At 69.6% G+C, this 56,739-nt stretch carries 50 protein-coding genes, 5 pseudogenes and 1 riboswitch (1 of these 56 only partly in view); of the genes and pseudogenes, 27 read left to right on the forward strand and 28 right to left on the reverse strand.

Annotation, left to right across the window (positions count from 1 at the left end; all coding sequences use genetic code 11):
- The 3 genes and pseudogenes from ABZ862_RS27450 to ABZ862_RS27460 form a co-directional block, all read left to right on the forward strand.
- The coding region (locus tag ABZ862_RS27450) for a transposase (RefSeq protein ID WP_360963286.1) at positions 1 to 330 on the forward strand (330 nt) is incomplete at its 5' end.
- Between the two features lie 78 nt (positions 331 to 408).
- On the forward strand, positions 409 to 897 hold the full coding sequence (locus tag ABZ862_RS27455) for a transposase (RefSeq protein WP_360963289.1): 489 nt from the start codon (positions 409 to 411) through the stop codon (positions 895 to 897).
- 566 nt (positions 898 to 1,463) lie between these two features.
- Positions 1,464 to 1,772, forward strand: a pseudogene (locus ABZ862_RS27460) (IS1182 family transposase); the annotation flags it as partial.
- Positions 1,773 to 1,916: 144 nt separating this feature from the next.
- Here the strand turns inward: ABZ862_RS27460 and ABZ862_RS27465 are convergent.
- The 5 genes from ABZ862_RS27465 to ABZ862_RS27485 all read right to left on the reverse strand — a co-directional run bounded on the left by ABZ862_RS27465 (position 1,917) and on the right by ABZ862_RS27485 (position 7,502).
- The gene (locus ABZ862_RS27465) at positions 1,917 to 3,491 is read right to left on the reverse strand and encodes an IS4 family transposase (RefSeq protein WP_360963639.1); all 1,575 of its coding nucleotides are present in this window, start codon (positions 3,489 to 3,491) and stop codon (positions 1,917 to 1,919) included.
- A 277-nt stretch (positions 3,492 to 3,768) separates the two neighbouring features.
- On the reverse strand, positions 3,769 to 4,392 hold the full coding sequence (locus tag ABZ862_RS27470) for an RICIN domain-containing protein (RefSeq protein WP_360963292.1): 624 nt from the start codon (positions 4,390 to 4,392) through the stop codon (positions 3,769 to 3,771).
- Positions 4,393 to 4,706: 314 nt separating this feature from the next.
- Complete coding sequence (locus ABZ862_RS27475) at positions 4,707 to 5,354, reverse strand: helix-turn-helix domain-containing protein (protein WP_360963295.1); 648 nt, start codon at positions 5,352 to 5,354, stop codon at positions 4,707 to 4,709.
- A gap of 628 nt (positions 5,355 to 5,982) precedes the next feature.
- Positions 5,983 to 6,933 carry an NADP-dependent oxidoreductase gene (locus ABZ862_RS27480; RefSeq protein WP_360963298.1) on the reverse strand — a complete coding sequence of 317 codons (951 nt, stop codon included), beginning with the start codon at positions 6,931 to 6,933 and terminating at the stop codon, positions 5,983 to 5,985.
- 77 nt (positions 6,934 to 7,010) lie between these two features.
- A complete protein-coding gene (locus tag ABZ862_RS27485; protein ID WP_360963301.1) occupies positions 7,011 to 7,502 on the reverse strand; it encodes a nuclear transport factor 2 family protein in 492 nt (163 codons plus the stop codon).
- 111 nt (positions 7,503 to 7,613) lie between these two features.
- Here ABZ862_RS27485 and ABZ862_RS27490 point away from each other — a divergent pair, with 111 nt between their 5' ends.
- A complete protein-coding gene (locus tag ABZ862_RS27490) occupies positions 7,614 to 8,228 on the forward strand; it encodes a TetR family transcriptional regulator (RefSeq protein ID WP_360963304.1) in 615 nt (204 codons plus the stop codon).
- Positions 8,229 to 8,310: 82 nt separating this feature from the next.
- On the opposite strand, the gene ABZ862_RS27495 is transcribed toward ABZ862_RS27490, so the two are convergent.
- A complete protein-coding gene (locus ABZ862_RS27495) occupies positions 8,311 to 9,360 on the reverse strand; it encodes an IS3 family transposase (RefSeq protein WP_360963307.1) in 1,050 nt (349 codons plus the stop codon).
- Between the two features lie 128 nt (positions 9,361 to 9,488).
- On the opposite strand from ABZ862_RS27495, the gene ABZ862_RS27500 reads away from it, so the two are divergent.
- A complete protein-coding gene (locus tag ABZ862_RS27500) occupies positions 9,489 to 10,157 on the forward strand; it encodes a Type 1 glutamine amidotransferase-like domain-containing protein (protein WP_360963310.1) in 669 nt (222 codons plus the stop codon).
- A 33-nt stretch (positions 10,158 to 10,190) separates the two neighbouring features.
- Here the strand turns inward: ABZ862_RS27500 and ABZ862_RS27505 are convergent, their stop codons facing one another.
- From ABZ862_RS27505 to ABZ862_RS27520, 4 genes are all read right to left on the reverse strand, one after another.
- Positions 10,191 to 11,249 carry a LacI family DNA-binding transcriptional regulator gene (locus ABZ862_RS27505; RefSeq protein ID WP_360963313.1) on the reverse strand — a complete coding sequence of 353 codons (1,059 nt, stop codon included), beginning with the start codon at positions 11,247 to 11,249 and terminating at the stop codon, positions 10,191 to 10,193.
- Positions 11,250 to 11,313: 64 nt separating this feature from the next.
- A complete protein-coding gene (locus tag ABZ862_RS27510; RefSeq protein WP_360963316.1) occupies positions 11,314 to 12,195 on the reverse strand; it encodes a carbohydrate ABC transporter permease in 882 nt (293 codons plus the stop codon).
- Positions 12,192 to 13,154 carry a sugar ABC transporter permease gene (locus tag ABZ862_RS27515; protein WP_360963319.1) on the reverse strand — a complete coding sequence of 321 codons (963 nt, stop codon included), beginning with the start codon at positions 13,152 to 13,154 and terminating at the stop codon, positions 12,192 to 12,194. Before ABZ862_RS27515 ends, ABZ862_RS27510 begins: the two co-directional genes overlap by 4 nt.
- A gap of 13 nt (positions 13,155 to 13,167) precedes the next feature.
- Positions 13,168 to 14,502, reverse strand: a complete 1,335-nt coding sequence (locus ABZ862_RS27520; RefSeq protein ID WP_360963322.1) for a sugar ABC transporter substrate-binding protein — start codon at positions 14,500 to 14,502, stop codon at positions 13,168 to 13,170.
- 196 nt (positions 14,503 to 14,698) lie between these two features.
- On the opposite strand from ABZ862_RS27520, the gene ABZ862_RS27525 reads away from it, so the two are divergent.
- The 3 genes from ABZ862_RS27525 to ABZ862_RS27535 are packed head-to-tail and all read left to right on the forward strand — an operon-like array spanning position 14,699 to position 20,084.
- Positions 14,699 to 16,606, forward strand: coding sequence for a hypothetical protein (locus ABZ862_RS27525; protein WP_360963325.1), 1,908 nt, complete (start codon positions 14,699 to 14,701; stop codon positions 16,604 to 16,606).
- Positions 16,603 to 18,330, forward strand: coding sequence for a trehalase family glycosidase (locus tag ABZ862_RS27530; protein WP_360963327.1), 1,728 nt, complete (start codon positions 16,603 to 16,605; stop codon positions 18,328 to 18,330). The genes ABZ862_RS27525 and ABZ862_RS27530 overlap by 4 nt, the downstream gene beginning before the upstream one ends.
- A complete protein-coding gene (locus ABZ862_RS27535) occupies positions 18,327 to 20,084 on the forward strand; it encodes a beta-galactosidase (protein WP_360963329.1) in 1,758 nt (585 codons plus the stop codon). Before ABZ862_RS27530 ends, ABZ862_RS27535 begins: the two co-directional genes overlap by 4 nt.
- A gap of 33 nt (positions 20,085 to 20,117) precedes the next feature.
- Here ABZ862_RS27535 and ABZ862_RS27540 read toward each other — a convergent pair.
- From ABZ862_RS27540 to ABZ862_RS27550, 3 genes and pseudogenes are all read right to left on the reverse strand, one after another.
- Positions 20,118 to 20,333, reverse strand: a pseudogene (locus tag ABZ862_RS27540) (RidA family protein); the annotation flags it as partial.
- Positions 20,325 to 20,548, reverse strand: a pseudogene (locus ABZ862_RS27545) (carboxylesterase/lipase family protein); the annotation flags it as partial. The pseudogenes ABZ862_RS27545 and ABZ862_RS27540, both read right to left, overlap by 9 nt.
- Positions 20,549 to 20,913: 365 nt before the next feature.
- The gene (locus tag ABZ862_RS27550; RefSeq protein WP_360963332.1) at positions 20,914 to 21,522 is read right to left on the reverse strand and encodes an XRE family transcriptional regulator; all 609 of its coding nucleotides are present in this window, start codon (positions 21,520 to 21,522) and stop codon (positions 20,914 to 20,916) included.
- 173 nt (positions 21,523 to 21,695) lie between these two features.
- Here ABZ862_RS27550 and ABZ862_RS27555 point away from each other — a divergent pair, with 173 nt between their 5' ends.
- Complete coding sequence (locus ABZ862_RS27555; protein WP_360963335.1) at positions 21,696 to 23,297, forward strand: MFS transporter; 1,602 nt, start codon at positions 21,696 to 21,698, stop codon at positions 23,295 to 23,297.
- Between the two features lie 82 nt (positions 23,298 to 23,379).
- Here ABZ862_RS27555 and ABZ862_RS27560 read toward each other — a convergent pair whose 3' ends face one another.
- On the reverse strand, positions 23,380 to 23,847 hold the full coding sequence (locus ABZ862_RS27560) for a MarR family transcriptional regulator (protein ID WP_360963338.1): 468 nt from the start codon (positions 23,845 to 23,847) through the stop codon (positions 23,380 to 23,382).
- Positions 23,848 to 23,903: 56 nt separating this feature from the next.
- On the opposite strand from ABZ862_RS27560, the gene ABZ862_RS27565 reads away from it, so the two are divergent.
- Both ABZ862_RS27565 and ABZ862_RS27570 read left to right on the forward strand, forming a co-directional pair.
- Positions 23,904 to 24,926 (forward strand): NAD-dependent epimerase/dehydratase family protein, encoded by a 1,023-nt coding sequence (locus ABZ862_RS27565; RefSeq protein ID WP_360963340.1) that lies wholly within the window; start codon positions 23,904 to 23,906, stop codon positions 24,924 to 24,926.
- A gap of 452 nt (positions 24,927 to 25,378) precedes the next feature.
- On the forward strand, positions 25,379 to 28,276 hold the full coding sequence (locus ABZ862_RS27570) for a Tn3 family transposase (RefSeq protein ID WP_360963342.1): 2,898 nt from the start codon (positions 25,379 to 25,381) through the stop codon (positions 28,274 to 28,276).
- A 417-nt stretch (positions 28,277 to 28,693) separates the two neighbouring features.
- Here the strand turns inward: ABZ862_RS27570 and ABZ862_RS27575 are convergent, their stop codons facing one another.
- Both ABZ862_RS27575 and ABZ862_RS27580 read right to left on the reverse strand, forming a co-directional pair.
- Positions 28,694 to 29,290 carry a GNAT family N-acetyltransferase gene (locus ABZ862_RS27575; RefSeq protein WP_360963344.1) on the reverse strand — a complete coding sequence of 199 codons (597 nt, stop codon included), beginning with the start codon at positions 29,288 to 29,290 and terminating at the stop codon, positions 28,694 to 28,696.
- Between the two features lie 307 nt (positions 29,291 to 29,597).
- A complete protein-coding gene (locus tag ABZ862_RS27580; protein WP_360963351.1) occupies positions 29,598 to 30,227 on the reverse strand; it encodes a TetR/AcrR family transcriptional regulator in 630 nt (209 codons plus the stop codon).
- Between the two features lie 70 nt (positions 30,228 to 30,297).
- Here ABZ862_RS27580 and ABZ862_RS27585 point away from each other — a divergent pair, with 70 nt between their 5' ends.
- The 3 genes from ABZ862_RS27585 to ABZ862_RS27595 all read left to right on the forward strand — a co-directional run bounded on the left by ABZ862_RS27585 (position 30,298) and on the right by ABZ862_RS27595 (position 34,914).
- The gene (locus ABZ862_RS27585) at positions 30,298 to 31,170 is read left to right on the forward strand and encodes a 2-dehydropantoate 2-reductase N-terminal domain-containing protein (RefSeq protein ID WP_360963354.1); all 873 of its coding nucleotides are present in this window, start codon (positions 30,298 to 30,300) and stop codon (positions 31,168 to 31,170) included.
- A gap of 257 nt (positions 31,171 to 31,427) precedes the next feature.
- Positions 31,428 to 33,293, forward strand: a complete 1,866-nt coding sequence (locus tag ABZ862_RS27590; protein WP_360963357.1) for an alpha/beta fold hydrolase — start codon at positions 31,428 to 31,430, stop codon at positions 33,291 to 33,293.
- Positions 33,294 to 33,333: 40 nt separating this feature from the next.
- A complete protein-coding gene (locus ABZ862_RS27595) occupies positions 33,334 to 34,914 on the forward strand; it encodes a serine hydrolase domain-containing protein (protein ID WP_360963642.1) in 1,581 nt (526 codons plus the stop codon).
- A gap of 157 nt (positions 34,915 to 35,071) precedes the next feature.
- Here ABZ862_RS27595 and ABZ862_RS27600 read toward each other — a convergent pair whose 3' ends face one another.
- From ABZ862_RS27600 to ABZ862_RS27640, 9 genes and pseudogenes are all read right to left on the reverse strand, one after another.
- Positions 35,072 to 35,212, reverse strand: coding sequence for a hypothetical protein (locus tag ABZ862_RS27600; protein ID WP_360963360.1), 141 nt, complete (start codon positions 35,210 to 35,212; stop codon positions 35,072 to 35,074).
- A gap of 4 nt (positions 35,213 to 35,216) precedes the next feature.
- Positions 35,217 to 36,413, reverse strand: a complete 1,197-nt coding sequence (locus ABZ862_RS27605; protein WP_360963363.1) for an LLM class flavin-dependent oxidoreductase — start codon at positions 36,411 to 36,413, stop codon at positions 35,217 to 35,219.
- Positions 36,414 to 36,519: 106 nt separating this feature from the next.
- The gene (gene ssuE, locus ABZ862_RS27610) at positions 36,520 to 37,074 is read right to left on the reverse strand and encodes an NADPH-dependent FMN reductase (RefSeq protein ID WP_360963366.1); all 555 of its coding nucleotides are present in this window, start codon (positions 37,072 to 37,074) and stop codon (positions 36,520 to 36,522) included.
- Between the two features lie 98 nt (positions 37,075 to 37,172).
- Positions 37,173 to 37,358: pseudogene (locus tag ABZ862_RS27615) on the reverse strand (hypothetical protein); the annotation flags it as partial.
- A 33-nt stretch (positions 37,359 to 37,391) separates the two neighbouring features.
- Positions 37,392 to 38,720 carry an LLM class flavin-dependent oxidoreductase gene (locus ABZ862_RS27620; protein ID WP_360963369.1) on the reverse strand — a complete coding sequence of 443 codons (1,329 nt, stop codon included), beginning with the start codon at positions 38,718 to 38,720 and terminating at the stop codon, positions 37,392 to 37,394.
- Entirely contained in the window at positions 38,717 to 39,775 is a 1,059-nt protein-coding gene (locus ABZ862_RS27625; RefSeq protein WP_360963372.1) for an aliphatic sulfonate ABC transporter substrate-binding protein, read from the reverse strand. Before ABZ862_RS27625 ends, ABZ862_RS27620 begins: the two co-directional genes overlap by 4 nt.
- A gap of 42 nt (positions 39,776 to 39,817) precedes the next feature.
- Positions 39,818 to 40,549: an ABC transporter ATP-binding protein gene (locus tag ABZ862_RS27630; RefSeq protein WP_360963375.1), complete on the reverse strand. Its 732-nt coding sequence runs from the start codon at positions 40,547 to 40,549 to the stop codon at positions 39,818 to 39,820.
- Positions 40,546 to 41,439 (reverse strand): ABC transporter permease, encoded by an 894-nt coding sequence (locus ABZ862_RS27635; protein ID WP_360963378.1) that lies wholly within the window; start codon positions 41,437 to 41,439, stop codon positions 40,546 to 40,548. Before ABZ862_RS27635 ends, ABZ862_RS27630 begins: the two co-directional genes overlap by 4 nt.
- A complete protein-coding gene (locus ABZ862_RS27640; protein ID WP_360963380.1) occupies positions 41,436 to 42,332 on the reverse strand; it encodes a TauD/TfdA family dioxygenase in 897 nt (298 codons plus the stop codon). The genes ABZ862_RS27635 and ABZ862_RS27640 overlap by 4 nt, the downstream gene beginning before the upstream one ends.
- A 1,216-nt stretch (positions 42,333 to 43,548) precedes the next feature.
- On the opposite strand from ABZ862_RS27640, the gene ABZ862_RS27645 reads away from it, so the two are divergent.
- From ABZ862_RS27645 to ABZ862_RS27685, 9 genes and pseudogenes are all read left to right on the forward strand, one after another.
- The gene (locus tag ABZ862_RS27645; RefSeq protein ID WP_360963383.1) at positions 43,549 to 44,310 is read left to right on the forward strand and encodes a DUF1684 domain-containing protein; all 762 of its coding nucleotides are present in this window, start codon (positions 43,549 to 43,551) and stop codon (positions 44,308 to 44,310) included.
- 87 nt (positions 44,311 to 44,397) lie between these two features.
- Positions 44,398 to 44,510, forward strand: a riboswitch (SAM riboswitch).
- A gap of 34 nt (positions 44,511 to 44,544) precedes the next feature.
- A complete protein-coding gene (locus ABZ862_RS27650; RefSeq protein WP_346771923.1) occupies positions 44,545 to 44,661 on the forward strand; it encodes a putative leader peptide in 117 nt (38 codons plus the stop codon).
- 221 nt (positions 44,662 to 44,882) lie between these two features.
- A complete protein-coding gene (locus tag ABZ862_RS27655; RefSeq protein ID WP_360963387.1) occupies positions 44,883 to 46,502 on the forward strand; it encodes an ABC transporter substrate-binding protein in 1,620 nt (539 codons plus the stop codon).
- Positions 46,503 to 46,505: 3 nt separating this feature from the next.
- Complete coding sequence (locus ABZ862_RS27660) at positions 46,506 to 47,465, forward strand: ABC transporter permease (RefSeq protein WP_360963390.1); 960 nt, start codon at positions 46,506 to 46,508, stop codon at positions 47,463 to 47,465.
- A complete protein-coding gene (locus ABZ862_RS27665) occupies positions 47,462 to 48,385 on the forward strand; it encodes an ABC transporter permease (RefSeq protein WP_360963393.1) in 924 nt (307 codons plus the stop codon). The genes ABZ862_RS27660 and ABZ862_RS27665 overlap by 4 nt, the downstream gene beginning before the upstream one ends.
- Positions 48,382 to 50,067 carry an ABC transporter ATP-binding protein gene (locus tag ABZ862_RS27670; protein ID WP_360963396.1) on the forward strand — a complete coding sequence of 562 codons (1,686 nt, stop codon included), beginning with the start codon at positions 48,382 to 48,384 and terminating at the stop codon, positions 50,065 to 50,067. The genes ABZ862_RS27665 and ABZ862_RS27670 overlap by 4 nt, the downstream gene beginning before the upstream one ends.
- A gap of 7 nt (positions 50,068 to 50,074) precedes the next feature.
- A complete protein-coding gene (locus ABZ862_RS27675; RefSeq protein WP_360963399.1) occupies positions 50,075 to 51,133 on the forward strand; it encodes an LLM class flavin-dependent oxidoreductase in 1,059 nt (352 codons plus the stop codon).
- Positions 51,130 to 51,306, forward strand: coding sequence for a hypothetical protein (locus ABZ862_RS27680; RefSeq protein ID WP_360963402.1), 177 nt, complete (start codon positions 51,130 to 51,132; stop codon positions 51,304 to 51,306). The genes ABZ862_RS27675 and ABZ862_RS27680 overlap by 4 nt, the downstream gene beginning before the upstream one ends.
- 28 nt (positions 51,307 to 51,334) lie before the next feature.
- A pseudogene (locus ABZ862_RS27685) lies at positions 51,335 to 51,451 on the forward strand (IS5/IS1182 family transposase); the annotation flags it as partial.
- A 25-nt stretch (positions 51,452 to 51,476) separates the two neighbouring features.
- Here the strand turns inward: ABZ862_RS27685 and ABZ862_RS27690 are convergent.
- Positions 51,477 to 51,647, reverse strand: coding sequence for a hypothetical protein (locus tag ABZ862_RS27690; RefSeq protein WP_360963405.1), 171 nt, complete (start codon positions 51,645 to 51,647; stop codon positions 51,477 to 51,479).
- Positions 51,648 to 51,710: 63 nt separating this feature from the next.
- Positions 51,711 to 52,682, reverse strand: coding sequence for an SDR family NAD(P)-dependent oxidoreductase (locus tag ABZ862_RS27695; protein WP_360963408.1), 972 nt, complete (start codon positions 52,680 to 52,682; stop codon positions 51,711 to 51,713).
- A 62-nt stretch (positions 52,683 to 52,744) separates the two neighbouring features.
- On the opposite strand from ABZ862_RS27695, the gene ABZ862_RS27700 reads away from it, so the two are divergent.
- Positions 52,745 to 53,317 carry a TetR/AcrR family transcriptional regulator gene (locus ABZ862_RS27700; RefSeq protein WP_360963411.1) on the forward strand — a complete coding sequence of 191 codons (573 nt, stop codon included), beginning with the start codon at positions 52,745 to 52,747 and terminating at the stop codon, positions 53,315 to 53,317.
- A gap of 412 nt (positions 53,318 to 53,729) precedes the next feature.
- Here the strand turns inward: ABZ862_RS27700 and ABZ862_RS27705 are convergent, their stop codons facing one another.
- Positions 53,730 to 53,894, reverse strand: a complete 165-nt coding sequence (locus ABZ862_RS27705; RefSeq protein WP_360963414.1) for a hypothetical protein — start codon at positions 53,892 to 53,894, stop codon at positions 53,730 to 53,732.
- A gap of 192 nt (positions 53,895 to 54,086) precedes the next feature.
- On the opposite strand from ABZ862_RS27705, the gene ABZ862_RS27710 reads away from it, so the two are divergent.
- The 3 genes from ABZ862_RS27710 to ABZ862_RS27720 all read left to right on the forward strand — a co-directional run.
- Entirely contained in the window at positions 54,087 to 54,812 is a 726-nt protein-coding gene (locus tag ABZ862_RS27710) for a dienelactone hydrolase family protein (RefSeq protein WP_360963417.1), read from the forward strand.
- A gap of 92 nt (positions 54,813 to 54,904) precedes the next feature.
- Complete coding sequence (locus ABZ862_RS27715) at positions 54,905 to 55,471, forward strand: recombinase family protein (protein ID WP_360963420.1); 567 nt, start codon at positions 54,905 to 54,907, stop codon at positions 55,469 to 55,471.
- Positions 55,472 to 55,769: 298 nt separating this feature from the next.
- On the forward strand, positions 55,770 to 56,739 hold the start of the coding sequence (locus ABZ862_RS27720; RefSeq protein WP_360963423.1) for a SpoIIE family protein phosphatase. The gene runs 1,535 nt beyond the window's last position; 970 of the gene's 2,505 nt are visible here — the first part of the coding sequence; the start codon lies at positions 55,770 to 55,772; the stop codon falls past the right edge of the window.

Raw genomic sequence — 56,739 nt, forward strand, 5'->3', positions numbered from 1 at the left:
ACCCCGGTGGTGTGGTGCTGGGACAACCTGAACGTGCACCTGGTCAAGGAGCTGGCCGACTTCGCCGAGGAGCACCAGGACTGGTTACAGATCTTCCAGATGCCCTCCTACGCACCGGAGCTGAACCCGGCCGAGGGGATCTGGTCGCTCCTCGAGCGGCACCTGGCCGACTTCGCCGCCGCCGACCTCACACACCTCACCCGCGTGATCAAGCGGAAACTGAAGAAGATCCAGTACCGGCCCTACCTGGTCGACGGCTGTCTACCACCCACCGGTCTGACCATCGACGACGACGCGATCAGACCGGCGGACTCCGCGAGTTCAACCTGAGTAAGAACGGACAGTAATGATTGTGACGTTGCGTCAGGCTTGTTGGAACGTCCCGCCCTCGTTCCCCAGGAGCTCGATGTGTCCCTCCGACCTCACTCTGGAGCCGAGATCCCGCCGCTGACCGCCCGGGTTGCCCGCGCGGCCAACCCCAAGGGCACCACCGCGATGTGGATCCGCGACCGCCTCGACGGCCTCTGGAGTGACGAGGACTTCACCGCCTGGTACCCGCGTGACGGCCGCCCCGGGCTTTCACCCGCCCAGCTCGCCACCGTCTGCGTGCTGCAGTACGCGATGAACCTCTCCGACCGCCAGGCCGCCGAGGCGGTGCGCTGCCGAATCGACTTCAAGTACGCCCTCGGACTGGACCTGGACGATCCCGGCTTCCACCACAGCGTCCTGTCCGACTTCCGCGACCGCTCGCCGAAGGCGACCGCGCCGACCGGCTGCTGGGCCTCGCACTCACCCGGATCCGACGGGCCGGCCTGCTCGAGGGGCGCGTCACTCAGCGCACCGACTCCACCCACGTCCTGTCCGCCGCACGGGAGTTGGCCCGCCTGGAGCTGGTGACCGAGGCGGTCCGCGCCGTGCTGGAAGAGGCGGCCCGCGACGCGCCAGAGGTGCTGGATGAGCTGGTCACCGCCGAAGGGGCCCGACGCTACGGCCGGCCGGTCCGCCTGTGCTCCCAGCCCAGCCACCCCGCCGCCCGCCTGGAGCAGGTGGGCAACGACGCCCGCGAACTCCTGCAACGCCTTGACGCCCGGTTCCCCGGCGGCGCTCCGGCGCAGGCGAAGGTGCTCCGAACGATCCTGGTGCAGCACTTCCTGGTGGATGCCAAGGGGCGGTTCAGGCCGCGCACGAAGCGCGACGGCCGGCCGCCCTCCCGGATTCAGATCGAGTCACCGTACGAGACCGAGGCGCGCTGGACGCGCCGCGGCGACACCCGCTGGACCGGCTACCTCGTGCACGTGACCGAGACCTGCGACGACAAGCGGATCAACGTCATCACCGACGTGGCCACCGCCGTCTCCAGCGCGGACAGCCAGGCGCTGCCCGGCATCCACGCCCGCCTCAGGCGGCTGCGCCTGCTGCCGGACCGGCACCTGGTCGACGGCGGCTGCACCTCCGTGGCCGGCATGGACGCCGCCGCCCGCCTGCACCGCGTCACCCTGATCGGGCCGCTTCCGCCCAGCACCACCCCGCAGCACCGGGCAGGCGACGGATTCGGCCGGGAGAACTTCATCATCGACTTCGACCAGCGCGAGGCGACCTGCCCCAACGGGCAGGTCAGCGGCAACTGGCAGGACCTGCCGGTGGCCGAGCCGACCAAGGTCACAGTCCGGTTCGACGCCCGCCAGTGCGGCCGCTGCCCCGAGCGGGCCAAGTGCACTCCAGGCCCGTTTCGCAGCCTGTACTTTCCCACCCGCCGCCTGCACGAACTCCAGACCAGGAACCGCGCCGACCAGCAGGATGCGGACTGGCGCCGACTCTACGGGCGACGCTCGGGGCCGAGGCACCATCGAGGAGTTCGCGGACGGCCACCGCGGACGCCGGTGCCGCGGCCTGGCCAAGACGCAATGCCGGGAAGTTTAGGTCCTCCATCTCCGTGTCCGGTCGGTGGCTGTGGTGATACTGATGGCGATCGTCGCGTTCGTGAGCGGGGTGTTCTTCCGGGTCGCGTTGTAGGCGAAGGTCGAGATCGGGCGTTTGACGCGGCGGGGCAAGATCCTGGTCGGGCGGTACCGCGGCGCCAACTCGCGTGGGTGCAGGATGGCTTGGCGAATGCCGGGGGTGGGCTGGCAGCCGTGTCGTGTGGTGGTGCCGGTCGCGGTGATCACGGTGTGGCGGGCGGTGCGGATGGTGACGGCCAGCGAGATCCGGGACGGATCAACCCCGGCATGGGTGGCGGCGTCGATGGCGATCTGCCGTGCGACCTGGTAGACGACGAGCAGGCCGAGCAGTTCCTGGAGGGCGTCGTCGGTGTGCTGCGAGCGCAGCACGCGGTCCGGTCCGCGCAGCGTGACCTTCAGCCCGGAGTACGCGGTCTCTGCTTGCCACCTTCGGTGATAGAGCTCGGCGAGTTCGGCAGCCGGGTAACGGTGGTGGTCCAGCAACGTGGTGAACAGCCGCAGGCTCGTGGTTGTCTTCGTGCCGTCGGCGGCGCGGACGGCGACCGTGGCCTCGATCACGCGGATGGCGATGCCGGCGATCTGTGGTGGTGCCGTGCGCTTGTGGCGGCTCCACCGGCGCAGCCGGTCGCGTTCGTTGGTCCCGGTGGACATCGAGAGGTAGGTGCCGTCTGGAAGGGCATGGAGCACCGGCGGCTGCAGGTCGGCGCTCATCCGCCACAGCAGTTGCGCCCCGGTGACCGCGGCTGACCGGACCAGTGCGAAGCCCTTGCTGCCTCGGTCGGCCAGCACCAGCATCCCTGGCCGCAGTGCCCGGCACAGCACCGTGCACTGGGCCTCCTCGGCCTGGGTCCACGGCCCGAGTACCGCGTCGATCAGTGCCCTGGTTCCGCACTCGACCAGCGCGGACAGCCGGATCATGGGGAAGCCGCAGACTCCATTCCGTCCGGAGGCCCGGCCGCAGTACGACCGGTTGGCCTCGCTGTCCGCGACCAGGATGCCCGTACTGTCCCAGGCCACCGTCCGCAGCCCCTTCCACCACGATCCCACCGCGTCCTCGGCCGCCACCGCCCCCTTCACCTGGTCGAACAGCACAGACAGTGGTTCCGATCCAAGCCGGCGCCGGGCCTGGCGCAATGCCGCCGCGGACGGATCGACGTCCGGCACACTCGGCGCGGCGACCAGCGCGGCCCACACACCCCGATACCCGCACTCGCCGAACAGCGCCATGGCCAGCACGAAGTACACCACCACCCGCGCAGGTAGCTTCCGTACCCGCACCTGTACACGGCCGGTCTTCGCCAGCACCTCGTCCACCAGTGACGGCGTGATGACTTGGGTCAACTCTCCCAAGTGCCCGGCCGCGAAGGCCGTTTCACCGGTATCGACGTGTGCGGGCATGCCAGACTGAAGCAACGGGGCTCCTCGTAGAAACGGTGTCTTGGTCGACTTCCGTCCTACGCGGAGCCCCGTCCTGGCTACATCAATTTCGCCGAACCGCTTGACAGCAGCCCCGTATCGCAAACTTCCCGGCATTGGGCCAAGACGCACGTCCAGCACGTCCTGACCGCACTCGCGATCAACGTCGAGCGGCTGAGCCTTCAAGAACCCGCCGACAGCTCGTACCGGCCCCGCCCTCCCACAGCATTCCAGCAGTACCTCGACGCACGCGACTTGCCCCGGCCACTGTGGTGGCGCCAAGGGAAGTGACGCCCGTCCTCAAGATTCCCGACAGAGTCACTCAATGGACTTGGAGAGGGGGCGGGGCCACGAACGGGGTCCCCCGGCCTGCCGGAGACCCCGCCGTCCTCATTCACGCGGAGTGGGTGGTCCAGTCCTGGTTGCGCCAGCCGTTGCAGGCCCACAGCTGGACCTTGGCGCCGTTGTTCGGGATGGTGTTGGAGTCCCCGTCCAGGCACTGACCGCGGTCGGCGTTGGTCAGAGTGGGCCCGTACCAGAGCCAGGTCTGGTTGGTCCGGCCGTTGCAGGCCCACAGCTGGACCTTGGCGCCGTCGTTCGGGATGGTGTTGGAGTCCCCGTCCAGGCACTGACCGCGGTCGGCGTTCTGGATCGTGTAGTAGCCGACGGGCTGACCGGCCGCCGGAGCCCAGAGCCAGGTCTGGTTGGTCTGGCCGTTGCAGGCCCACAGCTGGACCTTGGCGCCGTCGTTCGGGATGGTGTTGGAGTCCCCGTCCAGGCACTGACCGCGGTCGTTGTTGGTCATGGTCAGCCGGTAGATCGCATTGAGGCTCGCCCGGCCGCCGGCGCCCTCCTTCACGGTCGGGATCTGTGCCGTCGACGTCACGTCGATGACATGCGGTGCGGCCGAGGCCGCGTCGGCGGTGTCGGTGCCGACCCCGGCGGACGCGGTGCCGGTGGTTGCCAGGCCAAGGGCGGCCGAGGCCCCCAGGACCGCGAGCAAGATTCGCTTGCGCATTCTTTCCCCCCATGTTCGTGGTCGTGTTCGTGGTCGGAACTGCCATAACAGAGCGTGCTCATGCCGCCGTCGCGCCGCATGAGTAGCCGCTACTCAACCGCGCCGGACTTCGCCGACGCCCCGTCCCGCCGCCTCCGCGAGAACCTGCGGCGGTGTCAAAACGTGAAGTTCGCGTGTCCGTTGCGGCGGATGCCGGCAAGACGGCGGGGCGCCGTAACCCCTCCCGGGCCTAGCTGGTCCCCCCACCGGCTTGGTATTCACCTTGCCTGCCGTACGTGGCACCGCTCTACGCGCGTTCCGCTGAGCGGAACCGGTCAGTGGCGCAGCACGGGCGGCAGGTCAGCCGTGCTCGCTGCGGCCCTGGTCAGGTGGGCTGTGATGGTGGCGCTGGCCCGCGCGGTATGCTCAGCGACCGCCTCGAGCCGTCGGTGCGGCGGCACCATGGCGGTGATTACGGCGTGGAGCCGTCCGTCGGGTGATCGCAGCGGAAGTGCGGCGCAGCAGACTCCGTCCAGGACCTGCTCGCGCTCCAGGACGGCTGCTGCAAGTACATCTGCCACCCGGTGCGGACGGCTGGTAGTGAGCACTTGCCCAGCTGCGGTGTTCAGGGTGAAGCTCATGCCGTCACGCACTGGCACTACCGGCTCCACTTCTCCCGGAACGGAGGCGATGGTCAGGGCAAGGCCGTCGTGTAGGACGGCTACAACGACACTGGCGCCGGTTGCGGCGCGCAGTTTATGCAGGGGCTGGCGGGCGGCCAGCCGCAGGCCCGGATGGGGCTGCCATGCCTGGCCGAGCCGGTAGAGCTGGCAGCCCACCCGGTAGCGGCCGTGGTGCCGTTCGACGGCGCCGACCGCAAGCAGCTGGTGCAGCAGCCGGTGGGCGCTTGCTTTGGGCAGGCCGCAGGCGGCGGCGATCTGCGTAAGTCTTGCTTCTCCGCCGTGGCGCCGTAATTCGTCCAACAGAGCGAAAGCTCCCTCCAGGACCCCTCGGCTCTGTGAGGATGCGATTGAGCCTTGATGCCGTGTCTGTGACATGTTTCCCCCGAACACATGACCTGAGCCGAGTCCCCTTCGGCACGGCCGCAGGCGCAGGTAGGATGCCTGACTTCCCCAGCGATGGCGAGCCAATTCGCGGTGCTCGGCCTTCTCCTCACACGCCCGCACCGTCAAAAGCGCATGAGTCCGGTTCCTCTGAAGGGAACGGTTGAGCTGGAGGGACGCTGAGTGGGGCTGTACTTGGGGCCGCTCGTCTCTACCGTGGTGGTGGAGGGGGTGGCGGATGGGTTCGCTGTTCGAGGAGTTGAAGCACACGAAGCAGCTGCCCGGGTTCGGGTCTGTGCAGCGAACGGCCCTGTCTCACATTCGGTGGTAACCGCGTGTCACGTCCGCCCAGGGCCCTAATTGCGCAACTCGCAGACGCGCGCCGTCGCCGTATCCGGGACGAGAACGCAACCTGACACCCCCATGTATGCCCCTTTGACCTGAGTCTCTTACCGTCAGTAACCATTGCTGCTATGCGTTACCACCGAATGTGAGCCAGAGCCCGTTTGACAGACCCCGGCCCTGGCCGGCAGTCATGGGAAGACTTTCAGAAGGCGGTGAAGTCCAGCACGAGACGGCCGCGTACCCCGCCCTCGGCCAACCGCCGATGCGCTCGGGCGGCCTGACCGGCCGGCAGCACGTCGGCCACGCGCAGCGACAGTTCGCCCGTGCTCGCCTGGTCCCGCAGCCGAAGCAGCCGAGCGTGGTCGGTGGCCACCTCGGTGACCAGGACCGGGTGTATGTGGATGCCGCGGTCGGCCGGGCCGTTCCAACCGCGGATGACGGCCAGTCCGCCACCGTCCCGGATCGCCGGAAGGACGAGTTCTTCCAGCACCGCTCCGTCGAGCACGGCGTCCGCCCCGTCCGGCGCGAGCTCACGGAACCGGTCGGCGACATCGTCGCCGCGAGATACGACCTCGTCCGCACCCAGCGAGATCACCGACTGCGTGTCGGCGGCCGAGGCGTCGGCCAGTACGCGCAGCCCGTCGCTCTTGGCCAGCTGCACCGCGTATCCGCCGAAGGCACCGGCCGCTCCGGTCACCGCCACCGTGCGCCCGGCCGGCACGGCCAGCAGGTCCAGCGCCAGACGGGCCGTGAGGGCGTTCATCAGCAGCGTGGAAGCGGCCGGGAAGTCCGCACCGGCCGGGATCGGCACCACGGACTCCGCGGGCACCACGACGAGTTCGGCGTAGGTGCCGCCGCGCGGACCGTAGGCGCGCACAATCGCGACGACCGGGTCCCCCGGCCTCAGCGGGGTGTCGGTGTCCGGTCCGATCGCGTCGACGACGCCCGCGGCGTCCATGCCCGGCACGTACGGACCGGGGCGGCCGTCGAACCAGGCACGCGCGACCCCGGCGCGCAGCATCGTGTCGGTGGGGTTGACCGCTGCGGCGTGCACGCGGATGCGCACCTCGCCGGCGGCCGGGACCGGGTCGGGCAGCTCCATCACCCGCAACACCTCCGGGCCACCGAACTCCCTCAGACCGATCGCCCGCATAACCGCCGTCTCCTCTTCTGTGCGTCCGTCATCGAAGGTGAACAAGGTTTCCGTGCACACATGCGCGTGCCGGGACTTCACCGCTCGGCGGTGATGGCGGCGGCTGCGGGATTGCCCACGGACCAGCGCGAGCTGACGCGGTTGCGGCGGATGAGCCACACGTGGTCGTGATCGCGGACCAGGTCGGTCTCGAACCGGTTGCCCAGCAGGAGGTGGTCCTGGAACTCGACCGACGGCCCCTGCCCGTCGCGGTGGTGCTGCCCGATCAGGTAGCAGGTCAGCTGTGCGGTGTCACCGTCGACCCGCACCCGGATGTTGGAGAGCGCGTGGAAGGTGTCCATTCCCCTTCCCACCGTTTCCATCAACGTCCGGACCACCTGCTCGCGGCCCGCATAGGGCTCGAACGAGTGGATGCTGTGGTCGATACCGCTGAGGTCGAACACGGCATCCTCGGTGAACGCGGAAGACAACAGGCTCTCGTCGCCGAAGTCGATGCCTTCGACCATACGCGTGACCGCGTCCACGATGCCGTCTCGGTCAGTGAACGCGGTCGTCTCGGTCAGATTCATCAGCAGTCCTCAGATTCAGCCACCCAACGCCAACGTTGGCGTTGGGTCTGGTGGTGTGACGCTAACGCCTCACAGCGCCAACCGCAACGTTGGCGTTGGTAGGATCGGGGCATGAAGCGCACCGCCGAGGAGACACGTCACCGGCTCCGGACGGCCGCGACCGCCGAGTTCGCCGAGTTCGGGGCCGACGGCACCACCGTCACGCGCATCGCCGCCCGGGCAGGGGTGAACAAGGAACGGCTCTACGCCTACTTCGGCGACAAAGACACACTCTTCGACGAGGTACTCACGGAGGCACTCGAGGAACTCTCCCGCGTCGTGGCCCCGGACGGCCTCAAGTTCGACGACCTGGGCGAGTTCGCCGGACGTACCTTCGACTACTACGGACAGCACCCGGAACTGGCCCGCCTGCTCCAGTGGGAAGGCCTCCGAGGGGCACCGCCGGTGAACGCCACGGCACGTGTGGCGCACTACGGCCGCAAGGTCGCCGCAGCGGCGCAGGCACAGCGGGACGGTGTCATCAACAGCCGGATCGACCCCGGCCACCTCATGTTCATGATCATCGGGCTCGCGGCATGGTGGTACAGCGTTCCGCAGCTCGCCGTCATGCTGACCGGGGCCGAGGCCGATACCGCGGGTGAGCAGGCGAAACGGCGGGCCTTCGTGGTGGAGGCCGCTCAGCGCCTGACCGGCGCCACCACGGGGACGAACTCGCCGACGCGTTGACGGCCCTCGATCCCATGTGCCGGCCCGGCCGGCGGCCGCCCGGCGCGGAACCTGTCAAAGCGATCAAGGCAGGTAGATCGTTCTAACTCTGTGCCGGAATCGGTGGGCCGTCTGGTGTCGGCTGGTTGATCCAGGCCGCCGCGGGGGGCTCGGGTGGTTTGCGGACGAAGCGTTCGGGGTGCTTCGCGTAGACGGCCCGGAGGACGTCGGCCCGCATCTCACGGAGCTGTTCGGCGAGGCCGAAGTGCACGTCGTAGGGGGTGTGCAGGCCCATCCCGGAGTGCCGGTGCTCCTCGTTGTACCAGGTGAAGAAGCGGGTGCACCACGCCCGGGCGTCCTCGACGGAGCCGAAGCGGTCGGGAAAGTCGTGCCGGTATTTCAGGGTCTTGTACTGGCTCTCGCTGTAGGGGTTGTCGTTCGACGTCTTCGGCCGCGAATGCGACTTGGTGACACCGAGACCGGCCATCATCCGGGCGACGTTCTGGGCGACCATCGGAGACCCGCGGTCCGAGTGGATCGTCAACCGGCCGGGCCCGACACCGTACTTGGCGATCGTCTCGGACAGGAACCGCTCGGCGAGGTCCTTGTTCCCGTGGCCGGCGGTCATCCAGCCGACGGTGTAACGGCTGAAGATGTCGATGATCGTGCAGAGGCAGTGGTAGACACCCTTGACCGGGCCCTTCAGCTTCGTGATGTCCCAGCTCCACACCCGGTTCAAGCCCTCGGCGACCAGCTCGGGCACCGTCCGGGGCGGGTGGACGGCCTGGCGGCGGCGTTCACGGACCTCGCCACGGCGTCGCAGGAGCCGGCACATCGTCGACTCCGAGCACCGGCAGACGCCCCGGTCGAGAAGGATCGCGTAGATCTCGGCGGGGGCCATGTCGGCGAACTCCGGGGAGTGCAGCACGTCGAGGACCCGTATCTCCTCCTCGGGTGTGAGAGCGCGGGGATGCGGACGCCGTTCTGGCCGCGGCCCGGCCGGGGCGGGGCTTCGGCGGTGCCGGCGGTAGTAGGTGGCCCGGCTCACGCCGAGCGCGGTGCACGCCCGGACACGTCCGACCAGCCTCGTGAGCTCTTCGAGGGCCTGGTCGCGGGCAGCGTCGAACACGGCCGCGGAGCCGGCCTCTGCCACTTGGTGTTCTCGCCGTTCCGGTCCAGGGCGCTGTCCGTGGCGAACTGGTCTGTCCTTCGCAATAGCCGTGCGACACCCCCGGAGCCGGGTTCGTTGCGCCGGCCCGCGCGGCGTGCTTGGCTCGCCCGGTGAACTTTCTGCTGACGGCGGGTGGACTGCGCAACGGGACGCTGCGGGACGCACTGCGCGACATGCTGGGCAAGCCGTTCGGATCCGCGAACGTCGTGTACATACCCACGGCGTCGGTCGCCGAGCCCGGCGACCACGGCTGGCTCCTCGCGGACATGAACCGGCTGCACGGCCTCGGCTGGCGGGAGTTCGACGTCCTGGAGCTGAACGGCCTGCCCCGGCGCACGGTGCTCGACCGACTGCGCCACGCCGACGTCGTCCACGTCGGCGGCGGCAACCACTACCACCTCGCGCGCAGCATCACCGGCAACGGCCTGGCCGACGGCTTCCTGGAAGCACTGGAGAGCCGGGTCTACGTGGGGTTCAGCGCCGGATCGATGATCTTCAGCCGTCATCTCACCGGACACTCCGCCGACGTCATCGGGGACACCGAGGACCTCCACGCGCTCGGCACGACGACCGTGGAACCGCCGTTCGGCCTCTTCGACTGGTACCTCAAGCCCCACCTGTACTCACCGGACTTCCCGGAACGGGACGACCTCTGGGCCGACCGCATCACCGCGCGGGCGGACTTCCCGATCTACTTCATCGACGACGAGACCGCCCTCCGTGTCAGGGACGGCAAGACGGACGTCCTTTCCGAAGGCCGCTGGCGATTCCACCCGTGACCCGGGACACGCGACGGAGAGACCCGGCCGGCGTCAGGTGACGGCCGGGGCGGGAGCGGTGGACCCCCGAAGCCGCAGCTCGGGCTCGACGAGGATCTCCTCGGTGCCGACCGTCCGGTTCGAGATCAGCGACGTGACGATGCGGGCGACGTTCTCCGCGATGCGCTCGATCGGCTGCCGCACCGTCGTGAGGGGCGGCCCGATGAAATCGAGTACGGGCGAGTCATCGTATCCCACCACCGAGACGTCTTTCGGAACGCTCAGCCCGGCACGCCCCGCCGCGCGGTACGCGCCGAAGGCCATCTCGTCGCTGGAGGCCACGATGCCGGTGACGCCTTGCGCGAGCAGTGCGCCCGCGGCCTGCCGGCCACCCTCGACGTTGAAGTGCTGGCGGACGACGAATCGTTCGGGGTTGTCGGTGCCGTGGCGCTGCAGGGCGTGCAGGAATCCCTCGACCCGGCGGTCGGCCGGGAGGTTGCCGGTCGGTCCGGCGAGGAGCCCGATCCTGCGGTGGCCGAGGTCGCGCAGGTGCCCGACCGCCAGCTCGGCGGCGCGCCAGTCGTCGGTGGAGACGACCGGGGCCTCGGTGTCGGGGAATCCCCCGTTGATGCTCACGTAGGGGATGCCCCGTGACTCGACGAACTGGACCACGCGGTGGTCCTCGTCGCGGAGGGTGTTGCTCGAGGACAGGAAGACGATGGCGGCCACGCCCGCGTCGATGAGTGACTCGACGTAGTCCCGTTCGCGCGGCGTGCCCGGGTACACGGGGCAGATGATCGTCGTCAGACCGTAGGGATTGAGCTCGTTCTCGATCCGTTCGGCCTGGAGAGCGAAGATCGGGTTCTTCAGGTTGGGGGTCAGCATGACGACGAGCCGGTTGTCGAGAGGGCGCTCGTAGCCGACCTGCTTCAGTGCTTCCTCGACCGCCTGCCGGGTGGCCGGAGCGACTCCGTACTTGCGGTTGATGACCCGGCTGACGGTGGCTTCGCTGACGTCGGCGGCCTGTGCGATCTGCGCCAGTGTCGTGGTGCCGACCGGCGCACGGGTCCCCCTCCGCCGCTTGGGCGGCTCGCCGCCGTTCCCTGTCGTCATCTCAGCCCTTTCGATCGAACCAGTACCTGATCAGCAGCCGTGCCGTGTGTGTTGCCCCGGGTGTTCACTGTTTCACGGAGCCTGCGAGAAGACCCGCGACGAAATAGCGCTGCAGGAACAGGAACAGCACCAGGACGGGCAGGACGGAGATCAGGGTGCCGGTGAGCATCTGCCCGTAGTCCGTGGACTGGACACCGTGCAGCGTAGCCAGGGAGACCGGCACGGTGTACGCCTCCGGGGTCCTCTGCACGATGAGCGGGTAGACGAAATCGTTCCACTGGCCGAGGAACAGGAAGATGGCGAGGGCGGCCAGGGCCGGTCGCATCGTGGGGATGACGATCTGGAAGAACGTGCGCAGTTCGCCGGCGCCGTCGACGCGTGCCGCCTGGATGAGTTCGTCGGGCACGGACTGCATCGACTGACGCATGAGGAAGATTCCGAACGGCAGGGCGAGGTTCGGCAGGATGAGCCCCTGGTAGGAGTTCAGCCAGCCGAGCGCGACCATCATCTTGAACAGCGGTACGAGCGTGACCTGGCCCGGCAGGGCGAGCGACGCGATGATCACGGTGAACATGGCGTCGCGGCCCCGGAAGCGGAACTTCGCGAAGGCGTATCCGGCCGTGCTGCACACCAGCATGCCGAGCCCGGTGTACACGGCCGACACGACTAGGGAGTTGCGGACGGCGACGCCGAACTGCAGTGAGGTGAAGAGCCCGGTCAGGTTGGTCAGGAAACGGTCGCCGGGCAGAAGGGCCGGCGGCGACGAGAAGATCTCCTCCGTCGAATGCGTCGACGCCACGATCAGCCAGGCGAAGGGCACGAGCATGAGCACGGCGCCGAGGGCGACGACCGCGGTGAGGACGGCGCTGAGCGATCTCGCCGAACCGGACTCCCGGACCGGCGGGCGGACGCGCCGCAGCGGTGTCGGACGGTGTGCGAGGGTCACCGGGCACGCCTCCTGAGGACGAGCATCTGGACGACGGAGACGCCGGTGACGATGAGGGCGAGGACGTAGCCGATCGCGGAGGCGTATCCGAAGTCGAAGTTCTTGAAGGCGCTGTAGTAGAGGTACATGCCGATGGTGAGGGTGGCGTTGTCCGGGCCGCCGCCGGTCAGTACGTACGGCTCGTCGAAGAGCTGCAGGGTACCGATCGTCGACAGCACCACGGTGAGCAGGATCGCGGGCCGCAGCCCCGGAACGGTGACGTGCCAGAACTGCTGGAGGCGGTTCGCCCCGTCCATCTGCGCGGCCTCGTACAGCTCACCGGGGACGGATTGCAGCTGAGCCAGGTACATGACCGTGGTCTGGCCGGTGTAGTGCCAGGTCATCGCCATGATGATCGATGCCTTGGCCCAGAACGGGTCCGTGAGCCAGGGAACACGGGGCAGCCCGATCGAGGTGAGGAGGTAGTTGATGAAACCGTTCTGGTAGTTGAGGAGCGCGGAGAACAGGATTCCGTAGGCCACGAGGCCCATGACGATCGGAACGAAGTAGGCGACCCGGAAGAAGGAACGCCATTTGAGGAGCTTGGAGTTGAGGGCGACGGCGAGAACGATCGCGAGACCGAGCATCAGTGGTACCTGGATCACGAGGATCTCGAGGGTGTTGCGCAGCGCGGTCCTGAAGAGCGGGTCCCTCAGGAGCCGTCCGTAGTTCGCGCCGCCGACGAACTCGGTGACGCCGCCGACGTTCTGCGTGAAGCTGAGGGCCAGGGCGTAGAGGACCGGGTAGACCTTGAAGCCGAGGAACAGCACGATGACGGGTGTCAGGAACACGAACGGGGTCGCGCGAGCGCGCGGTGATCTGCGGGCCGGCTGCCGGCGGGGCGGTGTGGTGCCGGACCGGGCGGGTGGCGCGGCCTTCCGCGCCGGTGGCTGGAGGCCGGCGTTCATGGTGTCGGACATGGTTCCTCGCAGGTCAGTCTTTCGCGATCTTCCGGCCGGTCTGCTGCGCGAGCAGCGTCGCGGCGTGCCGGAGGGCCGTCCCGGGGTCGGCGCCCTTGACCAGGACCTGGGTCTGCGCGTCGTCGTAGACCTTGAGCGCCTTGGGGAAGTCCTTCGTGTAGTAGTCGGGGGGCGTGTTCTGGCTCAGCGCCTTGATGACGAGCTGGTTGGTGTCGAACCCGAAGTAGGCGTTCCGCTTCTTGAAGCCGGCGGTGTCCCACATCGGCTCGTAACTCGGGAAGAGTCCGTCGGCCTCGGTGATGACCTTCTGGCCGGCGAGCGTCGCCATGCTGTACTTGACGTACTCGTAGGCGAGCTTCTGCTTCTTGCTCGACTTCGCGACGGTGAGGTACGTGCCGCCCGCGGACGAAGCCGTGTAGCCGCCTTCCTCCATGGCGGGTGACATCCGCACGCCCCACTTGCCCTTCATCTCGGGGGCCGTGCTCTGGAAGCTGCCGACCATCCACGAGGCGCCGGGCATGATCGCGACGGGGGACTGCCCCTTCATCTGCGACGTGGTGCCCTGGCTCTGCGGGATGTCGACGACCAGGTGCTTGTCGTTCGCCTCCTTGAGGAACGTCAGCGCCTTGACACTCCCCTCGGCGCTCAGCGCTATCTTCCCCTCGGAGTCGAAGAAGAACGTGCCCTCCAGCCGGGCGAGCATCTCGAAGAGGTTCGCCGAGTCGGCCTGCGAGGCCGCCTTGTCGACGGCGAAGAGGTCGGCACCGGTCGCCTTCTTGATCTTCACTCCGGCGGCCAGCATCTGCTCCCAGGTGCGGATCGAACCGATGGCGACGCCGGCCTTCTCGAAGAGGTCCTTGCGGTAGTACACCAGGTTGGTGTTCACCTCGAAGGGCACGCCGTACTGCTGTCCCTTCGCGTTCTGGCCGCCCTTCCACAGACCGCTCGGGAAGTCCTTCGCCAGGGCGCCCGCACCCATGCCGCCCAGGTCGGCGAAGCCGTCGGGGAACGTCTCGAGATAGTTGCTCATGTAGTCGCCGCCGATGTCCATGACGTCCGGCAGGCCCTCACCGCCGGCCGCCATACCAGAAGTGATCTTGTCCCAGATCGCCGGGTTGCCGACGTCCTGGACCTTGACGGTGACACCGGGGTGCGACTTCTCGAACTCCTCGGCGGTGGCCTTCAGACCGCTCGCGGGCGATCCCCAGGCCCAGGCGGTGAGCGTGTCCTTCCCGGCGGGATCCGACGACGCCATGGAGCACCCGGGCAGCAGCAGGGCGGACAGGGCGGTGACTGCGGTGAACACGCCTACCCGGGCGCGCCCGTGACGACACGGCGTTGTGGTCATGGCTGACGATCCTCCTCGATCGAGATGCAGCTCGCGGTGGGTGGGCGCCATGATGGCGCGACTTACCGGTGTCTTGCAAGATTTCCTTGCAAACTTCCCATGAGGATTTGCATACTTGGCGACGCCAGTCACTTGTCGATGCCGGCAAGCATCACCTCGGGCGGGACACCACCGCATGAAGGAAGTCACGACACCGATGCCATTCATCGCCCCAGATCGCGTACCGCCCACCGACGGGACCCCGGCTCGCGTCGACGAACACACCTGGTCGGTGACGGCCGGTCAGGGACCGCACCCCCGGATACGGTTCGACGCACCCGCCGGTCCCACAGTGCTGCTCGCCACCGAGACCGGTGAGCGGCGCATCCTGCCGGACGACGGCTCCTCCCCCGCCGGCCTCACAGGCTCCGGAGCCTGCTGGCTGCTGCCCCCGCACCCCGGCTCGGCCGAGCCCGCCTGGCACATCGTCAGCGACGGCACGATCGAACTGCACTCCGACGGGAACCGCCGTACCGTCACCGTCCACGCCCCCACCGCCACCCTCGTCGCCCACCGGGCCCGGCCGCACGCCGACGTCGACGGCGCGCGGTTCACCATCGGCCTCCCCGGCGCAGACGCCCTCGCCGACGCCCTGGCCGGGTTCTACTGGGGCACCGTCCTGCCCTGCGTCGTAGAACGGACCACGGCCGCCGGCTACCCGGACCGCGACGGGTACGTGATCAGCACCCTGGCCGACAAGTACGTCGGCACCTACCCGGACGTCGACCACGAATTCCAGATCAAGGGCCGGATGGCCTGGGGCAGCCGCACCGACCAGGACGTCGTACGGCGGATGATCGACCTCCAGCTCCGCCTGATGCGCGAAGACCCCCAGCAGCTGTGGCGCGACCCCTGCGCCGTCCAGCCGGACGGCGAACGGGAGTACCACGTGCGCAGGAACAGCCTCGACGGCTCCCGGAACGCCGTCATGTTCCTCGTGACCGGCAACGTCGAGGTCCTCGAGTCCGCCTGGCTCTACTTCGCCCGCACGAAGGACACCGGCTGGCTGCGCGAGCGGATCGAGGACCTGGAGGGCGCGGCCTCCTGCACCCTCGACTGCATGGACCGGCGCGGTCGGCTCTGGTCCGACGTCTACTACGAGGACCAGGTCATCAAGGACGGCAGGGAGACCATGGCCGCCTCACTCGCCGCGAACTCCTTCGAACTCCTCGCCGCACTCGAGGACGTGCTCGGACGCGAACAACGAGCCGTCTTCTACCGGCAGTCGGCCGCCCGCCTCGCCGCCGCCGTACGCGAGCCGCTCCCGGCCGGACACTGGGACGACGTGACCCACCGCTTCGTCGACTGGGTAGACCGCTCAGGACACGTCCACGACCACATACACCTCCTCGCCAACGTGCTCCCGGCGATGTTCGGGCACGCCGACGGCGCACAGAGCGAACACGTCCTCGCGCTCGTCGACCGGGAACTGGAGGAGTTCCAGCGCTTCCCGACCTTCCTCGCCGCCCGCGTACAGGACTACACCGACGACGAGATCGGCGACGGCGGCCCCTACGACCTGTGCGCCGCGGGCCGTTACTGGTGCTGGGACGCGGCCTTCTGGTCATGGCGCCGCAACGGGACGATGCTCAGCCGACAGCTCGAGGCCGTCGCCGCACAGGGCGCCTCGGACGACTACGTCATGGGCGAGCGATACGACATGGACCACGTCCACTACGTCGACGGCTCCGACTGGCACGGCGCCGCGCACTACTACGAGTACCCCTGTGTGTACGCCTGGGTGCTGTTCACCGAATACCTCGGCATCCGTCCGACGCTCACCGCGGACCTGCGCATCGCGCCCCGGGTCGTCGGCACCGGCAGCGTGTCCCTCGCACAGCGGGCCTACGAACTCACCTACCGAATCGACCAGGACGGCTTCGAACTCGTCAACAACGCCCGCCGGACGCGCTCCTTCGAGCTGGACCTCTCCGCGCTCGGGGACGCCGACACCGGCCCGACGGACTGCGCCGCTCCGCGCACGGTCACGCTCGCGGCGGGCGAATCGGTCCGCGTCGCGCTGCCGGACACCGCCGCTCCCGCTGGAACGGAGAACCGCGCGTGAGCACCTCGCCCCTGCTCGACATCGACCTCGGCACGACACCATTCAGCCGCCGCGGATCCTACTTCGCTGTCTCGCGCGTCACCGATCAGCGGGACCACGGCGTCTTCCTGCGCACCGTGCGCGGTGACGCCAGGCACCGCGAGATCGCCCGCCTCCTCCTCGACGGCACCACCGAAGCGAACGCCCTGACCACCGCAGGACAGTTGACCCTCCACCACGGCAGCACCCGAGCCGACGTGATCCTCGACGGACCGGGCCGCGCCTACCTGCGCGTCCGGGGCGGAACGCTCGCACTCGACTTCCGCGCGACCTCCCAGTACGACTCCGTCTTCCAGGAGGACGACGCCACCTGGCGGTTCATCGACAGCGGCGCCAACCGCAACTACCGCATCCGCGCGGCCGGAGGAACATCCCGGTTCGACGCCCGATGGGACGGCATCCGCAACTCCGAGGCATGTCTCAGCATCACGGCGCACGACGGCGCGGCGACGATCGTCATCGACGAATACGGCAGCGCCGTGCCCACCGGCCCCCTCCACGACCCGGACGACCTCGCCGCCGCGGCCCAGGCCGACTTCGACGCGTGGTGCCGCACCCACGGCGACGACGGACACCGCGACCCGGAGACCGGCGCCACCGTCCGCCTCGCCGCGTTCGTCACCTGGGCCGCCCTCGTGCCGCCGGGCGGCTTACTGCGACGCGAGTCCATGCTCATGTCGAAGAACCGCATGACCAACATCTGGAGCTGGGACCACTGCTTCAACGCCATGGCGCTGTGGCGGGACCCGCAGGCGGCCGCCGGCCAGCTCCTCGCCGTCTTCGACCACCAGGACGAACACGGCTGCCTCCCCGACTACGTCAACGACGCGGGCGTCGAGCGGAACTTCGTCAAACCGCCGATCCACGGCTGGAGCATCGCCCGCCTCATCGCCCGCGGCGGCCTCGACCCCCATGACGCGGCCGCACTCTACGAACCGCTGCGGCGATGGACCGAGTGGTGGTTCCGGCACCGCGTGTACGGCGACGACGGCATCCCCTCCTACAACCACGGCAACGACTCCGGATGGGACAACGCAACGACGTTCGCCGCCGGCGTGCCCGTCCAGAGCCCGGATCTGCTCGCCTACCTCGCCCTGCAGACGCAGACGCTCTCCCTGATCGCCCGGCGCACCGGCCGACACGACGAGTCGGCTCACTGGAACCGCAGGACCGACGCCACCGTGCGAACGCTGTGCGACCGGTTCTGGACCGGGGACCGCTTCGTCGCCAGGGACACCCTGACCGGCCGTGTGATCGACTCACGGAGCCTGCTGGCCTTCATCCCCCTGATCCTCGGAGACCTCCTGCCACCAGCAGTGCGTGACACGACTGTGCGCCGGCTCCTCGACGGCGGCTACCTCACCCCGCACGGCCCCGCCACCGAACCACCGGACAGTCCTCGCTACGAAGCCGACGGATACTGGCGCGGCCCCATCTGGGCGCCCTCCACCATGCTGCTCGCCGACGGGCTGCGCCGCAGCGGACGGCCCGACCTCGCCGACGACATCGAGACCAGGTTCATGGCGACCTGCGCGGGCGCGGGCATGGCGGAGAACTTCGACGCGACGACCGGGGCCGGCCTGCGCGACCGCAGCATGACGTGGACCGCCTCGGTCTACCTCTCGATGGTCTCCGAACGCGCCGAGCGCCGAGCCCTCGCCGGCCCCTGCGAGCGTGCGTCATGAGCCGCTTCACCGTCGGAGAACGGGACTTCCTCATGGACGGCACCCCCTTCCAGGTGCTCTCCGGAGCGATCCACTACTTCCGTGTGCACCCCGGCCACTGGCGCGACCGCATCCGCAAGGCCCGGCTCATGGGACTCAACACCGTCGAGACATACGTGCCGTGGGGCCTCCACGAACCGAGGCCGGGCGAGTGGACGGACTCCGGTGCGCTCGACCTCGGCCGGTTCCTGCGCACCGTCGCCGACGAGGGGATGCGCGCGATCGTACGGCCAGGGCCGTACATCTGCGCGGAGTTCGCCAACGGAGGACTGCCCACGTGGCTGTTCACCGATCCCACCGTGGGCGTGCGCCGCAACGAGCCACGCTTCATGCGGTCGGTCTCCGCATACCTCACCCATGTGACGGACATCGTGGCGCCGCTCCAGATCGATGAGGACGGCCCGGTGATCCTCGTCCAGGTCGAGAACGAGTACGGCGCCTACGGAGAGGACGCGGACTACCTCGACGCGCTGACCGCCATGGTCCGCGACGCCGGGATCACCGTGCCGCTCACCACGGTCGACCAGCCGCGGCCGCACATGCTGGAGAACGGCTCCAGGCCCGGACTGCACCGGACCGCGTCGTTCGGATCACGTTCGCTGGAGCGCATGCGCACCCTGCGCCTGCACCAGCCGACCGGACCGCTCATGTCGTCCGAGTACTGGGACGGATGGTTCGACTCCTGGGGCATGTACCACCACACGACGTCCGCCGAGGAGTCCGCCGCCGATCTGGACGCCCTCCTCGGCACCGGAGCGTCGGTCAACCTGTACATGTTCCACGGGGGTACCAACTTCGGTCTGACGAACGGAGCGAACGACCGGGGCGTCTACCAGCCCATCGCCACCACGTACGACTACGACGCACCGCTGGACGAAGCGGGACGCCCCACCGCGAAGTACTGGGCCTACCGGGAGGTCCTGGCGAAGCACACCTCGGTGCCCGACGAGGTTCCGGACGTCCCCGAAACAACTCCGACCGGCGAGGTCCGTCTCGCTGCGGTCGTCTCCTTCCCCGAGGCCGCGTTCACGGCGATGCCCGTCACGGCGACACACGCCGTACCCACCTTCGCCGAGATCCGCGCCGACGCCGTGTACGTCCTGCACCGGTCCTGGCTTCGGCGCCCGTCCGCGTCGGTCCTCACCGTGGGCGAAGTCCGCGACCGTGTGCACGTCGTCGTCGACGGGCACTGCGCCGGCGTGCTCCAGCGCGAGGACCACGCGACCGCGCTCACGCTGCCTCCGGTGACTCGGGAGCTGCTCCTCGTCGTGGAGGACCAGGGACGCGTGAACTACGGTCCACGCCTGGGCGAGGACAAAGGCATCATCGGCGGCGTACGCATCGACGGCGCACCGGTCGTCGGATGGGAGACCGTCGCACTCGACGCCGACGACGTGATCAGGCTCTCCCGTACCCCCGCCCGTCCGGAATCGCCGTCGATACCGGGGCTGACCGTCTCGGTCGGCACGTTCGAGGCCGAGGACACACGCGACCGCTTCCTCGACGTCTCCACGCTGGGCAAGGGAACCGCATGGGTCAACGGGTTCTGCCTCGGGAGGTACTGGTCGCGGGGACCGCAGCGAACGCTGTTCGTACCCGGCCCCGTGCTCGTTCCGGCGGGACCGAACAGGCTGGTGGTGCTCGAACTCGACACCGCGCCGTCCGCCACGGTCCGATTCGTGGCCGACCTCGATCTGGGACCGGTCGAGGATTAGCACCGCCACCGCCACCGCCCGGATCAACGACTCGCCCACGGCCGCCGCGTACGCCTCGTTCGTCTCGGCCAGGTGGGCGGGGTCGGTGAGGTGCACGCGCAGCATCACGACGCCCTCCGGGCCTGCGCCGGCCGCCTTCAGCACGGCCGTGACGTTGCGCACGAGCTGCACAGTCTGTTCGGCGACCGTGGTGCCGGCGATTTCGCCGGCACCACGGTCGAAGCGGATCGAGGTGGCGTGCAGTTCCACCGCGCGGATGGCGCCGAGCTCTCCGTCGAGCGCGTGGGAGCGCCAGGCGAACTCGTAGGCGTGGGTGGTGGAGTCCGGGTGGGCGGATCGGCGTCGGCCAGGGCCCTGCTGCCCGCGCCGAACAGGGCGTCGGCCATGACGGCGGAGCGCAGTTCCGCGAAGGACGCCTCGGGACGCGCCGTGCGGTGGCCCTCGACGAGCCGCGCCGGTTCGGGGCAGGCAGCGTTCCACGGCTGCCTGCCCATAGGCGCCCTCCAGCTCTCGGTGAAAGGCATTCAGTGCCGTCCGGTGCTGCGGACTCAGCCGTTCCGCGATGGCGAGCAGGCGGAACGCCGGCTCGCGGCCCGCGTACCCCAGCACGTACGCCGAGACCAGCCAGGAGAGTCCGGGGCGAGGATCTCCGCCCGGCCATCGACGTCATGCCGGTGGTGGCTGTGAGGGGAGGTCTGCGGGTGGGCGCGGGTCATGGCCTCACGCTAGGACGATCATGTGCGTGTGGCGCCATGGCTTCCGTATCCGCAACGAGACGGCTGTGCGGGGTGCCGGACACGCAAGACGCCACCCCTCAGCGGGCGGGTGGTCACGTGCGGGAGCCGTCTGATTGGCGGTTGCTGCTGTCGGCGCCTCGGCTGTCGCGCTGGTGGCCGCGGCGGGCGTCGCGGTCGAAGATGCCCAGGATCTCGCAGGGTCCGCCCTCGGCGCCGATGGCGTGCGGCAGCATCGTGGGGAACTCGGCGGCCTGGTTCGTCTCGACGCGAAGGCGCCGGTCGCCCAGCAGCAGCACCGCGGTGCCGGACAGGACCACGAGCCATTCGCGGCCCGGGTGGGCGCGCATCCGTGCGGGATTGTCCGGGGGCGGTTCGGTCATCCGCTGGCGCACGACGCTCATACCGGGGTCGCCCTTGATGGGCCAGCGCATCAGCCCGTGCCTCCCGTCGATCACAGGGCTGGTGACGACGTCGTCGGAGGCGGTCTCCACCAACTGGTCCAGAGAGGTGTCCAACGCGCGGGCCAGGGTGACCAACTGGTCCAGTGCGAGACGTCGCCGGCCGTTCTCGATGCGGGAGAGCGTGGACTGACTGAACCTGGCGCGGTCGGCCAGCTCCTCCAGGGACCATCCCTGCGCCACCCGCAATGCACGGATGCGTTTGCGTACGAGGCTGTCCAGATCGCCGTCACCTTGCGTCATAGGCAAGATTGTATGCCCTCTCCGCAAGACGGGTTTAGCGTCCTGTGCAGAGAAACGACGTCGCCACCGCCTGACAGCCGCCCGGCGTGCGACCACCGGCCTCCAGCGCGATCCCGGCGGCCGGACACAGGTCCGCCGTTGCCCCCCCCCGCATGTCTTTTTGAGAGGAATCCATGAGTACGAACCGGTCCGCACCCGCGGCAGCCGACGGCGCCGCCCACGCCGACGGTGCGCCGGATGCGCGTCAGCTGCGCACCGTCCTGATCGCGGTCTGTGTCGCTTTGATGGCGGTCATCGCCTCGGTATCCGGACTGAACGTCGCGCAGCCCGACCTGGCCGTCGAGTTCGGCGCCTCGCAAAGCACGATCCTTTGGATCATCAACATCTACACGCTCACCCTGGCCGCCCTGCTGCTACCGCTCGGCGCCATAGGTGACCGACTGGGCCGCAAGCCCATGCTGATCACCGGACTGATCGTCTTCGGCGTGGCCGGCGCGCTAGCCGGGCTCGCCCCCTCGGCCGACGTCATGCTCGGCGCGCGCCTCCTCAGCGGCATCGGCGCGGCGATGATCATGCCCATCACCCTCGCTGTGATCACTTCCACCTTCCCGGAGGAAGAGCGCGGCAAGGCGATCGGCGTATGGACCGGCGTCGCCGGAGGCGGCGGCATCCTGGGTATGTTCCTCTCCGCTGCGCTTGTGGACGTTGCCAGCTGGCGCTACCTGTTCATCCTGCCCGTCGCGCTGGTCGTCGTCGCACTCGCCATGGGCATGCGCTCGGTGCCCAACTCCCGCGAGCGCTCGGACCACTCCTTCGACACCGTCGGCGCACTGACCTCAGCCGTCACCGTCGTCGGTCTCATCTTCGTCCTCCAGGAAGGCCCCGAGCACGGCTGGAGCGCCCCTGCCACCCTGATCGGCCTCGCCGTCGGTCTCATCACCGCTGTCTTCTTCATGGTCTGGGAGCTACGCCGCCGTGACGCCTCCCTGCTGGACGTACGCCTGTTCCGCGAGCGCGGCCTGGCCGGCGGATCGATCACACTGCTGGCCCTCTTCGGCGTCCAAGCGGGAATCTTCGTCGTCCTCTTCCCTTTCTTCCAGGCCGTCCTGGGCTGGTCGGGCCTGCTGTCCACGCTCGCGCTGATGCCCATGGCCGTGGCGATGATGACGACCTCAGGCCTGGCCCCCGGACTGGCCGCGCGCATCGGCTCCCGCTCCACCATGGCCGTGGGGATCGCGCTGGCCGGTACCGGCTTGGCACTGATGGCCCTCAGCGTCTCCGTCGACGGCGGATACCTGTCGGTCCTGCCCGGCATGCTCGCCATGGGCATCGGCATGGGCCTGTCCATGACCCCGTCCACCGAGGCCATCACCCGCTCCCTGCCGCGCGAGAGGCAGGGCGTCGCCTCCGCACTCAACGACGTCACCCGTGAGTTCGGCACCGCCCTGGGTGTTGCCCTGCTCGGCGCACTGCTGTCCGCCGGATACCGCAGCGCCATCGACGGCAAGCTCGACGGCATTCCCCAGGACGCCGCAGACACCGCACGCGAAGGTGTCGCAAACGCCGTCGCGGTGTCCGGCAGTGCGGGCCCCCATGCGCAGGAACTCGCGCAAGCCGCGCGGCAGTCCTTCGTCAACGGCTGGCAACAGGCCATGTGGGCAGGCGTGGTGATCATGGGCGCCCTGTTCCTCTACGTCCTCACCCGCGGCCCGAAGAACGTTGTCCCCGCGCCCGGGACCGACGCGGAAGCCGCCGAGGCTGTGTCCTCCCGGTAACCCTGCCGAGAGGGCGTTGCCGCCGGACTCCGTGCGCAGCACCAGGTGAGACAAGGTCCGTTCGAGATGCGATCAAGACGGACTACGGGCGTTGCGGCAGTTGCATTTTCGTGAGCAGCGCGAGCAGGGCGTCCTGTTCCTCCACGTCGAGAGCGGCGAAGAGGCCGGAGGCGTGAAGCCGCGTTCTCAGCGCCTCCCACAGCTCGTGCCCGCGCTCCGTCAGAGCCAGGGTGCGTTTGCGGCCGTCGACGGGATGAGGCCGGCGGGCGATGAGTCCCATGCCTTGGAGCTTGTCGGCGGCGAGGCTGACCGTGGAGGGGTCGCAGCGGAGGCGGGCCGCTATGTCCCGCATCGTCGGCGGCTCGGTTCCGGGGGCAAGCGCCCACAGCGTGCCGGCGACGGAGGCCGGCACCCCGAACTCGCCGAGCACCTGGGCCACGACCGCGTCCGCGGCGTTCCCCACCTCCACGAGAGCGCGGACGATCTCGGCTTTCCGCTCGACGTCGGCGTCGTGAGCCGTCGGTGCCTTCATGCCGCGATTAAGGGTCACGGGGCCATGATACGCTCCCAAAATCAATGACAAACTCAATGACTTTGGTGGGGTAAATGACCGGCGGTCACATCGACGACACAGTGCTCGTCACGGGCGGAACGGGCTATCTGGCCGGCTGGGTGATAGCGGGTCTGCTCCAGCGCGGTTACCGGGTGCGCACCACCGTGCGCAGCCTCGGCCAAGCGGAGCAGGTGCGCCTCGCCGTCAGCGAGCAGACAGACGGCGAGGCGGCGAAGGCCATCGATTTCGCGGTCGCCGATCTCCTCAGCGACGACGGCTGGGAGAAGGCGGCCGCGGGTGCCGACTTCGTGCTGCACGCCGCGTCTCCGATGCCCTTCGGCGCGGGCGCGGACCTCATCAGAACCGCCCGTGAGGGCACCCGCCGCGTCCTGGGTGCCGCCGCGCGCGCCGGAGTGAAGCGTGCCGTGCTCACCTCTTCCGGCGTCACGGCCGACACCGGCGACTCCGACATACCCACGACCGAAACGACATGGGCCGCGCCGTCCGGCACTCCGGTTCGCGCGTACCCCGATTCCAAGATCCTCGCCGAGCGTGACGCATGGGATCTCGCCGCTGCGACCGGCCTCGAACTGACCGCCGTCCTCCCGACGTTCATGCAGGGTCCCATGCTCGGCAGACCGAACAGGCCAGGAACGGTCGGGATCATCAGCCGCCTGCTCACCCGCGGGATTCCCGCCGTGCCGAACATCGGATGGAACGTCGTCGACGTCCGCGACGTCGCCGAGCTGCACATCCTCTCCATGACGAGCCCAGCCGCCGCAGGCCAGCGCTTCCTCGGCTCGGGCACCTTCTGGTGGTACCGGGACATCGCCCGCGTCCTCCGCGAAAATCTCCCGGACGAAGCCGCCAAGGTGCCCGAACGCACCATGCCTGACATCATCGTCAAGCTGCTCGCGCGGGTGAACCCGCAGATGGCGATGCTGCGCCCCGAGCTCGGCCGCAAGAGGCTCGTCGACAACAGCAAAGCACGTACCCAGCTCGGCTGGCAGCCCCGCTCCACCCGACAGACGATCATCGACACCGCCACCGCACTCATTGCCAAGAAAGCGCTCTGAAGCGGCTGGGCCGTGACACCGCCGAGCTGACTGCGCTCGCCGACCACCTCACCGCCCATAGCCTGATCCTGGAGATGTCGGCCGGGCAGCTGCCCCGGCCTCTACGACCCCACCGGTCCAGGGAAGGCTGTTCGCGTTCTTCGCGGCGATGGCGGAGACCGGGCGGGAGAACATCCGGGAGCCGGCGCCGGAAGGGCTCGACACCGCGGCCCGCACGGGCAAGCACGGCGACCGACTGCCGGTCATCACCGGCGACATGCCGCACACCGCGTGCTGCGCCGGAGAGTGCACGGCCAGTCGGCCCTGCGCTCCCGAAGCTGCCGCGAAGTGACAAGTAGCTCTGTGTAGCCGATCCGACGATCCATTGTCCCGGTTTCCACCGTTCTGGCCCTGCCTCTGTTGTGCCCGCGTCACCTTGGTTGCGTTGCGGTGATCGAGGAGAGGGGTCAGGCGTGCGTCGGGAGTGGGAACCAGAGGACTTGATCGAGGTCTGGACGATGCTGGAGGAGGACCAGGAGCGGCTTCGGAACAAGTCGGGGGCGAATCGGCTGGGCTTCGCGCTGCCGCTGAAGTTCTTCGAGGTGGAGGCGCGCTTCCCGGAGGATGCGGCGGAGGTTCCGGCGGCGGCGGTGTCGTACGTGGCCCAACAGGTGAAGGTGCCGGCCGAGGACTGGGGCGCCTACGACTGGTCGGGGCGGGCAATCAAGCGGCACCGGATGGAGGTCCGGGCGGCGTTCGGGTTCCGCGAGTGCACGCAGGAGGACCAGGTCCAGCTAACGCAGTGGTTGGCGGTGGAGCTGTGCCCCGTGGAACTGAACCGGGACCGGCTGGCTGAGGCAGTGGTGGCGCGGTGCCGCAACGACCGCTTGGAGCCGCCGGCGCCCGCGAAGGTGGCACGGCTGGTGGCCTCGGCGGTGAACACCTTCGAGGAGGGGTTCTGCGCGACGACAGTGGGGCGGTTGTCCGCGGCCTCGCGGTCCCGGCTGGACGACCTGGTGGCCGAGGACGACGGGGATGAGGGCAGCGTGGGCGGGGGCCGGACGTTCTTCACCGAGCTGAAGGCGGACCCCGGCGCGCTGGGCCTGGACAGCCTGCTGACGGAGGTGAACAAGCTGCAGCGGGTGCGTCAGTTGGAGCTGCCGCCGGGGTTGTTCGGGGAGTTTCCGGAGAAGCTGGTGTCGGCGTGGCGGGCGCGGGCGGCGAAGGAGTACCCGTCCGACCTGGTGGCCGCGCCGGCTTCGGTGCGGTACACGCTGCTGACGGCGCTGTGCCACGTGCGCGAGACCGAGATCACCGACTCCCTGGTGGACCTGTTCATCCAACTGGTGCAGAAGATCAATACGCGAGCGGAGAAGAAGGTCGAGGGCGAGTTCGTCAAGGAGCTGAAGAAGGTCCGCGGCAAGGAGGCGATGATGCTGCGGGTCGCGGAGGCGGCTTTGGCGGAGCCGTCCGGCACGGTCCGCAAGGTGATCTATCCGGTGGTGGGCGGGGAGAAGACGCTCAAGGCGCTGGCGGCGGAGGCTGCGGCGAACGAGGCCAAGTACAAGGCGCGGATCCGCACCGTGCTGCGTTCCTCGTACTTGGCGCACTGGCGCCGGATGCTCTCGCCGCTGCTGTCGGCCTGGGAGCTGAAGAGCAACAACACCGCCTACTGCCCCGTGATGGACGCCATCGACCTGCTCAAGCGCTACCTGGACCAGCCGATCAAGGACGGGGCGTTCTTCGACGCGGCGGAGAAGGTGCCGCTGGAGGGGGTGGTGCCCGAGCAGTGGCGGGCCGCGGTGGTGGACGACAAGGGCCGGGTCGAGCGCATCCCCTACGAGCTGTGCGTGCTGGTCAGCTTGCGGGACGCGCTGCGCAGGCGGGAGGTGTGGGTGGCCGGGACCAGCCGCTGGCGCAACCCGGAGGACGACCTGCCCCCGGACTTCGAGGACAACCGGGACGTGCACTACTCGGCGATCCGCCAGCCGCAGGACCCGCAGGAGTTCATCGCCGCCCTGCAGAAGCGGCTGCGCGACGCCCTCACGGGCTTCGACCGTGCGTTGGAGCTGGGCATCACGGGCGGGGTGGAGATCACCAGGAAGCACGGCGAGCCGTGGATCAAGGTGTCCCCACTGGCCAAGCAGGAGGAGCCGAAGAACCTGGTCGCCCTGAAAGCCGAGATCCAGCGCCGCTGGGGCACGATCGACCTGATCGACATCCTCAAGGAGGCCGAGTTCGCCACTGGCTTCACCTCCGAGTTCGCCTCGGTGGCCTCCCGGGAGGCGGTCCCACGCGACGTCCTGCGGCGCCGGCTGCTGCTGGTGCTGTTCGCGCTGGGAACGAACATGGGCATCAAGCGGGTGGTGGCCACCGGCAAGCACGGCGAGTCCGAGGCGGTCCTGCGCCGGATCCGGCACCTGTTCGTGAACCGGACCAACATGAGGTCCGCCCTGTTCAAGCTCGTCAACCACACCTTGGCCGCCCGGGACGAGGGCTGGTGGGGCGCGGGCACCGCGTGCGCCTCCGACAGCCGCAAGTTCGGCGCCTGGTCCAACAACTTCATGACCGAGTGGCACCAGCGCTACCGCGGCCCCGGCGTGATGATCTACTGGCATGTGGAGCGCAAGTCGGTGTGCATCTACTCCCAGCTCAAGCACTGCTCGGCCTCCGAGGTCGCCTCGATGATCGAGGGCGTGCTGCGGCACTGCACCGACATGGAGGTCGACCGGCAGTACACCGACACTCACGGCGCCTCCGTCGTCGGGTTCGCGTTCTCCCACATGCTCGGCTTCAACCTGCTGCCCAGGCTCAAGAACGTCGGGTCGGCCCGGCTGTACCGCCCCGCCGCAGGCGAGGACGAGCAGTGGCCACAGCTGGGCCCGGTGCTGTCGACCAAGACGATCGACTGGGAGCTGATCCGCCAGCAGTACGACCAGATCGTCAAATACACCACCGCCCTGCACCTGGGCACGGCGGAGGCCGAGCAGGTCCTGCGTCGGTTCACCCGCAGAGGTCCCAAGCACCCCACCTACCGGGCCATCGAGGAGTTGGGGCGGGCCGTGCGCACGGCCTTCATCTGCGACTACCTCGCCGACGCCGACCTTCGCCGCGAGATCGGCGAAGGCCTGCAGGTCGTCGAGAACTGGAACAGCGCGAACCACGACCTGTTCTACGGCAAGGACGGCGAACTGACCGGCAAGGACAAGGAGAGCCAGCAGATCTCGATGCTCGCTCTCCACCTCCTCCAATCGGCCCTGGTCCACGTCAACACGCTCCTGGTCCAAGAGGTCTTGGCCGAGCCGAAGTGGGCGGACAAGCTCACCGAGGCAGACCGGCGCGGCCTCTCCCCACTTTCTGGACCCATGTGAACCCGTACGGCAGGTTCGAGCTGGACATGAACCGCCACCTGCACCTCGGCCCGCTCCTCCCGCAGCAGCGCACCCCGCAGGATCACGCCGAGCGAACCGAAGATGCGATGGCACCTTGATCCTTTCGTTCTCTGCCTGTTCAATCGGCGCAAGTCTCAGCTGTGTCCAGAGGGACGACTATGCCGTTCACCATCGAAGCCGATGCCAGAGTTGCCGAACGGGACGAGTGGCCCTATAGGCGTATTCGGCGTCGGTTGGCTCCCGGTACTCTTCGCGGGTGTGTGCCGCTCGGCGCTGGTGAAGGAAGCGGACGAAGCCCATGCGCTTCAGCAGTTGGCTCTGGTCACGTGGTCCTCGCCCCGGCCTGGGCTCCGGGGGGGGGTGGACAGGCCGGCGGTGGCGGCGTCCAAGTCCCGTTCATGCCGTTGACCAGGGAGTGCAGTGCGGGCGGGTCGTCGGCGTGGCCGTCGGGTGCCACTCGCGCCGGAGGAGGCCGAAGACCCAGGAGTCGGAGACGTCGCCGTTGACGACACAGTCCTCACGGAGGGTGCCTTCGCGGACGAAGCCGAGCTTCTCCAGGACCCGGGCGGACGCCACGTTACGGGTGTCGGTCTCGGCCTGGACGCGGTTCAGACCCAGGGTGTCGAACGCCCACCACAGGACGGCGTGCGCGGTCTCCGTGGCGTAGCCGTGGCCCCACGCGGCGGCGTCGAAGACGTAGCCCAGGGACGCGCTGCGGAAGTCAGGGTTCCAGCGTGTCAGACCGCACCAGCCGATGAACGCGCCGTCGGAGACGCGGTCGACGGCCACCCGCGCTCCCGTGCCTTCCTCCTCGATCGTCCGGCAGGTCGCGATGAAGCGCTGCGCGCGGGCCGGTTCGGTCCACGGCGGGGAATCCCAGTAACGCAGCACGTCGGCGCTGCTGTGCAGCACGTAGAGCGGCGCCGCGTCGGCGTCGGTGAACGGCCGCAGTCGCAGGCGGGCGGTGTGCAGCTCTGGGGTGGGCAAAGTCATGCGGGGCATCCTGCCGCGTCACGCTCGCCCCCGACCATCCGTTTATGCGGACGGTCGGGAGCATGCGTGTCCGCAGCGATGCCCGGACGCACCGCATGACCTGGGAGTCCGCAATCACCGCCGGCTCGACGCCCTCTGGCACGCTCCCGATCAACCGGATCGTGGACCGCCACAGTCACACCGTCGCAGGGCTGCTTACACCTGCCTGAGGTCGGCGCACCGATTGCGCCGCCGACGGGCGCCTCTCCGTCCTCGTCCACAGGGTGAGCGCCGGCTGACCCGCGCCGCCGGCGTCTGTCCTGGGGCGTCAGGTCCGGGTCGGTGGCGCACTCATCGCTGCGGTCAGGAACGTGATCGCCCATCGCCGGGCCGCCTCGCCCGCTACCGGGGACGTACAGCCCGGGGAGGGTCGCTGATGGACCTCGAGGCGGTCGACGGTCGTCACGGCAAGGATCCCCCGCATCCGGAACCACAGCTCCTCCGGGGAAAGGCCGGGCAGTACGCGCGCGAAGGCCGCGAGGTAGCGCTCGCGGACCGTGTCCTCGCCCATGCCGGTCCAGCTGCGCGCCTCCTCGGCCGGGTCACTCAGGATCGTCACGATCAGCCGGGACGTCCGGGCGCCGCCCTGGTCGCCGGCCGACATCTCGTCAAACAGCGGTCCCGCGAATGCCTCCACCAGTTCGCTGATCAATGGGTCGGGGGTCCGGGCGAGCAATGTGTCGAGCTCTGCGCACTGGGCAGCGTTGATGGGCTCGACCACGCGGCGGGCGACCGCGGCCATCAAGTCCGCCTTCGATCCGAAGTGGTAGCCGACGGCGGCCAGGTTCGCCCCGGCGAGTTTGGTGATCGCGCGGATCGAGGTGCCGCGGTATCCGTGCTCGGCGAAGAGGTGCTCGGCCGCGTCGAGGAGCTGGGTGCGGGTGTCAGGGGTCGCCACACGAGGGACTCTACATATGTTTGAATAAAACGAACGTATGATTCAATCGAACGTATGAAAGAAGGCTCTCATGAAGCTGCTCGTGTACGGCGCCGGGGTTTGCGGCAGCCTGTTCGCCGCCCGCATGCATGAGGCCGACCACGACGTCTCGCTCCTCGCCCGCGGTGGGCGCCTGACCGCTCTGCGCCGGCACGGCGTGCAACTCACCGAGGGAGACAGCCCGGTCGTCAGGCGGGTACCGGTACCGGTGATCGAGCACCCGGACAGCGAGTACGACCTGATCACCGTCTTCGTCCGCACCCACCAGGTGGACGCGGTGCTGGAATCACTCACCGACGTCCGAGGTGACGTGCTGTTCCTGCTCAACTGGGCAGCCGGCCCGGAGACACTGGGCGCGGTGATCGGCCACGAACGGGTGCTGCTCGGCTTCCCCATGACGGGCGGCACGATGGACGGCGACGTGATCCGCTACCGCAGGAGCAGTTTCGTCACCCGCCTGGTCACGATGCCGATCGGCGAGCCCGACGGCCGCACCAGCCTGCGACTGGAACGGATCGTGGAGACGTTCCGCACCGCCGGGATCAACGCCAAGGCCGAGCCGCAGATGGCCGCCTGGCTCAGGACGCACGCCGCGTTCGAGGTACCGCTCGGACAGGCGGTACACACGGCGGGCGGCCCGGTGGCGCTGGCCGACGACCCGGACGCGGTCCGCGACATGCTCCACCTCATACGGCGGAACCTCGCCTTGATGGCGACGCCGCCGGTACCTCGCGCGTTCGCCGCGTTGCGGGCCCTGCCGCAAGGGCTCCTCGTGGCCGTGCTCCGGCGCTTCCTGAAGAGCCCGACGGCCGTGCACAGCGGACTCAACGATTCCTCGCCTGCCACGACGGCCGAACTCGAGCGGCTGACCGAACAGCTCCGCGCCTCTGAGAGAGCCCGCTAGGCGACCCAGGCAACAGCTGACCTCATGATCGTTTCGGCGGCAACGGCACGGCGGGCCTTCGGCGTCGGCGTGGCTTTCTCCCCTCAACAGCCGCTCACCGACCGCGCGCGTCGACGGCCGCGCGCATGACCCGATTGGGCCTGCCGCGGTGCGGGGCACGAATCGACTTCGGAGTATGACGTCTGACGGTCCCGACCATGTGTGACGAGTCGGGCGGAGCCGGCGCGTAGCCACCGGCACCGCCTCGGAAGGACGACATGCCCATACGCAGTCGCGGCACAGCTGCCGCAGCCGCCATGTTCCTGGCCGGTCTGACGGTACTGAGCGCGGCTCCGGCCCACGGCACGTCCGACCTGGCCACCACCCGCCAGAAGCCGACAGTGAGGGAGGGTGCCTCCCCGCTCGTGAGCCGTCCGCAGTCCGGCCTGTCGCCGGGACGGCCGGCCGGTGAGTCCGGGCCCGCAGACGCGATGGCCGGCACGCACACCGTCGCCTCCGGTAACACGTTGTGGGACATAGCCCAGCAAGCTCTCGGCGACGCCATGCGGTGGGACAGCGTCTACGACCTCAACCGGCAGACCATCGAGCACGAGGCCCTGCGGCACGGATACCCCTCCAGCGACCGGGGTCACTGGATCTTCCCGGGCACCGTGCTCGCTCTGCCCCGGCCTCCGATGGCGCGGACGCAGCCGTCGTCGCGGTTCGTGCCCGCTCCCTGCCCGACCACTTACGGAGAGTTGAAGGACACCCGCTGCGGTTTCCTCGTCGTTCCGGAGAACCGGGCCCACCCGTCACCGCGCACCCTTCGCCTGGCCGTTGCGCTCGTCCGCTCGTCATCCCCGAGGCCGCGCCCCGATCCGATCGTGTTCTTCGCCGGCGGGCCCGGCGCGGACGCCCTGGCAGACATCTCGGGACTGACCGAGGCAGGACTGAACCGCGACCGTGATCTGATCGTCCTGTCCCAGCGCGGGACGTACTCGTCCGAGCGGCCGCTGACGTGTCCGGAGATCGACCGGTTCTACAGGGAACGCGTCCGCCTCCTCTACGACGCGCCCTCCACCGGAGACCGGTACGCCCAGGCGGCGGCCCGGTGCCGTGACCGCCTGACGGCCCAGGGAATCGATCTGGCTGCCTACAACACCAGCGAGAACGCCGCCGACGCGGCGGATCTGCGCAGGGTCCTGGGTATCCGGGAGTGGAATGTCCTCTCGCATTCCTACGGCACGCAACTGGCGCTGACCTACATGCGCATGTTCCCTCAAGGCATCCGCTCCGTGACGGTCGACGGCGTCGTACCGCCGTCCGTGGCGACGCCCGGGTGGACGTGGAGCAGCATGAGGGAGTCGTTCGACAACATCGTGAGGGCGTGCGCGGCGCAACTCTCCTGCCGGGAGCGTTACCCGGACAGCGGTGCCACTTATCTGCGCATGGTGCGTCAGCTGGAGGCTCGTCCGGTCACTGTGCACGTAACGGTGCCGCAGGTCGGACGGGTGAAGGTGGTCCTCGACGGCGGGGCGCTGCTGAACTGGATGGTGCGTGCCAGTCACGCTCCCGAGACCTTCGCGGTGGGCGTGGACGAGCTGGCCCACGGTCACCCCGAGCGGATCGCCGGGCAGTGGGCGGCTGCCTGGCTTCCCGGCTCGCAGGGGATGTTCGCTCACGGGTTGTCGCTGAGCGTGTGGTGCAGCGAGTGGGTTCCGTTCGAGACCCCCGAGGAGCAGCTCGCCAAGGGTCGGCAGGCCTTTCCCGAGCTTCCCCGCTCAGTCGTGGCCCAGGCGCCCCAGCTGCCGTTCCTGCGCCAGGCGTGTCAGGCCTGGAACGTCCCGAAGGCGCCCGGATCCGTTCGTGAGGTCACGCGGAGCAGCATCCCCACGCTTGCCGTCTCCGGGAGTTTCGACGCGCAGACCGGGGCGCAGTGGGGGCGCTACGTGGCCCGGACGCTCTCCCGCTCCACGGTGGTGACGCTGGCCGGTGTCGCCCACGGGGCGTACGACACGCCGTGCGGGGCGAAGGTGATCACGTCCTTCTTCGACGACCCCGAGCATCCCGACACCCGCTGCGTGAGGACCGTGAAACCGGTGCCGTTCGTCATCGGCAGTGAGGGAGCCGGCACCCGTGAATGAGGATCTGCCATCGGCCGGCTCCGGCACCCTGCGCTCTGCCGTGTCACCCGGGCGTCCAGGGGCCCCGCGGTGGTCCCGCCGCGGCTTTCTGAGCACTGCGGCAACGGTCGGCTGCGCGACCGTCTCGCTGGGAACCGCGCCGCCGGCGGCCGGGTCCCCGCGATCCGCTCCCCAGGGGGGCGGCACGGGGAACTCCCTGTTCGGCGCTCTCGACGCCAAGATCGAGGAGGGCATGCGGGCGTACGCGATTCCCGGTGCGGCGGTGGGTGTGCTCCTGGACGGCCAGGAGTACGTCAAGGGTTACGGAGTCACCCATGTCGACCATCCAGTTCCGGTCGACGGCGACACCGTCTTCCGGGTCGGCTCGACCACCAAGACCTTCACCGGTACGACGGTGATGCGGCTGGTCGAGCGGGGCGAGCTCGAGCTGGACGCCCCGGTGCGCCGTTACCTTCCCGATTTCACGGTGGCCGACCCGTTCGCGTCGGCGCAGGTCACCGTGCGGCAGCTGCTCAACCACAGTGCGGGGTGGCTGGGCGACGACTACCAGGACTTCGGCCCCGGCGACGACGCGCTGGCCCGCTTCGTGGCGTCCATGGCGCGCCTTCCCCAACTCACCGCACCGGGCGAGGTGTTCGCCTACAACAACGCGGCTCTGTGCGTGGCGGGCCGGATCATCGAGGTGCTGACGGGCACGACCTACGAGGCGGCGGTGCGCGAACTGGTCATCGACCCGCTCAGGCTCGACCACAGCCGCTTCTCCAGCGACGAGATCGTGGGCTTCAACGTCGCGGCGTCACACAACGTCGTCGACGGCAAAGCCGTGCCGGAGCCGTCCTTCTGGCCCCAGCCACGCAGCCTCGCACCGACCGGCGGCCTGATCTCCAGCGTGCGCGACCAGCTGAGCTGGGCCCGCTTCCACCTCGGAGACGGTACGGCCCCCGACGGCACACGCGTACTGAGCCCGCAATCGCTGGAACGGATGCGCTCCACGCCCGGGCCCGGCGGCACGCTGGTCGTGGAGCTCGACGGCATGGGAGTCACCTGGATGCTGCGTCCGACTGCCCAGGGACGACGGATCGTGCAGCACGGCGGAACCTGGCCGGGCCAGATCTCGGGCTTCCTGATGGTTCCCAGCCGCGGCTTCGCACTGACGCTGCTGACCAACTCGGAAGGCGGCACGCGGCTCAGGGACGAGCTGTTCACCGACGACTGGGCCCTCAGCCGGTACGCCGGTGTGACCAACCTGCCGGCCACGGCCAAGTCCTTGAGCGGCCAGGAGCTCACGCCCTACGAGGGCCGTTACATGGCCCAGCGGATCAACGAGGAGGGCGCCGTGGAGGACGCCGTCATCGAACTGACCCGTCACAACGGACGGCTGCACGGTACCCAGACGGCCCATGGCCCGGCCGGCCAGGACGAAGCCGCCTCCGAGGAAGAGGACTCGGTCCAGGACCAGACCACCGAGTTGGGAGTCGCCTTCTACCGGCGGGACTTCGCACTCGACCTCGGCCCCGAGGGCAGAACGGTCGGCACCCGTTCCGACTTCGTGCGCGGACCCGATGGGAAGGTGCTCTGGTGGCGCAACCACGGACGGCTGCACCGCCACCGGACACAGTGACCACCAGACACAGTGACCCGGCCTGATACTCCGGTCTGGTTCAGCGATCTTGTGGCTGTACCCGGCTGGGAAGGGATGCGGCCACTGACCTGCCCCGACAAGGCCCTGATCGCGGGACGCAGGACACGCCTGATGAGACGCTGTTCGCAGCGATCGTCTACGTGCTGGTCAGCAGGTGTGTCTGGCGGGTTCTGCCGCCGTGTTCCGGGATATCGAAGTCGGCCCGCTCGACGGCGAAAGCGACCGCTTCGTTGTGGTCAGCGATCACTTGGGCACTTCCGGCCTCCGCCGCGATCACGTGGTCATCGCAGGCCCCTGGCGCCGGCGAAGGGCACTTGGGCCGAGGAGGCGGCCTGCTCTCCGTACGGGTGCTGCCACAGACCCTGCGCCTGAAGTCTCGGCAGGACGCCCTCGCCGAACCAGTAGGCCTCCTCCAGGTGCGGATAGCCGGAGAGCACGAACTCGTCGACGCCGAGGGCGTGGTACTCCTTGATCCGCTCGGCGACCTCGTCGTGGCTGCCGACCAGGGCGGTGCCCGCGCCGCCGCGCACCAGGCCGATGCCTGCCCACAGGTTGGGGTGGATCTCCAGGCGGGTGGGGGTCCCCCCGCTCGAGCGAAGTCGAGAGTGGGGGAAGCTGCCGCCGTCGTGCAGGGCGAGCATGCGCTGCTGGCCCTCGGACTCGCTGCGGGCCAGGCCCGCCTGGATGGTCTTGACCACCTCCGGGTCGAAGCCCTCCAGGAGCCGGTTCGCCTCGGCCCAGGCCTGCTCGGAGGTGTCGCGGGTGATGACATGCAGGCGGATGCCGAAGCGGACGTCACGGCCCTCTTTGTCGGCCAACGCCCGGATCCAGGCGATCTTCTCCGCGACGGCGGCGGGCGGCTCACCCCAGGTGAGATAGACGTCGACACGCTTGGCGGCGACTTCTCCGGCGATCGGCGAGGAGCCGCCGAAGTACACCTCGGGGATCGGGTCGGGTACCCGTGCGAGCTTCGCGTCCTCGACATGGAGGTGCTCGCCGCGCAGGTCGACGGTCTTGCCCTCCCACAATCCTCGTACGATCTCGAGGAATTCGCCGGTACGGCGGTAGCGGGCGTCCTTGTCGAGGAAGTCTCCGTAGGCCCGCTGCTCGTGGCTTTCCCCGCCGGTGACGACGTTGAGCAGAAGCCGTCCGCCGGTCTGCCGCTGGAAGGTGGCGGCCATCTGCGCGGCGAGCGTCGGTGAGACGAAGCCGGGACGGAAGGCGACGAGGAACTTCAGCCGCTCGGTGTTCTGGCTGACCATCGCGGTGGCCAGCCACGCGTCCTCGCACCAGGCGCCCGTCGGCGTGAGTACGGCGACGAATCCCAGGTCCTCGGCGGCGCGGGCGATCTGGCTGAGGTAGGCGACAGTGGGCGGCCGGTCGCGCCCGGACTCGGTGGCGGGGGTGCCGTGGCCGCCGCCGACGACGTGGCGGCTGTCTCCGTTGGTCGGCAGGAACCAGTGGAAGGTGAGGGACACTCGGAGCTCCGATCAGGGGTGCGATCAGGGGACGTTCGTCGATGCCGGGGCGCACGCGACGGTGACGGCCTCGGCGTCGTCGGTGATGACGTGTGCGGTCGTGGCCTCAGCTCGCCGCGGCCAGGAGCGGGGTACGGCCCAGCGCCAGCGAGAACCGGTCGACGACCTGGGTGAGGGCCTCGGCGGCGGCCGGTGCGACGGTGACCGAGCCGTCGTCGTGGGCGGTGATGTCCTTGTCGAGGGTGAACCAGCCCTGCACGATGTGCGCGGCACCCATGGAGTTGAGAACCGGACGCAGGGCGTAGTCGATGGCGAGGACATGTGCGGTGGAGCCGCCGGTGGCGAGAGGGAGGACCGTCTTCCCGGTGAGTGCGTACTGCGGGAGCAGGTCGAGGAGCGCCTTGAGGACTCCGGAGTACGACGCTTTGTAGACGGGTGTTCCTACGACGACGCCGTCGGCGCTCGCGAACAGTTCGGTGGCCTCGACGATCGCCGGATGCCGGAAGTCCGCGCCGAGCAGGGCCTCGGCCGGGATGGTGCGAACGTCGAGCGGAACGACGTCGTGCCCCTGAGCGGTCAGTCGCTGGTCCAGGTGGCGCAGCAGGCGGTTGGTGCGGGAGGAGGCGGAAGGGCTGCCGGAGACGGACAGGACGGTGGCCATGGGTCCTCTTTCGGGGAGAAGGGGGCACCTCCGCCGGGGAGGCGCTCCGGGGGCGGTCAGGAGTACCAGGTCAGGTCGGTTCGGGCAGCTCGCGCCGGTCACTTCGAAGGTCTGGTTGCCGATCTCCAGGGTGACGTCGGCGGCGCGGGCCTTCGCTGCCGGAGGGAGTGCCCTCGTCGGCGCCGTTCCTCCGCGAGCAGTTCGTAGGAGCGGACCCGGTCCGGGTGGTCGTGGGTGATCGTCGTGACGAGCACCTCGTCCGCGCCCGTGGCCTCCCGCCGCTCCGGGAAGTGGAAGCGGCGGGAGTCGCGAGCGGGTCAGCCATGGAACTGGTTCGCGGGCACCGGGAGCCCGTAGTGCTCACGCAGGGTGGTGCCTTCGTACTCCTCGCGGAACAGCCCCTTGCCGCGCAGGATCGGCAGCACGTGCTCGACGAAGGCCGTCAGGCCCGACGGCAGCGCGGGGGCCATGATGTTGAACCCGTCCGCGGCACCGCCCTCGAACCAGGCGATGATCGTGTCCGCCACCTGCTCGGGCGTGCCGACGAACTCGAAGTGGCCGCGTCCGCCCCCGAGCCGGGAGATGATCTGCCGGACCGTCAGCTGCTCGCGCACCGCGAGATCGATGATCAGGTCGGAACGGCTCTGCGAGCCCTCCAGCTTCGGTCTCGCCAGGATGAACTCCGGCAGCGGCTCGTCGAGTTCGAACGCCGATGGCTCGGTCTCGAACACGGCGGCCAGCTGACGCAGCCCGTACCCGGGGACGCGCAGCTCGTCGAACTGCCGTGCAAGCGCCCGGGCTTCGGCCTCGGTCGAGCCGATGTACGGGACGATGCCCGGCAGGACGATGACGCCGTCCGGGTCGCGCCCCGCGGCCCTGGTCCGTGCCTTGATGTCGGCGTAGAAGCCGGCCGCACGCTCGTATGTCGTGTGCGCGGTGAAGATGGCCTCGGCGTGGCGGGCCGCGAAGTCCTTGCCGTCCTCGGAGGAGCCGGCCTGGACGAGCAGCGGGTAACCCTGCGGCGGACGCTCGACGTTGAGCGGGCCGGCCACCTTGAAGTAGTTGCCCTGGTGGCCGAGCCGGTGCAGGCGTGCGGGGTCGGCGTAGCGTCCGGTGGTCCGGTCCGCGACGACGGCCTCGGACTCCCAGCTGTCCCACAGCGCCTTGGCGACCTTCAGGAACTCGTCGGCGCGGGCGTAGCGCTCGGCGTGGCCGGGGCGGTCGTCGAGGCCGAAGTTGGCGGCCTCGTCGGCCCCGGCCGAGGTGACGATGTTCCAGCCGGCGCGGCCGCCGCTGACGTGGTCGACGGACGCGAGCCGGCGGGCGAGGTTGTACGGCTCGTTGTACGTCGACGACACGGTCGCGATGAGGCCGATCCTGCTGGTCGCCTGGGACAACGCGGTGAGCAGCGTCAGCGGCTCGAGCTGGCCCGGCGGCCGGAACTCGCCGGTGCCGATGAGGGCCGGGCCGTCCGCGAGGAACAGCGAGTCGAACTTGGCGCTCTCCGCCAGCTGCGCCAGCTCGATCCAGTGCCGCAGGTCGAAGTCGGCGCGGGGATTGCTGTGCGGCAGCCGCCACGCCGCCTCGTGGTGGCCCGCTTCCATGAGGAAGGCGTTGAGGTGGAGTCTCCTTCGTCCCGCGCTCATGAGGTGACCTTCGGCTTCGAGCTGTCGTAACCGGCCGGGAGGAGGTTGTCGACGATCGACGGGACGTCGACCTTCTTGGTGATCTGGCCCGCCTCCAGGAAGGCGTCCGCGAGCTTCTGCTCCAGTTCGATGTCCGACCGCCCCACCGGGGTCACCCGGTTCGAGTAGGCGGCCAGGGACGCCTTGGCGTCGGCCGGCGGGATGCCCTGCTCCTTCGACAGCGCCTGCGCGTATCTGTCGGGGTTCTTGACCGCCCAGGCGAACTCTCGCGAGAGTCTCTTCAGGACGTCCGTGAGAGCCGCCCGCTTGGTCTTGTCCTTCAGCGACGTGTCACTGGCGACGTAGTAGCTGCTGGTCTGGTCGATCGGCGGGAGGCCCTTCACCAGGATCCGCGCCCCGTTCCTGACGGCGATCGCCGACTGCGGGTTCCAGATCGACCAGGCGTCCACCTTCCCGGTGTTGAACGCCGTGGCACCGGCCGCCGGGTCGAGGAAGACCAGCTTCGCGTCCTTGGGGGTGAGACCGACGCTTTTCAGCGCGTTCAAGGCCAGGCCGTGGGCCGAACTGCCCTGCGGAACAGCGATCTTCTTGCCCTTGAGGTCGGCGGCCGTCTTCAGCCGCGAGCCCTTCGGCACGATGATGTTCTCGTTCGACTGGGTGGGCGTGAGTGAGCGGTTGACGGCGACGACCTTGAAGCCGTACTCCTTCGCGGCGCCGGTGATCGGCGGTACGTCGCCGACGCTGCCGAGGTCGATGTCGCCCGAGGCGGCGGCCTGCACCAGCGGCGGACCGTAGGTGAAGCGGGCGAACTTCACCTTGTAGGGCGCGTCGTCGAACACGCCGGTGGCCTTCGCCAGTTCCTGGCTGCCGTCACCGCCGTTGTCGCCGATGGTGAAGGTGTACTTGCTCCACTCGGGGTGCTTGGCGTCGCTCGCATCGGCGGCGTTGCTCAGCGGCGCGGAGGTGTCCGACGACGATCCTCCGCAGGCGACGAGGGTACTCGCCAGAGCGAGCGAGCCGACCGCGCCGATGAGTCTCGTGGTTCTCTTTCGCATGGGTTGTCGTGCTTTCTGTGCTGGGTGAAGGTGTTCGGACAGTCAGTGCCGGCCGGCCAAGCCGAGGTCTTCCAGCAGCCGGGCGCGGAGTTCCTCGCGTGCGACGCTCGCCTCACGGTCCATGGCGGTGAGGTGCACCTCGTGCGAGGTGCCGATGCGGCCGTTGCGCATGACGACGATGCGGTCCGCCAGGGCGATCGCCTCGTCGACGTCGTGCGTGACGAGCAGCATGGCCGCCTGATGCTTGGTCCGCAGCGCGCGTACGAGGTCGTGCATGCGCAGCCGTGTGATCGCGTCAAGGGCGGCGAACGGCTCGTCGAGCAGCACGAGTTCGGGCTCGGAGACCAGCGCTCGCGCGAGTGAGACCCGCTGGGCCTCGCCGCCGGAGAGCTCTTTGGGCCAGGCCTTCTCACGGCCCGCGAGGCCGACCTCGGCGAGCACGTCGCGGGCCCGCTGCTCCGCGTCGGCCCCGTGCAGGCCGAGCGTGACGTTGCGCAGGACCCGCTGCCAGGGCAGCAGCCGGTCGGCCTGGAAGACGATCGCCCGCCGGGCCGGGACCTCCACGCGGCCGCCGTCGGGCCGGTCCAGTCCGGCGAGCAGCCGCAGCAGGGTGCTCTTACCGCAGCCCGAAGGGCCGAGCAGGATCACCAACTCCTCGTCGGCGATGGTGAGGTCGAGGTGGTCGAGCACCGCTCGGTCACCGAACGCACGGATCACCTGCTCGACGACGACCCCGGTCTGCCGACGGGGCTGCGTCGCCGTCGTGCTGCTCATGACGCCTCATAACCGGGGCGCCACCGCAGCAGCACCCGCTCGAGAGCCCGGACGAACTGGTCGGCGAGCAGACCGAGGAGCGAGTAGATCACCAGCCCCACGAAGACCTGGTTGGTCTGGAGATACGTCTGCCCCTGAGTGATGAGGAAGCCAAGTCCCTTGTCCGCGTTGACCGTTTCGGCGGCGACCAGTCCCAGGACGCTGTACGCGAGGGAGAAGCGGAGGCCGACGAGGAAGCCCGGCAGGGCTCCGGGCACCAGCACGCGCGTCACCAGGCGCCAGGTGCCCGCGCCCGTCGTGCGCGCCATCTCGATCAACCGCTGGTCGACACCCCGGATCGCGGCGAACAGGTTGAGGTACATCGGGACACCGGCGCCGAAGGAGATCAGCAACACCTTCGTGAGCTCGTCGATGCCGAACCACACGATCATCAGCGGCAGCACCGCGAGAAGGGGGATGGTGTTGAGCACCTGCACGAGACCGTTGAACAGGTACTCGCCGCTGCGTAGCAGCCCGCCGAGGACGCCGGTGACGACGCCCGCCGTCAGACCGATCGCCAGGCCGATGCCTGCCCGCTGAAGCGAGATGGCCAGGTCGGGCCCGAGGACGCCCTGTTGCCACAGGTCGACGGCCGACTGCACGATCGAGGTCGGCGCGGGGGCGTAGGTCTTCGGCACCGCTCCGGCCCGGGCGAGGATCTCCCAGGCGATGAGGATCGCGACCGGAGTCGTGTAGATGCCGAGCGGCCAGCGCAGGCGCTCGCGGAGTGTGCTGAGCGGCGTCCGGCGGCGGGCGTCGCGCGGCAGGAACACCTCGCGTTCGCGCGTGCCCGTCGTCTCGGCGTCCGGGTTTTTGGTGACGGCCGGCGCCTTGAGGCCGAGCCCGGTCATGCCGCCACCGCCGGCACGCTGCTGTAGTGCGAGGCATCGCCGACGAGTTGCTCGCTGCGGCGGCCGTCGACGCCGGTCGGTACCTCTCCTGCGATCGTCACCCGGTTGAGGCGGCGCGGGTGATCGCCGTAGTTGTCCACCGCGTAGTGCTGGGTGAGCCGGTTGTCGAAGATCAGCAACTGGTTCGGGGACCATGTCCAGCTCAGGATGTTCTCCGGACGGGTCACATACGACTGGAGGATGCGCAGCAGATCGGCCGAGTCGCTGCTCGACAGGCCGACGATCCGCTTGGCGAACCCGCCGATGAACAGCCCGCGTTCGCCAGTGAGCGGATGGACTCGCACGACCGGGTGCTCAGCCTCGTAGGGCGTCGAGACGAAGGCCCGGTCATACTCCTGTCGCTGCGCCGTCGTGGCTGCGGGGCGGGCGTAGTCGTACTGGTTGGTGTGCACGACGCGCAGCGTGTCCGCGAGGGAGCGCAGCGGTTCGGGCAGGTCGCGGTAGGCCGCGGCAGCGTTGGCGATGAGCGTCTGGCCGCCGTAGGGCGTGGTCACGATGGACCGGAGCGTGGTGAGCTGCGGTGGATTGACCACGAAGGTGACGTCCGTGTGCCACTCGTTGGCCTTGGACGTCGTGCTGTCGACGGCGAGGACATTCGTCGTGCCGTCGGCGGCCGGCACGTTCGGGTGGGCGGTGGTGAGTTCGCCGAACCACCCGGCCACGCGCTCCTGGCCGGCGTTGTCGAGCTGCACGTCGTCGAACACGATCGCCTTGTGCTCGTTGAGGGCGTCTCGGAGCGTCGTGACTGTCGAGAGGTCGGACGGCGCCGCGAGGTCGGCGCCCTCGACGACCGCGCCGATGCGGCCGGTGAGCTTTCGGACGGACGGAGGCATGAGGGGATCCCTCCCGGGCAGATGGGCACGCCAAGGGGTGCTGGGGAACGGGGAGTCGAGTGAAGGCGGTGGGGTACCGCGCAGGACTGGCCGACCGCGCGGAACACCGGACTGGGCCGGCCGGAGAGAAGACGCGTGGTCGCAGGACCGCTGCGGTCGCGTTCTCAGCGACCGCGTCGGCGTACGCGAACAGGCTCCCGCCTCATACGAGAAGGAGACGAGAGGAGAGGGGAGCCCTCAGGAGGTGGATACGACGATCCCTTGCCGCGTCAGCAACAACAAAACGCGCTGGAGACGTGCACCAGATCGATGTGGCGCCGCCGAGTGAGGTCCACGCGCGGGTTCATGAGACGGAAGTTCAGCAGAGGTCCACCACGTCGGTCAATAACCTTCCGGACAGGTCTTGCATCGCGGACACGGAGAACTCCCCCACCTGTTCGTGGAGATCGCACAGGCCGCATCACTTGCCTCTGAGGTGTGCGTCAAGGGCAGGCCTCCTGCGCGGCAGCCCCGGCCGGTCGTCCGCGCTCGGCCCGTTTCCCCTCGATCGGCAGCCCGGTGCTTCGTTGTCTTCCGCGGGCTGCGCACCCTGCTCGATCCCCCGGTGGCCACGCCCGAACAGCGGGCCCTGCAGACGGCCACCCCGGTGAGCGTCAGCGGGCGGCCGCGGAGCGGGCCGCGGCCGAGAACGTCAGCCGAGAGTTGCGGACGGTGCGCCGGGATGGGGTCACGCGGCCCAGGCACCGCGCGATACGGCGGCGTTCGAATGAGCCCGGCCCACCGAGGCCCCGCACGACGGCGGGGCCTCGGTACGGTCATCGCCTGCGTTGCGTCGGCACCACGGACAGGACACCGCGCTGCCGGTGAGGCCCGGAGGGTCGGCGTTCTCGTCCGAGAGCTGCTTCCGGGCGGTGTACGTCCTGGTCACCCCGGGCGCGGCCTTGGGGATCGCCGGACTGCTGTGGGGCATCGGCCTGTCGGGCCGCGACGCCGACGGTCCCCTGCCCGAGGAGGATCCGGTCGTCAGCGAGAACGGCGGCTCCCTCGGTGCGCGGCGTAGCGCCGACCGGCGCGCCGTCGTGGCCGAAGGGCGGGCGAAGGCGGAGGCGCACGGCTGGTCGCTGCGGGAGACCCGTCATCGCGCTCGGCCAGCAGCGCGGGCACGTCGGCACTCCGTCCGGCTTGGCCGACAAGTTCGCCCGCTTCGTCCGGCACGATGCGCTCGACGGCCCGGCTCGCCGCCCCGCACGGGTTCCTGGCGATCACCGGTCTGCACTGGCTCGACGACCGGCCCCAGCGCTTCCCGGACGCGCCCGGCGCGTGGCACACCGGCCCCGAAGGCGTCGTCGTGGACCTCGACGAGGGCGAGGAACTGGTCGTCGCCGGAACGCCGGTGCGCGGCGAGCACCGCTTCGGCGTGCTTCCCGAGCGCGGCGGTGTCGACGCCGTCTGGGGAGACGCCGTCATCGAGGTCGCCCGGCGCGGAGGCCAGGACATCCTGCGCCCCCGGCATCCGGACGCACCGCTGCGCACGGCCTTCACCGGAACACCCGCCTACGCCCCCGACCCGCGCTGGGCCGTGACCGGCCGGTACATCCCCTTCGACACACCGCGACCCACCACCGTGGGCGCCGCGGTCGAGGGCCTTGAGCATGTCTACGACGCTCCGGGCAGGGTCGAGTTCGAGCTCGACGGGCGCCCGCTGTCGCTGACCGCGTTCCCCGGCCACGGTGCGGGCCGGCTGTTGGTGCTGTTCACCGACGCGACCTCCGGGGTCACCACCTACGCCGCCAACCGGGCCCTGGCGCTCGATCCGTCCGCCGCCGACGGCACGGTCGTCCTGGACTTCAACCGCGCCACCAACCTGCCGTGCGCCTACACGGACCTGGCCACCTGCCCGCTGCCCCCGGCCGAGAACCGGCTGCCGGTGGCGATCGAGGCCGGCCAGCAGATCCCCCGCGAGCGCGGCGGCTCCTGAGCCGGACGCACTCCCCTCCCGGCCCCCTGACAGGGCGTCCTTGTGCACCATTGACGTATGACAAAACCGCTCCGTACGATCACGAGCGGCATTGAGCGTCAGCGTCAAGCCCTGGCTCGCTGACCGGCAACCCTCCCACGCGGTGGGGTGCTCCAGGTGAAAGCCCGGCGGGATCACCGACGATCCCGCAAGCGCGTGGCCTCGAAACCGGGGCCGGACATGTGGAGGACCGACATGCGGCACGGTGGTGACCTCAGCGCCCGCTACGCCGGCGCCACCGTGTTCTCCCGCCTCTCGCGTCGGCGCCACATCGACCTCAAGCGCTCGACCAGCTGTCTCTGTCAGGCCTGACGGCCCTTCCCGCCGCAGGCCTCGGTTCGGCACCTGCCGTCGCCGCACCCGCCTGCGCCTGCGCCTGATCTCCGTCTGTCTTTGATCCCCGTTTCCCCTCGATCCCCGTCTGCACAGCGCTCCCCCGGCACCGGCATCGCGCCGGCCGGGGCCGCACGCCCACGCACGGCCATGCCCTACACCACACCCGTGCCTGGTGACACGAGCAGGAGAAGCCCTCCGTGACTGCATTTCCCGATGCCAGAACCCCCTGGTGGGCGGCACTGACCGCCCTTGTGACCACCAGCGTCCTGCTGACCGCCTGCGGCTCAGGCGGCGGCGATTCCGGCAACAGCGCCGGGCAACCCCGGTCCGGCGGCACCCTGACCTTCGCGGTGGGCTCGGACGCCGGCTGCGTGGATCCGCAGCAGGTCGCCAGCAACGAGACCGTCTACTCGGTGCGCCAGACCGTGGACTCCCTGACGGACCAGGACCCCCGGACCGGAAAGATCGTGCCGTGGCTGGCGAAGAGCTGGGACGTCAGCTCCGACGCCACCACATTCACCTTCCGTCTGCGCTCGGGCGTCACCTTCAGCGACGGCTCGAAGCTGACCGCGCAGGTGGTCAAGGACAACTTCGACGCGGTGCCGAAGCTCGGCGCCCTGGGGACTCTCGCCGAGGGCTATCTGAGCGGCGTCAAGAGCACCGCGGTGGTCGACCCGCTCACCGTGAAGGTGACCTTCAGCCAACCCAACGCCCAGTTCCTGCAAGCCACTTCGACGCACTCGCTCGGTATCGAGTCCTCGGCCAGCGTGAAGAAGACCCCACAGCAGAAGTGCAGCGACGGGGTGATCGGATCCGGGCCCTTCGTGCTGAAGCAGTACGTTCAGAACCAGTCGCTCACCCTCGCCAGGCGCACCGGATACGCCTGGGGTTCCTCGCGGTGGTCCAAGAAGGGCGAGGCATACCTGGACAAGCTGGTGTTCAAGGTCGTGCCGGAGGCGGGTGTGCGGGCCGGCAGCCTGCAGTCCGGCCAGGTCGACGCCGTCTCCAGCGTCGGCAAGGCCAACGAGGCGGCCCTCAAGGGCGGCCAGGTCACCCTCCAGCGACGGGCCAACCCCGGCGTCGTGTTCGGTCTGGGCCTCAACAACTCACGGCCGCTGCTCAAGGACGCCAAGGTGCGCCAGGCGATCCTGTACGCCATCGACCGGCAGCAGATCGCCGACACCGTGTTCCCGACCGGCACCCAGCCGGCCACCAGCGTCCTCGCGCACACCACACCCGACTACACCGACCTCGCCTCCCGTCTGGCCTTCGACGCCGCCAAGACCAAGTCCCTGCTGGACGGCGCCGGCTGGAAGACCGGAAGCGACGGCATCCGCGCCAAGGACGGCAAGAAACTCAGCCTGACCGTCAAGTGGTTCCCCAACGCGGCCACCAACCAGCCCGCGCTGGAACTGATCCAGCAGCAGCTCAAGTCCGTCGGTGTCGACGTGGTCCTCAAGCAGCTCCAGGTCACGCAGTTCGCCCCGACCCTCCAGTCGGGTGACTTCGACGCGGTGTGGGGCAACATCACCCGCGCCGACCCGGACATCCTGCGCAGCTCCTTCTCCACCAAGCTGGCCAACTTCTACCACCTGCCTCCGAGTTCCCTCGACACGGCGCTGTCCGAGCAGGCCGCGACCATCGACGCGGCCAAGCGCGGGCAACTGGTGGTCCGGGCTCAGGAGTCGATCGTGCGGAACGCCTACTACGCGCCGGTGGTGGAGCTCCAGACCCAGCTCGGCGTGTCGAAGAAGGTGCACGGCCTGGACTTCGACGCCTCCAGCCGGCTCCAGCTGCACGACACCTGGATCGGCTAGCCCATGCGCCGCTATGTGATCAAGCGGCTTGCGCAGGCGGTCGGGGTGCTGTGGGCGGCGTACACGGTCTCGTTCCTGGTGCTGGACTGTCTGCCGGGTGACCCGGTCACGGCGATGGCCGGTGCCGGAATGGACTCGGGGCAGGTCGATCCCGAGCAGCTCGCCGCCCTGCGGCACGAGTACGGCTTCGACAAGCCGGTGCTGGTGCAGTACGCCGAATACCTCGGCCGGGCGGTGCGCGGGGACTTCGGCGACTCGGTGTCCACCGGTCGGCCGGTGACCTCGACGCTGGCCGACGCGCTGCCGCAGACGCTGCAGCTGACCGGCGCGGCCCTGTTGCTCGCGGTGCTTCTCGGCGGCGGCCTGGCGGTGCTGGCGACATACATCGCCCGGCGCTGGCTGCGGCAGCTGCTGCTGTCACTGCCGCCGCTGGGGGTGTCCGTCCCGACGTTCTGGGTGGGACTGCTGCTGGTCGAGATGTTCTCCTTCCGGCTGCACTGGTTCCCCGCGTTCGGCAACGACGGATTCAAGGGGCTGGTACTGCCGGCGCTGACGCTGGCCGTGCCGACCGGCGCGCAGATCGCGCAGGTGCTCGCCAAGAGCCTGCTCACCGCGCTGGACCAGGCGTATGTGGAGACCGCCCGGGCCAAGGGCGCGGGACGGTGGCGGGTGCATCTGCGGCACGCCCTGCGCAACGCGTCCCTGCCGGCGCTGACGGTCGTCGGCCTGCTGGTGGGGCAGCTGATCGCCGGTTCGGTGGTCGTCGAGACGGTGTTCTCCCGCGACGGCCTCGGCCGGGTGACCGCGGCGGCGGTCACGGCCCAGGACATCCCGCTGGTGCAGGGGGTGGTGGTGTTCGGCGCGCTGATCTTCGTGACGACGAACCTGGTCATCGACCTCGTGTATCCACTCCTGGACCCGCGGATCGTGGTGGCCTCGGGCAGAAGGGCGGCACTCGTATGAGCCAGAGCCTTGTCGACGACCCGGCCGAGGCGGCACTGGGACCGGCCCGCCCGGTCGAGGCGGGACCGGAGCCTGATCCCGGGCGTCGTGTGGACGTACGGCGGCTGCTGCGGTTCGTGATGCGCCGCCCGGGGCTGCTGCTGTCGGTGGTCGTCCTCGTGCTGGTGGTGTCGGCCTCGTTCCGGCCGGACCTGTTCACCTCGCAGGACCCGCTGAAGGGCGTCCCGTCACGGAACTTCCGCGGACCGAGCGGCAGTCACTGGTTCGGCACCGACGAGCTGGGCCGCGACGTGTTCTCCCGGGTCGTGCACGGCGCCCAACTGTCCCTGAAGGCCACGCTGATCGCCGTGCTGGTCGCGTTCGTGGTCGGCGGCCTGCTGGGGGTGGTCGCCGGGTTCGCGGGCCGCTGGGTGGACGACGTGATCATGCGCTTCGTCGACGTACTGCTGTCCGTCCCCGCGCTGTTCATGTCCCTCGCCCTGGTCACCGCGCTCGGCTACGGCACGGTGAAGGTGGCGGTGGCGGTCGGCACCGCCGGCGTCGCCGCGTTCGCGCGGGTGGCGCGCGCGGAGGTGCTGCGGGTGCGGCAGGCGGTGTTCGTGGAGGCGTCGCGCGCGAGCGGGGCCCGCTGGTACTCGGTGCTGGGCCGGCATGTGCTGCCCAACGCGGCAGGCCCGGTGATCGTGCTGGCCACCCTCGACTTCGGCTCCTCCGTCCTGGCCGTGTCGGCCCTGAGCTTCCTCGGCTACGGCGCTCCCCCGCCGGCTCCGGAGTGGGGGACGTTGATCTCCGACGGCCGCAACTATCTCGCCAATGCCTGGTGGATGACCGCACTGCCCGGGCTGGCGATCGCCGCGACCGTACTGGCCACCAACCGCATCGCCCGGGCGCTGGACGGCGAATGGTCCCGGCAGCGATGACCGACGAACCTGAGAACGGTGAGGACGGTGAAGACGTGACCGCACCACTGCTGGAGGTACGAGGTCTGTCGGTGTCGTACCGCACCCGGGGCGGTACGGTCGAGGCCGTCCGCGGCGTGGACCTCGACGTACGGCCGGGAGAGGTGACGGCGGTGGTCGGCGAGTCCGGCTCCGGCAAGAGCACGACGGCGCACGCCGTCATCCGGCTCCTGGCGGCGAACGGCCGGATCGACGCGGGCACGGTCCGCTTCGGCCGGCACGACCTGGCCACGCTGTCGGAGGCGGAACTGCGCACCGTGCGCGGAGCGCGGATCGGACTGGTCCCGCAGGACCCGGCGGTGTCCCTCAACCCGGTCAAGCGGATCGGCGAACAGGTCGCCGAGGTGCTGCGCATCCACGGTCTGGCGACCCGCCGGTCGGCGGCGTCCGAGGCCGTGGAGGTGCTGGACCGGGCCGGGCTGCCCGACGCGGCCGTCCGGGCCCGGCAGTACCCGCACGAACTGTCCGGCGGGATGCGGCAACGCGCCCTGATCGCCATCGCCATCGCCGGCCGGCCCGAACTGATCATCGCCGACGAGCCCACCAGCGCGCTCGACGTCACCGTGCAACGGCGCGTCCTCGACCGTCTCCAGCACCTCACCGAGGAGTCGGGCACCGCGGTCCTGCTCGTCACCCACGACCTCGGGGTCGCAGCCGACCGGGCCCGGCGCCTCGTGGTGATGTCCCAGGGCAAGGTCGTCGAGGCAGGCCCCACCCGGGACATCCTCGCCGACCCGCAGGACGACTACACCCGGCGCCTGCTGGCCAGCGCCCCGAGCCTGACCACCGCCCGGCCCCGCACCCCGGCCTCCCTCCCCAGGGCGGAGACTGCGCCACTGGTCGAAGTCCGCAACCTGGTCAAGGAGTTCAGGCTTCCCCGCGCCGGAGGCAAGCCGGAGACCCTGCGCGCGGTCGACGACGTCGGCTTCACCCTCCACCGCGGCCGGACCCTCGCCCTGGTCGGCGAGTCCGGCTCGGGCAAGTCCACCACCGCCCGCCTGCTGCTCCGCCTCGCCGACGCGACCGCCGGACGGATCCTCTTCGACGGCACCGACGTCACCACCGCGCGGGGCTCCCAGGTCAGGCAACTGCGCCGCCGCGCACAGCTCGTCTACCAGAACCCCTACGCCTCGCTCGACCCGCGTTTCTCCGTCGCCGAGGTGATCACCGAGCCGCTGCGTGCCTTCAAGGTCGGCGACCGTGCTTCCCGGGTCGCCCGGGCCCGCGAACTCCTCGACCGGGTGGCGCTGCCCGCCGCGACGCTGGAGCGCCGCCCGGCGGAACTGTCCGGCGGGCAGCGGCAGCGCGTGGCGATCGCCCGTGCCCTCGCCCTCTCCCCCGACCTGGTGGTCTGCGACGAGCCGGTCTCCGCGCTCGACGTGTCCGTGCAGGCCCAAGTCCTGGAGCTGCTGGCCGAGTTGCAGGCCGACACGGGTGTGGCGTACCTCTTCATCTCCCACGATCTGGCCGTCGTACGGCAGATCGCGCACGAGGTCGCCGTCATGCGGGCCGGCCGCGTCGTCGAGACGGGCCCGCCGGAGGAACTGTTCACCCGCCCCCGCCACGACTACACCCGCGAACTGCTCGCGGCGATACCCGGCGCCCACGTCCCCGTCCCCGCCACCGAGACCACCACGAACTGAGGGCCGCATGAGCACTCCCACCATCACCTCACTGGCCCTTCTCACCCCGGGCAACTTCGCCGACGACGACCCGTACACCGGCCTGGAGGAGACCCTCCGACTCTTCGAGTACGGCGAACGGCTCGGCTACGACGGCGCCTGGATCCGCCAGCGCCACCTCGAGCACGGCGTCGGCTCGGCCGCCGTTTTCCTCGCCGCGGCCGGCCAGCGCACCGAGCGGATCGAGCTCGGCACCGCGGTCATCCCGATCGGCTACGAGAGCCCCTTCCGCCTCGCCGAGGACCTGGCCCTGGCCGACGTACTGTCCCGCGGCCGCCTCCAGATCGGCTTCAGCACCGGGATGCCGCACGCCGAGCTGCTCGGCGACCTCGTGTACGACGGCGACTGGCGCAGCTTCGACCTGTCGTACGGTCGGATCACCCGCCTCGTCGACAACCTGCGCGGCGACTACCTCGGCGGCCCGGACACCGTGATCCACTCGCCCGGCAACGTCCAGCGGCCGCGGCTGCAGCCGCACGACCCCGGTCTGGTGGAGCGGATCTGGTACGGCGCAGGCAGCCTGCGGTCGGTCCGCTGGGCCGCCGGGAACGGTCTCAACCTGCTGTCCGGCAACATCGTCTCCGGCGAGGACACCGACGACTTCACCACCGCCCAGCTGAACCTGCTTTCCGAGTACCGGCGCGGCCTGGGCGACGGCCGGCCGGCGGCGCGGGTGGCGCTCGGGCGGGTGATTGTGCCGCTCGACAGCGCCGACCCGGCCACACGGGCCCGCTACCGGGACTACGCGGCCGGTCGGCACGAGCGCACCCTGAAGCCGCAGGCCCTGGCGGCGCTGGGTCCGAAGCGGTTCCTGTTCGCCCCGGACGTGGTCGGCACAGCGGAGCAGATCCTGGAGCAGCTGGCGGCCGATCTCGTCATCGCGCAGGTGTCGGAGCTGCGCCTGGAGCTGCCGTACGAGTTCCACCGGGAGGAGTACGAGCAGATCCTCCATGACGTACGCCATCTGATCGCCCCCGAGCTGGGCTGGCGCCCCGCTTCCCCGGCGTTTCAGGAGGCGGGCCGGTGAGTCCTGGTCCGCAGCGCACGGTCCGGCCGGAGGTGCACGCCCGCGAGCCGTTGACCGAGGGCCACCGCTTCCCCGGCACCGGGACGTACGAGGTGCTCACCTCCACCGCGGGCGCCCCGGAGCGGGGCGTGTCCACCGACCCGGGGGAAGCCCCGGCGCCCGCCGGCCTTTGACCGGCAGCTCTGCAAGCGGCGTAACGTCGCCGAACGGTGCTTCGCCCGCCTCAAGCAATGGCGCGGCGTCGCCACCCGCTATGACGAGACCGCCGAGTCCTGTCAGGGAGCCGTCACCCTCGCCTCGCTCGTGATGTGGGTGTGATGCCCCGCCGACTGGCGTCCGGTCCTCAAAGATGGAGTTCGGTCTCCCAGGCTTCGTAGGGTGGCTCGACCCGATGGCTCGGGTCAGTCGAGCGGTAATCGAACCCATCGAGCAACTCAACGTCGACGGTGCCGTTCGCCAGGTAGAAGGCGAACAGCCGGAGCGAAGCGCGCACGTCGACAGAAAGATGCCCCACGCACGCATCACGCATGACCTCGGCACCGACTCGCCAAGAGCTTTTGACGACAGCTCCTGGAGGTCAGATACGGAGCAGGTCGGTCGAGACGGTCCAGAGGCGCTCGGCAGTGGCGGGGTCGAGCGCCCATTCCTTGACACCATGCGGGTGCTGCGCGAGATCGGCGTCGTTCGGCACGGTGTATGCCTCTTGTGCATCGTCGAGATAGTGGCCTCCGGAGTGAGCGAACTCGGGGGCGACGGCCGCGACGATACTGGTGGCGGCCCCCTGCTCGACCGTTTTGTACGTGAAGACTCCGGCAGCCTCGGCCGCGTCGAGTGACGCCTTCTGCGCCGGCGTGAAGTTCCGTTGCAGCCCCGTCGCGACACCACCGGGATTCACCGCGTTGGCGAAGATGCCGTCGGACGCCCACAGTCGGGTCGCCTCGACGGTGAAGAGGGAGTTCGCCGTCTTGGACTGGGCGTAGGCGATCTGCGGGTCGTAGCCGCGGCGCTCGAAGTGGAGGTCGTCGAAGTCGATGCCGGACCGCATGTGCGCCGTCGAACTGACCGATACGATCCGTGCTCCGTCGCGGTCGGCCGCTCCCCGGGCCAGGGCGTGATGAAGGCCGGTGGCCAGCGCGAAGTGGCCGAGATGGTTCGTCGCGAATTGCAGCTCCCAGCCCTCATGGGTCCGTTCGAGGCCACCGGTGACCACGCCGGCGTTGTTGATGAGCAGGTGGAGCGGGCCGCCCCACGCGTCGACGAACCGTGCGACGGTGGCCCTGTCGGCGAGGTCGAGCCGGACGACGCGGGGCCGGATCCCCCCGGTCGACTTCCCGATCGTCTCGGCGACGGCGACACCCGCAGCCGTGTTCCGGACAGCGAGCGTCACTTCCGCCCCGGCAGCGGTCAGCGCACGAGCCGTCTCGATCCCGAGTCCGGAGGACGCTCCCGTCACGATCGCGCGGACGCCGGTGAGGTCGATGTCCCGCAGTACCTCGTCCGCGGTGCTGGAGGAGGTGAAGGGCGTGGAGATGGGTTCGCGAGTGTCCATGACGCAACTATACGAACTGGACTTGATTTGTATAGTCCGGTTCTCGCTCGTATGCTCGCTCCATGAGCAGTCCCGACGCCGGCCACCCGCCGCCGACGGTCGCTGACAGCGACCGTCGAACCGTGGTTCTGGAGTCCGCCATGGCCACGTTCGCGCGATTCGGTTACCGGAAGACCTCGATGGAGGAGGTGGCGCGGGCGGCGCGCATCTCCCGGCCCGGGCTCTACTTCCTCTTCTCCTCGAAGGAGACTCTGTTCCGTGCCGCAGTCACCCGGGCCTTGGATCGCGACATCACCGCTGTCGAACAGGTCCTGGCCGACAGCGGCCGCACCCTTTCGGAGCGCCTCGTCGAGGCGTTCGACCAGTGGGCGGGGCGCTACATCGGCCCGCTGACGCGCGATGTCGCGAGGGTCATCGAGGACAATCCCGACATCCTCGGAGAGATCATCGAGACCACGCCGCGACGTTTCGAGGAACTGATCACAGACGCGATCGCCGTCGAGTCAGGACGCGAGAGGGCCCTCCCTGTCGCACAGACGATGATCAGCGCCTCGATCGGCCTCAAGCACCAGGTCGCATCAAGGGAGTTGTACCTCGAACGGCTGGCGGTCGCTATCGGTCTCCTGGTGCGCTGAAGACGCTCCCGGCCTCCTTGGACGATGGCCTCCCGCTTGGTGCCACACCGTTGCACCAACGGTGTGGCACAACGGGGGACACGACCCCGCTGCTTCGCCGACGCGCCCAGGTCCGCCCGAAGCATCTCGTCGATCGGCTGCTTGTACGGGTCCAACCGGGGCTCACTCCGCATGAATGCCGTCAGCCGCCGACCGTGCGCGACCAACGCTCCTGGACGACGGACAACTTCCGGTCGAACTCGGCATCCCGCATCCGGCTGGTGCATGACGTCCAGTTCCTTGGCGAGGAGGTGGGGCATCACCGAGACCGCCCCGGCCTTCGCCGAGCGGCGAAGCCGAACGGCACGGAGCACCGGTCACGCCGGTGAGGGCGGGTCAGGACTCCAGGCGGATCGTGATCGGGCGCCGGAGATCATCGGTGCTGCCACTCATCGCCGGCCGGGAGTCCGGCCGGGGTGAGCGGGTGCGGACCGTCGGCGGCGCGGCCTTCGAGGTCGTCGTCCCGGTGGTCGGCCTCCTGGTCGATGTCATCGGGGCCGCCGTGGATGGTGCAGACGATGTACGGGTCGTTGTCCATGGCGCCGGTCAGCTCCTTGTGCAGGTCGGTGACCGCGTAGACCGGCGCCCACGCCTGACCGGCGCACTCCGGGACTTGACGGCTCGACTGAACCGCTGACGGGGTGGTTCCGGAATACGCCGGAGACCTGTTCTTCTGCCAGCGGCAGAACACCGGCCCCACCGGGCCCGGCGATCACTACAGTCCAGGCTCATGACCACGGTTACAACGCGCACGGTCGAATACGCGGCCGACGGCCTGACGATGATCGGGCACCTCGCACTCCCGGCCGGTGCCGGCCGCCGGCCCGCGGTCCTGGTCGGGCCCGAGGGAATGGGGCTCAGCGACGTCGAGCGCCGCCGGACCGATGCACTCGCCGAGCTGGGATACGTGGCGCTGGCCTTCGACCTCCACGGCGGGCGCTATTTGGGCGACCCCGAGGAGATGCTCGCCCGTTGCATGCCACTGCTCGCCGACCCCGACCGGATGCGAGGCATCGGCCACGCGGCGCTCGACGTGCTCCGCGCCGAGCCGCGGACCGACCCCGACCGGATCGCCGCCGTCGGCTACGGCACCGGAGGCGCGATCGCGCTGGAACTCGGGCGCGACGGCGTCGACCTGCGCGCGATCGGGACAGTCAACGCACTGACCACGGGCCGACCGGGTGAGACGGCACGCATCCGCTGCCCGGTGTGGGCCGGGGTCGGGTCGGAAGACCCGATCATGCCGCCCGCGCAACGGGACGCATTCACCACCGAGATGCAGGCCGCGGGCGTCGACTGGCGCCTCGTGGTCTACGGCGGCGCCTTGCACGCCTTCCACCACCCACCGGTCGACCACACCACGGTCCCCGGCGTCGGCTACCACCCACGGCACGCGCAGCGAGCGTGGCGTGACGTCGTCGACCTGCTCGCCGAGTGCCTGCCCGTCACGGAGTGATCTGGTCGGCAACCGCGATTCCGGACCGCAACCCAAGCCGCTCGACCGTCACCGGTTACCAAGCTTGGCCACCCCTCACCGGTGCTCAGGGCTTGCCGCCCTCCGCGTACCACACCCGCCGCTTCACCATGGTGCCCCGGCCGAAGAAGGCGCTGCGGGTGCCGACCCCGGCCGACCGCGCCCCGGGCCGGCCGTGGCGGCCGGGTACCCCGCCGCCGATGCCGATCGACCCGGACCTGCCGAGCGCGGACATCCGCATCGGGTACGCGCGGTGCTCGACGCTCGGGCAGGAACTCGACTCCCGGCTCGACGCGCTCAGCAAGCACGGCATCCCCAGGGACAAGATCTTCAGCGAGAAGATCAGCACCCGGGTGCGGGTCCGCCCGAAGTTCGAGGAGGCGCTGCGGACGGCGCGGGAGGTCGAGGCGCGCGCCCCGCACTACCGGGTCGTCTTCACCGTGTACGAGATGAAGCGCCTCGGCCGCGACGCCGCCGAGCTGACCGCGCTCGCCGGCCATCTCACCGTCCACGGCCTGGTCCTGGAGATGCTCGCCGAGCACGCCAAGCGCGAGGCACCCCGAAGCCGTCGAAGCCGCCCACACCGACTTCGCCCGCCTCCAGGTCGGCGAAGTCCCCGGGCCCCGCCCCGCCATCCCTGACCGAGCGCCGCTGTGATTACAGAGAGCTACTTGTCACTTCGCCGTAGCTTCGGGAGAACAGGGCCGCTACGTGGTCCGCGTCTTCCGGCGCCCCCAGGGGGACGCTCGGCCACGAGGACCTCCGGCACCCCTGACGTATCTGGTGCATTTATTCACATATGAGATCCTTATGGGTGGGTGTCCGCCTCTTGAGGGCGGCGTGGTCCCCCGTCGCCGGTCCGGTGTCTCCACCGCGCCCGTGCTCCGTGGGGCCTGCCCGTGTCGGCACCTGCGACAGAAGTAGGAGGTAGATGCGGACATGCCCCACTTCGGTGGCGTCCGGGCCAAAGGGCCGCGGCCACACGGGGCCGGGGCAGCGGGTACAGCCGCGCTGGCTCCGGTGCAGGACGCGGCCGCCACAGAACGGGTCCTGGCGTTCGCCGGGGCCACGCTGGCAGCTGTCTTCACCCTCGGTGACAAGCTCGACGGTCTTCACCTGGTGGAGGCTGCCGGAGGCACCGCGGCCAGTTTCGGGCTGCCGGAACGTTTCACGCTGTCCGCTGGTTCCCCCGTGTCCGACGCCTTCCTCACGGGTCGGCCGCAGTGGCTGACCTCAGCAGCCCTCGCTTCCTTCCACGAGGGCGACACAGCAGGAATTCGAGCGGGCCTGTCACTCGGTGCGCTGCCTCTCGGGGCGGCCAACAGGCAGCTCGGCTGCTTTGTCGTCGTCGGCGACGCCGCGGACGGCTTCGGAACCGAGCAGCGGGGCTTGCTGAAACAGTACGCCGACGCGGTAGCCGACCGGCTCCAGGCCGAAGCCGACGGCGCCGCCCCCCTCCCCCTGCTGAGCACCGCCCTGCGCGATCTGCGCGTCGGCTCGTTCGTCCTGGTACCGGACACCGGCCTGGTCGAAGCGGACACGACCGTGCTCGAGCTGTTCGGCATCGCCCCGGACGGCTTCGACGGCAAGGCGGACACCTTGCTCGCCCACACCGTCCCGGAGGACCTGCCCACCCTGATGCCGGTCATGGAACCATCCCTCCCGACCTCGGACCACCGGGAACTGGAGTTCCGAGTGCGCCGGCCCACCGGTGAGCTCCGCTGGCTGACTCTGAGCTGCCGGGTGCGGAGAGCCACCGTCGACCGGCCGGAACAGGTGCTCGGCGTGGTGGCGGCGGCCTCTGCGCTGCGCCGAAGCGCCGATGACGTCTCCCAGGTCCAGTGGCTGACAGCGGCACTCGACGACGCCACCACGGTCAGGGATGTCGGCCAGGTGGTGGTCTCCGCCC

Source organism: Streptomyces sp. NPDC047000 (genome assembly GCF_040644295.1).
GTDB lineage: Bacteria > Actinomycetota > Actinomycetes > Streptomycetales > Streptomycetaceae > Streptomyces.

Excerpts from the sequence above, each read along its gene's own strand:
- ABZ862_RS27485 (WP_360963301.1), bottom strand. The coding sequence starts at position 7,502 with ATGAATCTGACCGAGACGACCGCGTTCACTGACCGAGACGGCATCGTG.
- ABZ862_RS27635 (WP_360963378.1), bottom strand. The coding sequence starts at position 41,439 with ATGACCGGGCTCGGCCTCAAGGCGCCGGCCGTCACCAAAAACCCGGAC.
- ABZ862_RS27575 (WP_360963344.1), bottom strand. The coding sequence starts at position 29,290 with ATGACTTTGCCCACCCCAGAGCTGCACACCGCCCGCCTGCGACTGCGG.
- ABZ862_RS27590 (WP_360963357.1), top strand. The coding sequence starts at position 31,428 with ATGCCCATACGCAGTCGCGGCACAGCTGCCGCAGCCGCCATGTTCCTG.
- ABZ862_RS27695 (WP_360963408.1), bottom strand. The coding sequence starts at position 52,682 with ATGGACACTCGCGAACCCATCTCCACGCCCTTCACCTCCTCCAGCACC.
- ABZ862_RS27675 (WP_360963399.1), top strand. The coding sequence starts at position 50,075 with ATGAGCACTCCCACCATCACCTCACTGGCCCTTCTCACCCCGGGCAAC.
- ABZ862_RS27670 (WP_360963396.1), top strand. The coding sequence starts at position 48,382 with ATGACCGACGAACCTGAGAACGGTGAGGACGGTGAAGACGTGACCGCA.
- ABZ862_RS27640 (WP_360963380.1), bottom strand. The coding sequence starts at position 42,332 with ATGCCTCCGTCCGTCCGAAAGCTCACCGGCCGCATCGGCGCGGTCGTC.
- ABZ862_RS27520 (WP_360963322.1), bottom strand. The coding sequence starts at position 14,502 with ATGACCACAACGCCGTGTCGTCACGGGCGCGCCCGGGTAGGCGTGTTC.
- ABZ862_RS27470 (WP_360963292.1), bottom strand. The coding sequence starts at position 4,392 with ATGCGCAAGCGAATCTTGCTCGCGGTCCTGGGGGCCTCGGCCGCCCTT.
- ABZ862_RS27630 (WP_360963375.1), bottom strand. The coding sequence starts at position 40,549 with ATGAGCAGCACGACGGCGACGCAGCCCCGTCGGCAGACCGGGGTCGTC.
- ABZ862_RS27465 (WP_360963639.1), bottom strand. The coding sequence starts at position 3,491 with ATGCCGGGAAGTTTGCGATACGGGGCTGCTGTCAAGCGGTTCGGCGAA.
- ABZ862_RS27535 (WP_360963329.1), top strand. The coding sequence starts at position 18,327 with ATGAGCCGCTTCACCGTCGGAGAACGGGACTTCCTCATGGACGGCACC.
- ABZ862_RS27565 (WP_360963340.1), top strand. The coding sequence starts at position 23,904 with ATGACCGGCGGTCACATCGACGACACAGTGCTCGTCACGGGCGGAACG.
- ABZ862_RS27705 (WP_360963414.1), bottom strand. The coding sequence starts at position 53,894 with ATGGACAACGACCCGTACATCGTCTGCACCATCCACGGCGGCCCCGAT.
- ABZ862_RS27585 (WP_360963354.1), top strand. The coding sequence starts at position 30,298 with ATGAAGCTGCTCGTGTACGGCGCCGGGGTTTGCGGCAGCCTGTTCGCC.
- ABZ862_RS27700 (WP_360963411.1), top strand. The coding sequence starts at position 52,745 with ATGAGCAGTCCCGACGCCGGCCACCCGCCGCCGACGGTCGCTGACAGC.
- ABZ862_RS27625 (WP_360963372.1), bottom strand. The coding sequence starts at position 39,775 with ATGCGAAAGAGAACCACGAGACTCATCGGCGCGGTCGGCTCGCTCGCT.
- ABZ862_RS27645 (WP_360963383.1), top strand. The coding sequence starts at position 43,549 with ATGCGCTCGACGGCCCGGCTCGCCGCCCCGCACGGGTTCCTGGCGATC.
- ABZ862_RS27620 (WP_360963369.1), bottom strand. The coding sequence starts at position 38,720 with ATGAGCGCGGGACGAAGGAGACTCCACCTCAACGCCTTCCTCATGGAA.
- ABZ862_RS27525 (WP_360963325.1), top strand. The coding sequence starts at position 14,699 with ATGCCATTCATCGCCCCAGATCGCGTACCGCCCACCGACGGGACCCCG.
- ABZ862_RS27490 (WP_360963304.1), top strand. The coding sequence starts at position 7,614 with ATGAAGCGCACCGCCGAGGAGACACGTCACCGGCTCCGGACGGCCGCG.
- ABZ862_RS27515 (WP_360963319.1), bottom strand. The coding sequence starts at position 13,154 with ATGTCCGACACCATGAACGCCGGCCTCCAGCCACCGGCGCGGAAGGCC.
- ABZ862_RS27650 (WP_346771923.1), top strand. The coding sequence starts at position 44,545 with ATGCGGCACGGTGGTGACCTCAGCGCCCGCTACGCCGGCGCCACCGTG.
- ABZ862_RS27555 (WP_360963335.1), top strand. The coding sequence starts at position 21,696 with ATGAGTACGAACCGGTCCGCACCCGCGGCAGCCGACGGCGCCGCCCAC.
- ABZ862_RS27710 (WP_360963417.1), top strand. The coding sequence starts at position 54,087 with ATGACCACGGTTACAACGCGCACGGTCGAATACGCGGCCGACGGCCTG.
- ssuE (WP_360963366.1), bottom strand. The coding sequence starts at position 37,074 with ATGGCCACCGTCCTGTCCGTCTCCGGCAGCCCTTCCGCCTCCTCCCGC.
- ABZ862_RS27480 (WP_360963298.1), bottom strand. The coding sequence starts at position 6,933 with ATGCGGGCGATCGGTCTGAGGGAGTTCGGTGGCCCGGAGGTGTTGCGG.
- ABZ862_RS27505 (WP_360963313.1), bottom strand. The coding sequence starts at position 11,249 with ATGACGACAGGGAACGGCGGCGAGCCGCCCAAGCGGCGGAGGGGGACC.
- ABZ862_RS27660 (WP_360963390.1), top strand. The coding sequence starts at position 46,506 with ATGCGCCGCTATGTGATCAAGCGGCTTGCGCAGGCGGTCGGGGTGCTG.
- ABZ862_RS27550 (WP_360963332.1), bottom strand. The coding sequence starts at position 21,522 with ATGACGCAAGGTGACGGCGATCTGGACAGCCTCGTACGCAAACGCATC.
- ABZ862_RS27665 (WP_360963393.1), top strand. The coding sequence starts at position 47,462 with ATGAGCCAGAGCCTTGTCGACGACCCGGCCGAGGCGGCACTGGGACCG.